Source organism: Salegentibacter sp., assembly GCF_041642575.1.
In the GTDB taxonomy this organism is placed as follows: domain Bacteria; phylum Bacteroidota; class Bacteroidia; order Flavobacteriales; family Flavobacteriaceae; genus Salegentibacter.
Genome location: NZ_JBEPWD010000012.1, coordinates 1 through 46,186, shown reverse-complemented (window position 1 = coordinate 46,186; position 46,186 = coordinate 1). Strand labels below are relative to the sequence as shown.

Sequence of the window (46,186 nt, the reverse complement as noted above, 5' to 3'; positions counted from 1 at the left end):
CGAATTTATTTTTAGCAATTTTCTTCTGAAGCTTTCTTGCTTCTTCCTCATCATATTGTTCCTGGGCGCGCTCCACAAGGGAAACAACATCTCCCATCCCTAAAATCCTATCGGCCATACGGGAAGGGTAGAACACATCAATCGCGTCCATTTTCTCGCCGGTACCAATAAATTTAATGGGTTTATTTACTACCGATTTAATAGAAATCGCAGCACCACCACGGGTATCACCATCTAATTTGGTTAGGATAACCCCGTCAAAATTCAATCTGTCGTTAAAAGCCTTAGCTGTATTCACAGCATCCTGACCCGTCATAGAATCTACCACGAATAAAGTCTCCTGTGGTTGAACCGCCTGGTGAATATTGGCGATTTCGGTCATCATTTCTTCATCTACAGCAAGTCGACCCGCGGTATCAATAATAACCACATTATGGCCATTTTCCTTCGCGTGCGCGATGGCTGCTTTAGAGATCGCAACCGGATCCATATTGCCTTCTTCGGAATACACCTCTACGCCAACCTGTTCTCCAACAACATGAAGCTGGTTGATCGCAGCAGGACGATAGACATCGCAGGCTACTAAAAGCGGTTTTTTATTTTTTTTCTTCTTGAGAAAGTTAGCCAGTTTCCCGGAGAACGTGGTTTTACCACTACCCTGCAAACCAGACATCAGGATCACCGATGGATCACCTGACAGGTCGATTCCTTCAGCTTCACCTCCCATAAGTTCGGTAAGCTCATCCTTAACGAGCTTCACCATCATTTGCCCCGGCTTTAATGCTGTTAAAACATCCTGTCCAAGAGCTTTTTCCTTTACGGTGTTGGTAAAATCCTTAGCAATCTTATAATTCACATCGGCATCAACAAGGGCGCGGCGAACCTCTTTAAGAGTTTCGGCTACGTTAACCTCGGTAATTTGCCCATGACCTTTTAAAACGTGTAAGGCATTATCTAACTTGTCGCTTAAATTATCGAACATAATCTCTTCCTGTAGTTTAATTTTACGCCTTATAAAGGGCGGTTTGCAAATTTAATGATTTGAACCTGAAGTGAAAACTTTTTATTCCGCTTCAAAATCATTTTTTCCTTCTGAATTTAACTTCTCCTTTAAGTTTCTTTGGCTCCTGATCAAGATTCTACATCCTTTCCGGCACCTGGATTCCTAAAAGGGCAAAACCAGATTTTATTACGTTGGCCACCGATTTAGAGAGTTGTACCCTAAAGATTTTTTCTGAAATATCTTCGGCACCAAGAATGATCACATTTTGATAGAAAGAATTGAATTCCTTCACCAGGTCATAAACATAATTAGCAATAAGCGCCGGACTGTGATTTTCAGCCGCCAACTGAATGATTTCCGGATATAGCTGAAGCTGCTTCAGTAATTCCTTTTCTTTCTCGTGCAATTCATAATCCGGAGCCACCGGTTTGCTGTAATCAAAATCGGCTTTTCTTAAAATCGACTGGATTCTGGCGTAAGTATATTGAATAAACGGCCCGGTATTTCCTTGAAAATCCACCGATTCTTCCGGATTGAACAAGATTCGTTTTCGCGGATCTACTTTAAGAATATAATATTTTAATGCGCCGAGCCCGATAATTCGGTATAACTCTTCCTTTTCTTGTTCAGAATAGCCATCAAGTTTTCCTAATTCTTCAGAGATCTTTTTGGCGGTCTCTATCATTTCCACTATCAAGTCATCAGCATCTACTACTGTCCCTTCACGACTTTTCATCTTTCCAGATGGAAGATCTACCATTCCGTAGCTCAGGTGATACAGGTAATCTGCCCAGTCATATCCGAGTTTCTTCAGAATTAGGAATAAGACTTTAAAGTGATAATCCTGCTCATTACCCACGGTGTAAACCATCCCGTTGATATCGAAATCTTTCACCCGCTGAATGGCAGTACCGATATCCTGCGTCATATAAACGGCTGTACCATCGCTACGCAGCACGATCTTCTCGTCCAGACCTTCGTCGGTGAGATCTATCCAAACACTGCCATCTTCCTTTTTATAAAAAACTCCTTCCTCAAGTCCTTGGTTTACTACATCTTTTCCCAGAAGATAAGTCTCACTTTCGTAATAATTCTTATCGAAATCTACTCCAAGCGCCTCATAAGTTTTCTCAAATCCATTATAGACCCAATTATTCATTTTCTCCCAAAGAGCAACCACTTCGGGTTCATTATCTTCCCATTTGAGCAGCATCTCCTTGGCTTCTTTTAAAATCGGAGCCTCAGCTTTAGCTTCCTCTTCGGTTTTGCCTTGTGCGATTAATTCTGAAATCTCCTTTTTATATTCCTGGTCGAATTTCACATAATAATTCCCCACCAGTTTATCGCCTTTTAAACCTGTGCTTTCGGGAGTTTCCCCATTTCCGAAACGCTCCCAGGCAAGCATGGATTTACAGATATGAATTCCACGATCGTTAATGATCTGGGTTTTGTAAGATTTATTACCCGCTGCCTTTAAGATTTCAGCGACAGAATAACCTAAGAGAATATTCCGTATATGGCCCAAATGCAAGGGTTTATTGGTATTTGGGGAGGAGTATTCTACCATGATCCCTTTAGCATCTTCCGCAGGCGGAATTACACCAAAATCTTCGCGATCTTTTACCTCATTGAAAAAATCCAAATAATAGACATCGCTTAAAACGATATTCAGAAATCCCTGTACAACATTATAACGCTCAACTTCAGCAACATTTTCCTGCAGATAATTTCCTATATCTTCTCCCAACTTTGCAGGATTAGTTTTCACCTGTTTTAGCATAGGAAAAACCACAAGGGTAATATCGCCTTCAAAATCCTTGCGGGTAGGTTGAAACTCGGTGTGATCTATTTCTACTTCATACAGCTGTTTAACAGCCTCTTTTACTTTTTCTGAAAGTTTCGCCTGAATGCTCATTACTACTTCTGGGTTTTGTTATTTGGCTTAAAATAAGAGCGCAAAGATAACAGAAATTAGAGTTTTACTATAGGTTTTGGCGCCAAATGCTTATCTTTAAGCAAAAAGCTATGCTTCTTAATGTTTCTTATAATCGGGCAAAGATCAAAGAAAAGATCATCGGCGAAGTAGGCCCGCCTTTTACTCTTTTTGAGCGAATGAAATTAAAAGGGATAGGTTCTCCAAAACTGCATATTACCGCAGCCAGTATAGACATTCACAACCTTCTTGTTCTAGACAATAACGCAAACACCTGTAATGTGGAAATGCGGCCCAAAGGGATCGTTATAATGTTTCGCTCCCTGCTGGAAACTTTTGCACTTGTTATTCCCTATTACAAACTAAACCTTTATAAAGGCAAGGCAGAAGAATATTCCTTTTATCGGGATCACTATTTCATCAAGGTTAAAGCAGATAACCCGAAGATCCATAATTACTTTAAAAAGATTCTGAATTACAAAACAGATAATGCGCCCACCCAAATACGAGACCTTTAGGGGGAAAGCAAAAAGTTTTTAACTCTTGTATTAGCGTTTTTTAAAGGCAAGGCCTCCTATTAAAGCCAAAATCCCAAATGCAATCATTGCAATTGGCTGGGTTTTATCGCCCTGTGCTTCTACCTGTAAAGGCCCGGCATCAATGGAAACCTCAGGAGTAATAAGAGTATATAATCCATAGGCGATAAGACCTATACCAACAACAAGAAGCACAATTTTGAGTACATTATTCATTTTATAAAATTTTTCTAAATCTGAGTGAAAGTAATAATTAATCCCTAATTTAAAGCTGAAATTTCCCGAAAATGCGAATATTACTTACCGGTGCCAATGGTTATATTGGAATGCGATTACTCCCGCAACTACTTGAATTGGGTCACGAAGTTATTTGTGCCGTTAGGAGCGAGAACCGCTTTACCTCCAATAAAAAGATAAGGGAGCAAGTAGAAATCGTGGAGTTGGATTTTTTAAAGGATTCTGATACTCCCGAAAAGTTAAACAATATTGACGTCGCTTTTTACCTCATCCATTCCATGACTGGCTCCACAGAGGATTTTGATGAACAGGAATCCAGATCTGCTAAAAATTTCAACAAAATAATGGCCGGAACCTCGGTGAAACAGGTTATTTATCTAAGCGGTATAATCAATGAGGAGAAACTTTCCAAACATCTGGAATCCCGAAAAAAGGTAGAGGAAATTTTATACAAAGGAAATTTCAATCTTACTGTTATACGAGCGGCAATTATTGTAGGGTCAGGTAGTTCATCATTTGAGATTATTAGAGACCTATGTGAAAAGTTACCGATAATGATCACTCCCAGCTGGGTGGAAACCAAATGTCAACCTATTGCCATAAGAGATATAATCCAGTTTTTAACCGGAGTTATCGGAAATGAAAAATGTTATAATGAATCTTTTGATGTAGGAGGGCCTGATATTCTTACCTATCGGGAAATGATGGAGATCTACGGGAAAATAAGAGGTTTGAAAATATTGATTATTGGTGTTCCTGTAATGTCTCCAAAGCTTTCGGCATATTGGCTTTATTTTGTCACCTCAACTTCTTTTAAACTTGCTCAAAACCTTGTAGACAGCATGAAGGTTGAAGTGATTACCAGCGACACCAGGCTTCAGGATATTCTTGGAATAGAACCAATAAGTTATGAAGAAGCCATAAAACTCGCTTTTTATAAAATTGAACAGAATCAGGTTGTCTCCAGTTGGAAAGATTCCTTAAGCAGTGGCCGGTTTAGAAATGATCTTAGTCAATACATACAGGTCCCCACTTACGGTTGTTTAAAAGATGAACAATCTACCAAAGTAGATAATCCGGATGAGATCCTGGAACGAATTTGGGCTATTGGTGGACTCAACGGTTGGTATTATGGAAACTGGCTTTGGAAAGTCCGCGGACTGATTGACAAGTTTTTCGGCGGAGTTGGTCTTCGCAGAGGAAGAACCCACCCTACCAGGATCGCACCCGGCGATTCGCTTGATTTCTGGCGGGTTTTACTGGCCGACAAGGAAGAAAAACGCCTGTTGCTTTTTGCTGAAATGAAAGTTCCCGGAGAGGCCTGGCTGGAATTTAAGATAGATGAAGAAAATGTGCTTCACCAAATCGCCACATTTCGACCAAAAGGCATTTGGGGCCGAATTTACTGGTATACAATGTATCCTTTTCATTATTTTATTTTTGAAGGAATGCTGAATAAAATAGCCAAAGGAAAAGAATAAAACCGAGTATTTCACTTCCAAGTGGTTTTTACAGGTCCAAATATATTCCGGAAATTGGGCCATTCAGTAAACTAAAGCTTAAACACTGGTATTGTTGAAAACTGTTTCCAGCCTGGTAAGGCAAAACATACTCCTGGCTACTTCCATAACAACTTTGCTGTTATGCTCTCTTTTTATCTTTTTTTTCACCGATTATTTCTACCAACTTATTGATTTCGTTTCCTTAGGAATCAGGGAATATTTTGGTGCTTTCTATCTTTGGTTAGGTTTAATATGTGTCTTCTTTTTAATAGGGATAGCCTTTTCCAGGTTCGGAAAGATTAAGCTAGGGCCCAGTAAGCCCGAATTTTCACGCCTGGGATGGATTGCCATGCTTTACAGCGCAGGAATGGGTGCGGGAATACTGTTAAGAGCCGTGCAGGAGCCGGTTTTTATGTTTTTAAATCCGCCGCTGCAAACCACAGATTCAGCTGATATCATCGCCCTGGAATACACTTTTTATCAATGGGGTTTTACGGCCTGGGCTTTCTATGGAATTTTTGCCTTATTAATTGCTTATTCCCTTTTTGTGGCAAAAAACAGAATTAAATTAGGCCATAGCCTTCCGCAGTTAAAATCGGTAAAACTTCTTCCTCAGGGAGTTGACCTCCTTACTATTTTAACCACTGTCTTCGGTCTTGTGGCCGCAATTGGATTGGGAACGACTCAAATTGAAGGCGGATTAAGTCATCTAACTTCTACCCCACCCGGAAATCTATGGCTTACCGTTGTCCTGGTTTTCCTTATTTGTTCCCTGGCATTCTTGTCTGCATATGCCGGAGTTGAAAAAGGTATAAAAAGGATCTCCACCTGGAATATATTTATAACGCTGTTGCTGCTGTTCTTTGTGTTTTTCCAAATTGACATTCCAGGAAGCTTAGAGCGGTTTGTAATCTCACTATATCAATATATTATAGATTTCATTCCGTTAAGCCTGGCCTTGGGGACATACGATCCCGGGAAGGAATTCCTTACTGACTGGACCTATTATTACTGGGCTTTTTGGCTGGCCTGGGCTCCATTTACAGGAATCTTTATAGCCCGCATTTCAAAAGGAAGGACAATAAGGGAAATGATCCTGGGGGTATTACTTATCCCTTCCCTTGGAAGTTTTTTCTGGTTCAGTGTTTTCGGATCGGCATCTTTCGATTTAATCGATCAAGGGGCTGCTTATAACCAGGAATTCGGAAATGTCTTCACTTCAATATTCAGATTTTTTGAATATTTCCCTTTTTCTGACCTAACAAATATTGTGGCTGTGCTATTGCTCGTTAGCTTTCTGGTCACCTCTGTAGATTCCGCAATTTTTGTACTTAGTATGTTTTCTGATAACGGAAGGGAAAACCCCAGAAGAAAATTCCAACTTATTTGGGCAGTAATTATCCTTATTTTTTCTGAAGCCATTATCGTTCTGGGAAATGTAAGGCCAGACAGCGATGTCTTAACCGCAATGCAAAAATTCCTGATTATAAGCTCCCTCCCTTTTGCTTTCTTTACTGCGGGGATCATGGTGTTGTTTCTAAGGGAACTATATAAAAAACATTAAAAAAACCTCCCCTTTTAAAAAGGACCGGTTTTCAACATTGCTATTTTAAAATTATTCGAAAATTAAGCTTTTGGTAAGAATACCTCTGCTAACATACAGCGGGCACTTCCACCTCCACATGTTTCAATAACTTCAAGATCGCTGCTTAAAATTTCGCAGTACTTTTCAATTTTGGCAATTTGATCAGGTTTAAGGCTTTTATGAGCCTTCTCACTCATTACAAGGTATTTTTTATCAAAAGCACCCTTCACCTGTAGCATATTCCCGGCGAAATCATGCATCTGAGCTTCAGAAATCGCAATTATTTCTTTACCGTCTTTTTTAAGGTGTTTCAGAACATTTTTGCGTTCCTTCTTATCGTCTATGGTATCAAGACAGATCACTGCAAATTCTTCAGCAACACACATCATCACATTGGTGTGATAAATAGGCTTACGCTTTCCATCTACATCCTGATTGGCAGTGAAAATAATTGGAGTAAATTCAAAATCTTCGCAAAACTCGATAAGAAGATCTTCATCGGCACGTGGAGACAGTGCGCAATAGGCTTTTTGATTCTCTCTATCCAGGATAAGGCTTCCTGTACCCTCAAGAAAATACTCTTCCTCTTCAGCAGCGGTATAATCTACAATATTGGTGATCTTAAAACCTTTCTCTTCCAGTTTTGCGAAATACTCCAATCGGCGCTCCTTTCTTCGGTTTTCTGCAAACATAGGATAAAGAGCAATCTCACCATTTTCATGAAAAGAGACCCAGTTATTTGGAAAAATAGAATCCGGAGTATCATCCTCCATCACATCATCTACCACAACAACATTCACCCCTACTCCTCGTAATTTACTTACAAAAGCATCAAATTCGGCCTGGGCACGTTCGTTTACATTCTCATCGTTCAGGTCTTCCTGGAAATAATTATTCACGGCAGTTTGCTCGTTCATTCGAAAAGCTACCGGTCTCACCATTAAAACTGTATCTGTAATCTGTCGCATAGGTTTAATCTCTTATTAAAGGCAGGGTTGAACATCTCAACAAGCCTTCCTGTTTAGCAATTTCGGCATAAGGAACTTCTTCTACGGTAATACCCTGTTCTCTTAGCCAGGTATTGAGTCTGGTGAAATTCCTTTCTGAAATAACCACATCTTCAGCAATTGAGAAAATATTGGAATTCATATTATACATTTCGTCGCGGGTAATCTCAAAGACATTCTCCTTTCCGAAGAGATCCACAAGCCAGTTATATTCTTTCTCCTCCAAAAACCCGCCTTTGTAGATTATCGCTTTGTCTTTTCCCACCGGTTGAAAACAACAATCTAGGTGAAGAGCATTATCGCGAGGCTCTGTATTGGATTTTCTCAAATTGAAGGAAACCACCTTTTTATTCGGAAAAAGTTCCTGCAAAGCTTTTACTGCCTGCAAATTAGTACGCGCGGTTATATAATCCTTATAGTCTTCACCGTAATAGGTTCCTACCAAAATATAATCGCCGTAAGGCATGACATCCCCACCTTCAATATGTGCTTCTTCCGGAAGTTTTATAACCTGACTTTTCGGAATTTGATCGATAACGTGATTGATCGCTTCAATTTCCTGTTCCCGGTCGGGAAGAATATTTGATCTTATAAATTTATCTTCAATTACAAAGGCAATATCTCTTGTGAAAATTTGATTGTAATCTTTTAAAACTTTCGGCCTGTACACCTTAACATCATATTTCTCCAAAACTTTGGCCACGGCCTCCATTTCCTTTATCATATCTTCTTCAACAGGATAAGTTCCGGCCTTAATATGTTCCCTGGATTTGGGATCATAAGCATCTGAAAGATCGGGCGTACCGCCAAAACTTTCAGCAGTTCCAAGTACTACCGCACGTAGCCTCGAAGTTTCATTAGTGATATGTAAATTCATACTGCAAAATTTTGGCAAATATAAAAAAAGCCCCATTGTTAGATGAGGCTTTTTGCTGATATATTAAAGACTTAAGATTTATTATCTTTTGTCTACCGATTGAAATTCACGATGCGTATGACCGGTGTAGATTTGACGTGGACGACCAATTGGTTCCTTGTTTAATCTCATCTCTCTCCATTGGGCGATCCAACCTGGCAGTCTACCAAGAGCAAACATCACGGTGAACATCTCTACAGGTATTCCCAGGGCACGGTAAATAATCCCTGAATAGAAATCTACGTTTGGATATAGTTTTCTATCTACGAAGTACTGATCCTCCAGCGCTTCTTTTTCAAGCCCTTTAGCGATATCCAGGATAGGATCCTGAACACCTAACTGGCTAAGCACTTCATCTGCAGATTTTTTAATGATCTTAGCCCGCGGATCGAAGTTTTTGTAAACACGGTGTCCAAAGCCCATAAGTCTGAAAGGATCATCCTTATCTTTGGCTTTAGCCATGAATTTCTTGGTGTCTCCTCCATCCTCTTTAATTTTTTCAAGCATTTCAATTACTGCCTGGTTGGCTCCACCATGAAGTGGTCCCCAAAGCGCTGAAATACCTGCTGAAATAGAGGCGAAAAGTCCGGCGTGTGAAGAACCGACCATTCTTACAGTAGAAGTAGAACAGTTTTGTTCGTGATCGGCGTGTAAGATTAGTAATTTATCCAAGGCATCAATCACCGATTGGTTTACTTCATACTTCTTACCCGGTTTTTCAAACATCATTTTATGAAGATTCTCCACGTATCCAAGGGAATCGTCTCCATAATTTAATGGAAGGCTGGTCTTCTTTCTTAAAGTCCAGGCTGCAAGAACCGGAAATTTACCAAGAATCTTTACGATAGCATTGTACATATCCTGTTCAGAGGAAACATCTACACAAGATGGGTTAAATGCTACCAGAGCACTTGTAAGAGAGGAAAGCACTCCCATCGGGTGCGCTGCTTTTGGAAATCCGTCAAGGATCTTCTTCATTTCCTCATCTACGGTAGATTGCTCTTTAATATCATCGTAGAACTTATCTAATTGCTCTTTAGATGGAAGTTCTCCAAAGATAAGCAGATATGCAACTTCAAGGAAATCGGCTTTTGCTGCCAGATCTTCAATCGAATAACCTCTGTATCTTAAAATTCCTTTTTCACCATTCAGAAAAGTAATTCCGCTTTCACAGCTTCCTGTGTTTTTATAGCCTGGGTCTAGGGTGATAACACCGCTTTGGCCACGTAGACTTTTAATATCAATACCGAGTTCATTCTCGGTTCCTTCTACGACAGGAAATTCATATTTCTTCCCGTCTATTTCAAGTGTAGCTACTTTAGACATATTTTTATAATGTACTTAATTCAACAATTTTTCGATAGTTGCTAATGTACAAAATATAGCCTAAAAAATTGTGTTGTGCAGACATAAGATTTGCCGAAAAACCACTAATAATGTACTTTTTTGAGAAATTTATTAAATAAAAAAAGCCTTTTGATTTTTCTTCAAAAGGCTTTTAAAATTTTCCTCTAAATCGAATTAGATTTTAAAGGCTTTTCGCTGTGGAAAGTATGCTACTTCTCCAAGCTCTTCTTCAATCCTGATCAACTGATTATATTTAGACATACGGTCACTTCTGGAAGCTGAACCGGTCTTGATCTGACCCGTATTAAGCGCCACAGCAAGATCTGCAATGGTATTATCTTCGGTTTCTCCTGAACGGTGGGACATCACAGAAGTATAACCTGCGTTATGTGCCATATTCACCGCTGAAATTGTTTCAGTAAGCGTACCAATCTGATTTACTTTAATAAGAATTGAATTCGCAATTCCTTCTTCAATTCCCCTTCCAAGACGCTCTACATTGGTTACGAATAGGTCATCTCCTACAAGCTGAACTTTATCACCAATTAGATCGGTAAGGGCTTTCCATCCTTCCCAGTCATTTTCATCCATTCCATCTTCAATAGAGATAATAGGATATTTTGAGGCCAGTTCGGCAAGATATTCTGCCTGTTCCTGGCTAGATCTTATTTTTCCTGAATCGCCTTCAAACTTCTTGTAATCGTATTTTCCGTTTTCATAGAATTCAGCAGCAGCACAATCAAGAGCGATCATTACTTCCTCTCCTCCTTTGTAACCGGCTTTCTCAATTGCTTCCAGAATAGTATCCAAAGCATCTTCTGTTCCGTCTAAGGTAGGAGCGAAACCACCTTCGTCTCCAACTGCGGTGCTTAAACCACGATCGTGAAGCACCTTTTTAAGATTATGGAAGATCTCAGTGCCCATTTTAAGCGCTGCAGAAAAGTTTTTGGCCTTTACCGGCATTACCATAAATTCCTGGAATGCGATTGGTGCATCACTATGTGAACCACCATTAATAATATTCATCATTGGAACTGGAAGTGTATTAGCACTAACACCACCAATATATCTGTATAATGGAAGTCCGAGTTCATTAGCAGCTGCTTTCGCAACTGCCAGAGAAACACCCAGAATAGCATTGGCTCCTAATTTTCCTTTATTTGGAGTGCCATCGAGATCAATCATAGCCTGATCGATAAGATTCTGTTCAAAAACAGAGAACCCAAGAAGCCTTTCAGCAATAACTTCGTTTACATTTTCAACGGCTTTGCTAACCCCTTTTCCCATAAAGTCTGAACCACCATCACGGAGTTCTACAGCTTCGTGTTCTCCGGTAGAAGCTCCCGATGGAACTGCAAATCTTCCAATAGTTCCGGTTTCAGTTACTACATCTACTTCTACGGTAGGGTTTCCTCTTGAATCAAATATCTGACGGGCGTGAATATCTATAATTGCACTCATAGTCTGTTTTTTTAGTTATTTTATGAAGTATGCAAGATACAAATAGCCAGCTTAAAATACGAGTGAAACCGGTAGTTTTAAGCCATTTATAACATTAGTTATTAACGAAATCGATTTCTTTACTATAAGGAAAAGAGTGAATCCTTGCCTCATTCATAACTCAAAGCTTTAAAAACAAAAAAGATCAAAATCTTCAGATTATGATCTGAAGTATCAATCTCTTATTTGTTTTGGGTTGTTCCTAAAAACCGAAGCAAAAAGCATTCTTGAGTCCTAGGAGATACTTTTTAAAGCAGTACCTGTTACCGGGTACTTTCCTAGTCGTTTTCTGAACCAAATGGGTTATAGTAAAAGCGGACACCCAGGCCAATGGTGGAAGTTAAAGGAGAACGAACATAGGCATCCTGCGCTGAAAATTTCATAGTATCCCAAACATTATTGGCATCTACCAAAGTATAATGTACAGAAAGACCAAACCAGTACTTTGAGGTTATTTGCAAACCTTCAAAACCAATGGCAAAACTCCAAAACGAAGTGTTAACCTTAGACTTCTGGCCTTCTTTTAAACTTATGTATCGATTATTATGGCCACTATACTCGAGATAAGCTGCTTCACCATTAAGCCTACCGATGTGATATTTCGGAGAGAAGGTTAAGTAGGCATCTTCTTCGCCAAATTTTAGTTTAGGATTTAGAGTTAATACTGAAAATGTAAATCGTTGTCTTAAAAGTCCTTCACTTAAATTATCTACAAAAACACTTTCATCAAATATACTTCTTTCCTGAAGTGCCCCTCCACCATAGTCAAAACCGATTTCCGGAGCAAAGAATTTGAGCTGATAAATTTGAGAACCTACCGATAATTTTATAAAGCCATTATTCTCGAAAGAAGTATGCCGGTACATTTCTATCCCGCCATAAAAAACAGGATGTTTTTGGGCCTGGATTTCCGAAATACAGAGAAATAAAAGACTGAAAAAAATTAGTTTGAAAGAAGCCATCCTAATCTTAAACCAATAAGTGGAGAGAAAAAAGATTCACCAGATTCATTAAAACCGTAACCAGCCCCTAAATTGAGGTCTAATTTGAAACCACCTCCATAATAACGTTGTAAACCCCATACCGGGCCAATCGCTCCAAAATAACCTTCATTATATTCTAAATCTCCAATTATAGGTTTTCCTGCCTGAACAGCTCCGCTCAAAGCAATATAATTAGCACTGTTATTATTTATATTTTTTCCCTTTTCCAGGCGTTTTTCTAAGTTATAATAATAGCGATATTGAACATTAAAAATAGGATATACACCAAAGCCTTCATCGAAGCTGTTCTTTCTGTAAGCAAAACCGGTGCCTGCCCTTAAATCTAAAGTAGTAGAATTTGTGAGACCGAACTCGTATTCTAAACCGGGAGTTAAGATGTTTATAGATAAAAGTCCGTCTTCAACCGAAGCCTGATCTTGTGCATTGATGAAAGAAAATGATAAAAAGCAAAAGCTGATTAGTAATAGTTTTTTCATTGATGAGTTTTAATTGAATTGACGACGAAGTTAAAAAAAAACAATTCCTGCGTTAAAAAAGCCCAAAATATTTAAATTTTGGGCTTTTTATTTATTTTTTATAGAAAATTATTAAACTTTCGCTCCTTTTATTCTGTCCAGAAATTCATCAAATAAATAGCTCGCATCGTGCGGTCCCGGACTTGCTTCAGGGTGATATTGCACTGAGAAACAATTTTTGTTTTTCATCGCAATTCCACCAATGGTATCGTCATTTATACACATATGAGTTATTTCAACATCGGGATGCGCTTCAGTTTCTGCTTTATCTACAGAGAATCCGTGATTTTGGGAGGTAATCTCTCCTTTACCTGTTTTAAGGTTCAAAACCGGGTGATTAATGCCACGGTGCCCGTGATGCATTTTGTAAGTTTTAATTCCATTAGCGATAGCGATAACCTGGTGTCCGAGGCAAATTCCGAAGAGAGGATGATCCTTTTCCAAAATAGATTTTGTAAGGCTAATTGCTTCTTTCAACGGTTGCGGATCTCCTGGACCATTGGAAAGGAAATAACCATCAGGATTCCACTCCTTCATTTCTTCATAAGTTGCGTTATAAGGAAATATTTTTACGTATACATCCCTATCGGCCAGGCTGCGGAGAATGTTTTTCTTAATCCCGATATCTAAGGCAGCTACACGGTAAGTAGCATTTTCACTTCCAAAGTAATAAGCCTCCTTTGTAGAAACCTTAGAAGCCAGCTCCAGACCATTCATATCAGGTACTTTCTCAAGCTCTTTCTTCAGGCCTTCAATATTATCCACATCGGTAGAGATAATGGCATTCATAGCTCCATTCTCCCTGATGTAAGTTACCAGCGCACGGGTATCAACATCTGAAATTCCAAAGATGCCGCTTTCCTCAAGGAATGTCTCCAGAGATGCATCGGCTGCAGGACGGGAATAGGTATAGTTGAAATTCTTGCAAATAAGTCCGGCGATCTTAGCTTTATCAGATTCATTATCTTTTTCAGCTGTTCCGTAATTCCCAATATGGGCATTGGTTGTCACCATTAATTGCCCAAAGTAAGAGGGGTCGGTAAATATCTCCTGATATCCGGTCATTCCGGTATTGAAACAGATCTCGCCAGTGGCGCTTCCATCTTTATCTCCTATAGCCTTTCCGTGAAATATAGTTCCATCGGCCAGAAGAATAATTGCTTTTTTTCGGGTTTGATACTTCATTGTAAACTATTACTTAATTGTGTTGTGTTCTGGGATATCCGCTTTCGCAGAAATGAATATTTGGTTATAATATATAAAAAAAGGATAAACCCGAGAGCTTATCCTTTTTTGAATTTTAAAAGAATGAATCATTCTATTCTTCTTTTTTATCTTCTTTTGGTGAAGATTTCTCTTCAGTTTTCGTCTCTGCTTTTGGAGCAGTAGGCTCAGAAGGCTTTTTCTTTCCAGCTCTACGAGTAGATTTTTTCTTCTCTGGCTTGGTAAGATTATACGTTTCGTTGTAATCAACTAACTCGATAAGGGCCATATCGGCGTTATCTCCAAGTCGGTTACCAAGTTTGATAACTCTGGTGTAACCTCCCGGGCGATCTCCTACTTTAGGAGCAACCTCACGGAACAATTCCGCAACAGCTTCTTTTTGACGAAGCTTACTAAAAACAATTCTACGATTGTGTGTAGTATCTTCTTTAGACTTCGTTACCAAAGGCTCTACAAAAACTTTCAAAGCTTTTGCCTTAGCAACGGTAGTGTTAATTCTCTTGTGCTCAATTAACGAGCAGGCCATATTGGCGAGCATAGACTTTCTGTGAGCGGTCTTTCTGCCTAAATGGTTGATTTTCTTTCCGTGTCTCATTGTTCTGTTCTTTATTCATTTTCCCAAAGCCCGGTCTTCTGCCGGCTTTTATGGAAAACTACTTATATATTAGTCCTTATCTAATTTGTATTTTGAAAGGTCCATCCCAAAGTTTAAACCTTTGTTGCTAACCAACTCTTCTAATTCGGTAAGAGATTTCTTTCCGAAGTTTCTGAATTTCATCAGATCGTTTTTGTTGTAAGAAACAAGATCTCCAAGGGTATCAACCTCTGCTGCTTTCAAGCAATTCAATGCTCTAACCGAAAGATCCATATCTACCAGCTTTGTTTTAAGCAACTGTCTCATGTGAAGAGATTCTTCATCATAAGTTTCAGTTTGCGCTATCTCATCAGCTTCAAGCGTGATACGCTCATCAGAGAATAGCATAAAATGGTGAATAAGGGTTTTTGCAGCTTCGGTAAGGGCATCTTTAGGATGAATAGAACCATCGCTTACAATTTCAAAAACCAGTTTTTCGTAATCGGTTTTTTGTTCTACACGATAGTTTTCAATACTATACTTTACGTTTTTAACTGGCGTAAAAATAGAATCGGTAAAGATCGTACCTAATGGAGCGTTCGCTTTTTTATTTTCTTCTGCCGGAACATAGCCTCTGCCTTTCTCAACAGTGATCTCCATATTCAGGTTCACCTTTTTATCAAGATTACAGATAACCTGATCTGGGTTTAACACCTGGAAACCAGAGATAAATTTTTGAAAATGACCCGCAGTAAGTTGTTCTTCACCTGAAACAGAAATTGTAACGGCTTCGTTATCTATTTCATCAATCTGCCTTTTAAACCTTACTTGCTTCAGGTTCAGGATAATTTCTGTTACGTCTTCCACTACTCCAGGAATAGCCGAGAATTCATGATCTACGCCTTCGATACGAACCGAAGTGATTGCAAATCCTTCCAGTGAAGATAATAACACTCTTCTTAAAGCGTTACCAACGGTTAATCCATAGCCAGGTTCCAGAGGGCGAAATTCGAATTTCCCCTCGAAATCTGTTGAATCAATCATTATAACTTTATCGGGCTTTTGAAAATTTAGTATTGCCATATTACGACTTCTGTGAATTATTACTTCGAATATAATTCGACGATGAATTGTTCATTTATATTTTCCGGGATCTGAATACGTCCTGGTACAGAAACAAAAGTTCCTTGTTTTGTTTCATTGTTCCAGGTAATCCATTCATATACACTGCTTGAGTTAGCAAGTGAATCCTGGATAGCCTGAAGAGATTTAGATTTTTCGCGAACACCAACTACATCACCTGCTTTCAACTGGTAAGAAGGTATATTTACCAATTCACCATTCACGGTTATATGCCTGTGAGAAACCAATTGTCTTGCTCCTCTTCTTGAAGGGGCAACACCCATTCTATAAACTACGTTATCAAGACGTGATTCACATAATTGTAAAAGTACCTCCCCAGTAATTCCCTGGGCACGGGTAGCTTTTTTGAACATATTACTGAATTGACGCTCTAAAATACCATAGGTATATTTAGCTTTTTGCTTCTCCATTAACTGGATAGCATATTCTGATTTCTTTCCGCGACGACGGTTATTACCGTGTTGCCCTGGAGGATAATTTCTTTTCTCGAAAGATTTATCATCTCCAAAAATAGCTTCACCGAATTTACGGGCTATTTTGGTTTGTGGTCCTGTATATCTTGCCATTAAATTTAAATTTGCTAGAGAGGGATTATGAATTAAGGCATTTCTCCTTCGATAATCTTAACTCCTCTCTCAATTATTATAATTTTATTAAACTCTACGTCTTTTAGGAGGACGACATCCGTTGTGTGGTAGTGGAGTAACATCGATGATCTCGGTTACTTCAATCCCACTGTTATGTATAGAACGGATGGCAGATTCCCTACCATTACCCGGTCCTTTTACATAAACTTTTACTTTACGCAAACCAGCTTCGTGTGCCACTTTAGATGCATCTTCTGCAGCAAGTTGAGCAGCGTAAGGAGTATTCTTCTTAGAACCCCTGAAGCCCATTTTACCAGCAGATGACCAGCTAACAACATCACCATTCTTATTGGTTAAAGACACGATAATGTTATTAAAAGAAGCAGTAACATGCGCTTGTCCGGTAGACTCAACAGTTACTTTACGTTTTTTTTGAGTTGTCTTCTTTGCCATATTACTTACTATTTAGTTGCTTTTTTCTTGTTAGCAACTGTTTTTCTTCTTCCTTTTCTCGTTCTGGAGTTATTTTTGGTACGCTGACCTCTCAAAGGCAAACCTGTTCTGTGACGGATCCCTCTGTAGCACCCAATATCCATAAGGCGCTTAATACTCATTTGAACTTCAGTACGTAATTCTCCTTCGATTGTATAATTACCAACAGCTTCACGAATACGACCAATCTCTTCGTCGTCCCAGTCTGAAACTTTTGTACTTTCATCTACTTTGGCTTCGGCCAGGATTTGTTGCGCCCTGCTCTTGCCAATTCCGAAGATATAGGTCAATGCTATAACTCCTCGCTTTTGTTTTGGTATATCAACACCTGCAATTCTTGCCATAATTAGCCTTGTCTTTGTTTAAATCTAGGATTCTTTTTGTTAATTACGTAAAGCCTGCCTTTTCTGCGCACAATTTTGCACTCGGCACTTCTCTTCTTTATTGATGCTCTAACTTTCATCTCTTTAGGTTTTTGTGCTCCCGGCAAACGATACTAACATTCGTATCCAGGATATTCAGCTATCAAAATTTTTCAGGTTGCAAAAGTACTGAAAATTTTACAAATAGCTCAAATTACTTTTAATATCTGTATGTTATACGAGCCTTGCTTAAATCGTAAGGACTCATTTCCAGTTTTACTTTGTCTCCGGGCAACAACTTGATATAGTGCATACGCATTTTACCCGAAATATGTGCAGTCACCACGTGACCGTTTTCTAATTCCACTCTGAACATTGCATTAGACAATGCTTCAATAATGGTTCCGTCTTGCTCTATCGCTGGTTGTTTTGCCATAATTAAGCTACTGCTTTTCTGTTTTTACCTGATTTCATCAATCCGTCATAATGCCTGTTAAGCAAATATGAGTTCACCTGCTGCATGGTGTCTATCGCAACTCCAACCATAATTAGCAGTGAAGTACCTCCAAAGAACAGCGCCCATCCAGCTTGAATTCCCAATAAAGACTCAACAACCGCAGGGAACACCGCAATTAAAGCCAGGAATACAGATCCAGGGAGGGTTATTTGGGACATGATTCGGTCTAAGAAATCGGCGGTTTCGCTTCCGGGACGAATCCCTGGAATAAATCCACCGCTACGCTTAAGATCATCAGCCATTTTGTTGGTAGGAACGGTAATAGCTGTATAGAAATAGGTAAATACTATAATTAACAGCCCAAAGACCACATTATACCAAAAACCGAACATATCGCTAAATGCAGCTGTTACTCCTTGCGCCGCTTCAGAATCTGAGAGACCGGCAACTGCTGCAGGAATAAACATTATAGCCTGGGCAAAGATAATTGGCATTACACCTGAAGCATTAAGCTTAAGCGGAATGTACTGTCTTGACCCAAACACATTTTTCTCATAACCACCGGAAGCGGTTCTTCGGGCGTATTGCACGGGGATCTGGCGCACAGCCATTACCAACATTACTGAAGCCAGAATTATCGCAAACCAGATTACTAACTCGATTAGGATCATGATCAAACCACCGTTAGATTCAAATACCCGGGAAGCGAATTCCTGAATAAATGCTTGTGGCAGTGTAGCAATAATACCAACCATAATTAATAATGAAATACCATTTCCAATACCTTTATCGGTGATCTTCTCACCTAACCACATTGCAAAGATACATCCAGTGGTAAGGATAATTACCGAGGCCGTAACGAATGTTACGGTATCACCTAAAAGAAATGCACTTGAAGGAAGGGTAGAAAACAAGTTATAAATATAACCCGGCCCCTGTACAAGTGTAATAGCAATGGTAAGCCACCTGGTAATCTGATTGATCTTTCTTCTACCGCTTTCTCCCTCTTTTTGTAGTTTTTGCAAATAAGGAATCGCAATTCCCATAAGCTGCACCACAATAGAAGCAGAGATATACGGCATAATCCCTAAAGCAAATACCGAAGCATTAGAAAACGCTCCACCGGTAAATGCATTAAGGAGGCCCAAAATACCTCCTTCAGTTTGACTTGACAGGTTTGCCAGCTGTGAAGCATCTATACCAGGCAAAACTACCTGAGCTCCAAAACGGTATACTAATAATAGACCGAGGGTTACTAAAATTCTATTTTTTAGTTCCTCGATCTTCCAAATATTCTTAATAGTATTGATGAATTTCATTGGGTTATCTATTATAAAGTAACAACTTCACCTCCGGCAGCTTCGATAGCTTCTTTTGCTGAGGCTGTAAATTTATGAACAGATATTTTCAACTTTGCCTTTAATTCACCTCTTCCTAATATCTTTACAAGTTCGTTTCTTCCAGCAAGACCGTTTTCTACTAAAACGTCCATATCTACGGTATCTTTAATTCTACCTTCATCAACAAGACGTTGAAGAGTGTCTAAATTAATACCTTGATATTCTTTACGATTCCTGTTGTTGAAACCAAATTTTGGTACCCGGCGTTGAAGTGGCATTTGCCCACCTTCAAAACCAATTTTCTTGGAGTAACCAGAACGCGACTTAGCACCTTTGTGACCACGGGTAGCAGTACCACCCTTTCCAGATCCTTCTCCACGGCCTACGCGTTTGCTGTTACTTTTAACCGAACCCTTTGCAGGTCGTAAGTTATTTAATTCCATGTTTGAACCTCTTATTTTGTTTCTTCTACAGAAACCAGATGTTTAACTTTATTTACCATACCAAGGATGTTTGGCGTATCATTGTGCTCCACAGTTTGACCCATTTTCTTAAGGCCAAGTGCTTCTAAAGTCAATTTTTGATTTTTAGAACGGTTGATCGCACTTCTTACTTTTGTAACTTTAATCTTTCCCATCTCTATCCTTGATTTATCCTTTAAAAACCTTTTCTAACGAAATACCACGTTGTTTGGCTACAGTATCGGCACTACGCAATTGCAATAGTGCATCAAAAGTAGCTTTTACCACGTTGTGCGGGTTTGAAGAGCCCTGGTTCTTAGAAAGTACGTCATGTACTCCAACCGACTCTAATACAGCACGGATTGCACCACCGGCAATAATACCAGTACCGTTTGATGCCGGAAGCAACAAAACTCTGGCTCCACCGTACTTACCTTTTTGCTCGTGAGGTAAAGTTCCTTTATGCAGAGGAATACGCACTAAATTCTTTTTAGCATCTTCTACAGCCTTGGAGATAGCATCGGCAACTTCTTTAGATTTTCCTAAACCTTGCCCAACAACACCATTCTCATCTCCTACTACTACAATAGCAGAAAATCCAAAGGCTCTACCACCTTTTGTAACTTTAGTAACACGTTGTACTCCTACCAAACGATCTTTTAATTCAAGTCCGCCCGGCTTTACATGTTCTACGTTTTTATAATCTTGATACATAATTTTCTAGAATTTTAGGCCTCCTTCGCGAGCACCATCGGCTAATGATTTAACTCTTCCGTGATATAGATATCCACCCCGGTCAAACGAAATGGTTTCCACACCGGCTTTCATAGCTTTTTCAGCCAGGCTTTTCCCTACAAGCTCTGCTTGTTTGGTTTTATCACCTTCTGCTGAAATATCCTTATCTCTTGAGGAAGCCGCAGCAATAGTATTTCCTTCTACGTCATCTATAATCTGAGCATAAATTTCTTTATTGCTTCTGAATACAGATAATCTTGGTCGGCCTGCAGTACCCGTAATAGCTTTACGAACACGCTTCCTGATCTTATTTCTTCTGTCTTGTTTTGAAACTGCCATATCTAAACTTTATTAAGCTGATTTACCTGCTTTTCTACGTAATTGCTCTCCAACAAACTTAATCCCTTTTCCTTTGTAAGGTTCCGGGGCTCTAAAGCTTCGTATTTTAGCGGCAACCTGGCCCACAAGTTGTTTATCGTAAGAAGTCAATTTCACGATTGGGTTTTTACCTTTATCTGAAACTGTTTCCACTTTAACTTCGGGAGCCAAATCTATTACAATATTATGAGAGTACCCAACGGCGATTTCTAATTTTTGTCCCTGGTTGCTGGCACGGTAACCCACCCCAACCAACTCAAGGCTTTTAGTATAACCATTGGTAACACCTTCAATCATATTGTTTACCAATGCACGGTAAAGACCATGCTTGGCTTTTTGTTCACTTTTCTCTGAAGAACGTTCAAAAGTGATCACGCCATCTTCGATTTTCACATCGATGCCACTGATCTCCTGCTTAAGCTCTCCAAGTTTTCCTTTTACCGTAACAACTCCGTCCTTGTAATCTACGTTTACAGCTTCAGGAATTGTAATTGGGTTTTTACCTATTCTTGACATTTCTTTCGTCTTTTATTAGTAAACGTAACACAATACTTCACCACCAACTTTCTCGGCTTTAGCCTGCTTTCCTGTCATCACTCCGTGAGAAGTAGACACGATGGCAATACCTAATCCGTTAAGGATACGAGGTAGTTCGTTAGCGCCGGCATACTTACGTAAACCAGGTTTACTTATTCTCTGGATATCCTTAATTACAGGTTCTTTGGTGATCTTGTCATACTTAAGGGCTATTTTAATAACTCCCTGAGCAGTAGAATCATCGAACTTGTAACTTAGAACATAACCCTGATCGAATAATATTTTGGTCATTTCCTTTTTAAGATTAGAAGCCGGGATCTCAACCACTCTGTGGTTAGCCGCAACGGCATTTCTAATTCTCGTTAAATAATCTGCAATAGGATCTGTATTCATCTATTCTTATTTGCGGCTGTGGTTTTCGAATCCGACATTCGGACAGAACCTTCAACCAATTTATAATTTTACCAACTAGCTTTTCTTACCCCTGGAATAAGACCTTTATTAGCCATCTCCCTGAACATTACTCGCGATAGTCCAAATTGTCTCATGTACCCTTTAGGTCTACCTGTTAGTTTACAACGATTGTGCAAACGTACAGGAGAAGCGTTTTTAGGTAATTTCTGTAATGCCTCGTAATCTCCGGCTTCTTTAAGCGCCTTACGTTTCTCAGCATATTTCTTTACCATTTCCTGCCTCTTTACCTCACGGGCTTTCATTGATTCTTTAGCCATAATTAATTCTTTTTAAAGGGTAATCCCAGTTCGGTTAACAATGATTTTGCTTCCTTATCGGTTTTTGCGGTAGTCACAAAAGTGATATCCATACCTGAAATACGGTTTACCTTATCAATATCGATCTCCGGAAAGATGATCTGTTCGGTAACTCCCAGGTTGTAATTCCCTCTTCCATCAAAACCATTAGCTTTAATTCCGCTGAAATCACGAACTCTTGGCAATGCAGAAGTTATAAGTCTATCTAAAAATTCATACATTCTATATCCCCGTAAGGTAACTTTTGCGCCAATTGGCATTCCTTTACGAAGTTTAAACGAAGCAACATCTTTTTTAGATATGGTTTGTATCGCTTTTTGACCGGTGATAGCAGATAGTTCTTCTACCGCATGATCAACAAGTTTTTTATCGGCAACAGCTGCACCAACTCCACGGCTAATAACTATCTTTTCAAGTTTTGGAATCTCCATTACGTTGGAGTAGCTGAATTCTTCTTTTAACGCAGGTTTAATTCTATCATTAAATTCTGCTTTAAGTCTTGGTACGTATGCCATAACTAAATTACTTCATTAGATTTTTTAGAAAATCTCACTTTCTTTCCATCCTCTTCTCTATAGCCAACTCTGGTGGTTTCACCATTCTTGTCTATAAGAGACAGGTTGGAAATATTGATAGGAGCTTCTTTTTTCACAATTCCACCTTGTGGGTTAGCAGCGCTTGGCTTCTCATGTTTAGAGATAGTATTCACACCTTCCACAATGGCTTTATTCTTATCAATCAATACCTTTTGTACTTTGCCTTCCTGACCTTTATGATCCCCGGCAATTACTCTAACAGTATCTCCTGTTTTTATCTTAAGCTTTCTCATTTTCTTAATGTATTAAAGCACCTCTGGTGCCAATGATACAATTTTCATGAATTGCTTATCACGAAGTTCTCTTGCTACCGGGCCAAATACACGAGTTCCGCGCATCTCTCCGGTTGGGTTTAGCAATACACAAGCGTTATCATCAAAACGGATATAAGATCCGTCTGGCCTGCGTACTTCTTTCCTGGTACGAACAACTACTGCTGTTGAAACTGCACCCTTTTTAATGTTTCCGTTGGGTGTAGCTTCTTTTACGCTGACAACTATCTTGTCTCCAACAGAAGCGTATCTTTTCTTTGTACCTCCTAATACACGTATGGTCAAAACTTCTTTTGCCCCGGTATTGTCTGCTACTTTTAGTCTAGACTCTTGTTGTACCATTACTTCGCTCTTTCAATTATTTCTACTAATCTCCAACACTTAGATTTACTTAAAGGTCTAGTTTCCATGATCTTTACAGTATCTCCTTCGTTGCAGTCGTTTTGCTCGTCGTGCGCTACGTATTTCTTCGTTTTCAAAACGAATTTTCCATACATAGGGTGCTTTACTTTCTTAACTTCAGAAACCACAATAGATTTCTGCATTTTATTACTGGTAACTACACCTATACGTTCTTTTCTTAAATTTCTTTTTTCCATGTTCAGCAGAATAACACTTATTGTTGTTCTCTTTTAGTTAACTCTGTAGCAAGTCTCGCTATATCTCTTCTTACAGCTCTAAGCTGTATTGGGTTCTCTAATGGCGAAACTGCGTGAGCCATTTTTAAATCTGAATATGCTTTTCTAGATTTATCGAGCTCCTCTTGTAATTCTGCCACAGAAAATTCTTTTACTTCTGATTGTTTCATAACATTTAAATATTAAGCCTGATAATCTCTAGCTACAATAAACTTAGTTTTCACAGGAAGTTTTTGGGCGGCAAGACGCAATGCTTCTTTAGCAACGTCTAATGGCACACCTCCAATTTCAAATAAAATTCTTCCCGGTTTCACAACAGCTGCCCAGTATTCTACAGCACCTTTACCTTTACCCATACGTACTTCAAGAGGTTTCTTAGTGATAGGCTTGTCTGGGAAAATTTTAATCCACAGGGAACCTTCTCTTTTCATATATCGGGTAGCAGCAATACGCGCAGCTTCTATCTGGCGGGCAGTCACAAAACTTGAGTCGAGTGACTTGATCCCGAAAGTTCCGTTTGAAAGACGGTGTCCTCTTTGAGAAACACCCTTCATACGGCCCTTTTGCATTTTACGATATTTTGTTCTTTTAGGTTGTAACATTTTTCTTTACTTTAAAAAATTACTTTCTGCGACGTGATTTGTTACCACCTCGTCCTCCGGCTGCAGGTTTTCCTCCTTGCTTTTTGGCCAGGCCAACAAGCGGAGAAAGCTCCCTTTTACCATAAACTTCGCCTTTCATGATCCATACTTTAATTCCCAATCTACCATAAGTAGTATGAGCTTCAACTAAAGCATAGTCAATATCGGCCCTAAAAGTAGACAATGGAATTCTACCATCTTTGTATGATTCTGAACGTGCCATTTCAGCACCGTTTAAACGACCGGAGATCTCAATTTTGATCCCTTCAGCGTTCATTCTCATAGCAGCCGCGATAGCCATTTTAATTGCCCGACGATAAGAGATACGATTCTCTATTTGTCTTGCAACACTTGATGCTACTAAATGAGCGTCAAGTTCTGGCCTCTTAATCTCAAAGATGTTGATTTGAACTTCCTTGTCTGTGATCTTTTTTAGCTCTTCTTTAAGCTTGTCTACCTCCTGGCCACCTTTACCGATAATGATACCGGGACGGGCAGTGGTGATAGTAACGGTTACAAGCTTAAGGGTACGCTCTATTATTACCCTTGATACACTCGCTTTAGAGAGACGAGCATGGATATATTTTCTAATCTTATCGTCTTCGGCTAATTTGTCGCCGTAGTCATTTCCTCCGTACCAGTTGGATTCCCATCCTCTGATGATACCAAGGCGATTCCCGATTGGATTTGTTTTTTGTCCCATACTCTTACTTAGCTTTGTGTATTATTGTTTTCTCCAAGCACCAAAGTAACGTGATTGGATCTTTTTCTAATTCGGTGTGCACGACCCTGTGGTGCAGGACGCAGCCTCTTAAGCATTGCTCCTCCATCTACACGAATCTCTTTCACAAATAATTCAGCTTCTTCGATGTTTGCATCTTCGTTTTTAGCCTGCCAGTTGGCAACAGCTGAAAGCAAAAGCTTCTCTAAACGATTAGACGCCTCCTTCTGACTGAATTTTAAAATATGAAGCGCATTTTCTACTTTCTCCCCTCTTACAAGATCCGCAACAAGACGCATCTTTCTGGGTGAAGTAGGGCAGTTATTCAACTTTGCAAACGCCACCTGCTTGTTGGCTTCTTTTATTTGCTCTGCTCTTTCTCTTTTACGAACTCCCATAGCTTCAATTATTTTTTACCTTTATTTTTTGCACCTGCATGCCCTCTAAAAGAACGTGTTGGTGAAAATTCTCCTAATTTATGACCTACCATGTTCTCGGTTACGTAAACAGGAACAAATTGTTTCCCGTTATGCACCGCGATGGTTTGCCCAACAAAATCCGGAGTGATCATTGACGCACGAGACCAGGTCTTGATCACGGCTTTCTTTCCAGACTCAACATTCTGAGCAACCTTCTTGTCTAATTTATAGTGAACGTAAGGTCCTTTTTTTAATGAACGTGCCATATCTTATTATTTCTTTCTACGTTCTACAATATATTTATTACTCGCTTTTGTTCTTGAACGGGTTTTGAAACCTTTAGCAGGTACTCCGTTTCTTGAACGTGGGTGACCTCCTGAAGCTCTACCTTCCCCACCACCCATTGGGTGATCAACCGGGTTCATAGCAACTGGTCTTGTTCTTGGTCTTCTACCCAACCAACGTTTTCTACCGGCCTTACCAGAGATCTGCAACTGGTGGTCACTGTTTGAAACAGCACCAATAGTTGCCATACAAGTAGCTAGTACCCTTCTAATCTCTCCTGAAGGAAGTTTGATGGTTGCATATTTACCTTCTCTCGCAAGAAGTTGAGCGAAAGCTCCGGCACTTCTTGCCATTACAGCACCCTGTCCAGCTCTAAGCTCGATGCAGGAAACAATAGTACCAAGAGGAATAAAACTCAAAGGCATTGCATTTCCTATTTCAGGAGCTGCAATCTCATTGCTTGATACCAAATTCTGTCCTACCTGAAGACCGTTCTGAGCAATAATATACCTTTTCTCGCCATCCTGATAGTTCAATAATGCGATAAAGGCCGTTCTGTTTGGATCGTATTCTATACTGGCAACAGTTGCAGGAATTCCCTGCTTGTCGCGTTTAAAATCGATAACTCGGTAACGTCTTTTGTGACCACCACCCTTGTAGCGTATGGTCATCTTTCCCTGACTGTTTCTACCACCCGACTTTTTGATCGGCGCCAAAAGGCTTTTCTCCGGCTTGTCAGTAGTAATGGCGTCAAACCCATTTACTACTCTAAAACGCTGTCCAGGTGTGATTGGTTTTAATTTTCTAACTGACATTTTTTAATCTTAAAGATTACTGTACAAATCAATAGTTTCACCTTCCGTCACCTGTACCAATGCTTTTTTGAAAGCGCTGGTTTTACCAGTGATCATTCCAGATTTTGTATATCTGGTTTTGCGATCAGGACGGACATTTATAGTACGAACTTTTTCCACTGAAACTCCGTATGCAGCTTCCACCGCATTCTTGATCTCAATCTTATTCGCCTTATTGTTTACCACAAAAGCATAACGATTATTAAGTTCGCTATCTGCCGTGGCTTTTTCCGTAATAATGGGTTTTATTAAGATATTCATAAGGCTTATTTACTTAAATTCGACTCGATTCCTTCTAAAGACCCCTCAAGGAACACGATATTCTTCGCGTTTAATATTTTGTAAGTGCTTAATTCTGAACTACTTACAACCTCGGAGCCCTTCAAATTACGTGACGACAAATATACGTTTTTATTTGACTCACCCAATACTATCAGGGATTTTTTGTCCTGAATACCAAGGGCTTTCAAAAAGTCAATGTAATTTTTCGTCTTTGGTGCATCAAAAGAAAAATCTTCTACTACAGTTATCGCATTTCCTTGTGCCTTAATTGTCAAAGCCGATTTTCTGGCAAGACGCTTAAGGTTCTTATTCAATTTGAAACTATAGCTTCTTGGTCTAGGACCAAAAACACGTCCACCACCTTTAAAGATAGGAGACTTGATGCTACCTGCACGAGCCGTACCGGTACCTTTTTGTTTCTTGATCTTTCGGGTACTCCCGGTGATCTCAGCCCGCTCTTTAGCTTTGTGAGTTCCCTGGCGTTGATTGGCCAGGTATTGTTTTACATCAAGATAAACAGCATGTTCGTTAGGCTCTATTGCGAAAACAGCATCAGAAAGCTGTGCTTTTCTGCCTGTTTCTTTTCCTTTTATATCTAAAACTGCTACTTCCATTACTTGCTAATGATTACGTATGAGTTTTTGTGACCTGGAACAGCACCTTTCACTACGATAAGGTTCTTATCTGTAACCACTTTCAAAACTCTCAGGTTTTCTACTTTCACTTTATCTCCACCCATTCTACCGGCCATCTTCATTCCTTTGAAAACTCTCGCAGGATAAGATGCAGCACCAATAGAACCCGGAGCTCTTAAACGGTTATGTTGCCCGTGAGTCGCCTGACCCACACCACCAAAGCCGTGTCTCTTTACTACACCTTGGAATCCTTTACCTTTAGAAGTACCGGAAATATCTACGAATTCTCCTTCTTTAAAGTGTTCCACAGTGATAGCATCACCTAATTTAAAATCTCCTTCAAATCCTTGGAATTCCACGACTTTACGCTTAGCAGCGCTTCCCGCTTTCTTAGCATGCCCTTCGGCAGCTTTGTTGGCAGTCTTTTTGTCATCGAAACCAAGTTGAAGTGCCTCATACCCGTCAACCTCTTTGGTTCTGACTTGGGTAACTACGCATGGACCGGCTTCAATTACGGTACAAGGGATATTCTTCCCGTTCTCGTCGAAAATACTGGTCATGCCTATTTTTTTTCCTATTAACCCAGACATAATTAATTATTGATTATTACTTATTTATTTAAAAAAAATTCAGGGCAGAAAAATACTTTCGCCCTGAATGTATTTTTCTCCGTTTTTCCCTCGCCAACTGCTTAGGACATGTAATCTTGAGTTTTACTCAAGAGATCCCGAAACAAGTTCGGGATGTATTCAACTAAGGTTTTCCAGAAAAACCGGAAAAACCAAGTTTCATCACACTTTAATCTCTACTTCAACCCCACTTGGCAATTCAAGCTTCATCAACGCATCAATGGTTTTTGAAGAAGAACTGTAGATATCAAGAAGTCTCTTGTAAGAACTAAGCTGAAACTGCTCTCTTGATTTCTTGTTCACGTGAGGAGAACGTAAAACAGTAAAAAGTTTTTTATGCGTTGGTAGAGGAATTGGCCCTGTTACCACTGCACCCGTAGTTTTTACGGTTTTTACGATCTTTTCAGCTGACTTGTCAACCAGGTTATGATCGTAGGATTTTAGTTTTATTCTGATTTTTTGACTCATTTTCCTAAGATTATTCGTTTGTACCCTTTGCTGCCTTGATCACTTCTTCAGAAACATTTGAAGGAGTTTCGGCATAGTGAGAGAATTCCATAGTTGAAGTTGCTCTACCTGAAGAAAGCGTTCTTAATGTGGTTACATAACCAAACATTTCAGAAAGCGGCACTTCAGCTTTAACAATCTTGGCACCAGAACGGTCACCCATACTACTCATATGACCTCTTCTTCTGTTAAGGTCACCTACAATATCTCCCATGTTTTCTTCCGGAGTAACTACTTCTACTTTCATTATTGGCTCAAGGATTACAGAACCCGCTTTTTTAGCAGCTTCTTTATACCCAAGCTTAGCAGCAAGTTCGAAAGAAAGTTGATCGGAATCCACAGGGTGGAAAGATCCATCCTTAAGAGTAACTTTTAAAGTGTCCATAGTAAATCCGGCTAAAGGACCATTTTTCATAGCCTCTTTAAATCCTTTTTCTACGGAAGGAACAAATTCCTTAGGAATACGACCACCTTTGATCGCATCTACAAACTGAAGTCCCTCTCCTTCAAAATCCTCATCTGCCGGCCCTAAAGTAAAGACGATATCGGCAAATTTACCTCTACCACCAGTTTGCTTTTTGTAAACCTCACGGTGATCTGAAGTTCTGGTAACAGCTTCCTTGTACTCAACCTGAGGTTGACCCACGTTAACTTCTACCTTAAATTCACGACGCATACGGTCTATAATAATATCCAGGTGAAGCTCACCCATACCAGAAATAATAGTCTGGCCTGAAGCTTCATCGGTACGCACTGTAAAAGTTGGATCTTCTTCTGCAAGTTTTGCAAGCGCCATTCCCATTTTCTCAACATCGGCTTTGGTCTTAGGCTCCACTGCGATACCAATTACAGGTGCAGGGAAAGACATAGATTCAAGTACGATTGGGTGCTTCTCATCAGTAAGCGTATCTCCGGTTTTAATATCTTTAAAACCAACAGCAGCTCCAATGTCACCAGCCTCAATTCTATCTATAGGCTCTTGTTTATTAGAATGCATCTGGTAAATACGTGAAATACGTTCTTTTTTACCTGAACGGTTATTCAATACATATGATCCGGCGTCAAGAGATCCGGAGTACACTCTAAAGAATGCCAAACGACCTACGAAAGGATCGGTGGCAATTTTAAATGCAAGTGCAGAGAAAGGCGAATCAACATGTGGCTTACGGCTTTCTTCTTCGTTAGTTTCAGGATTAACACCTATTATAGCTTCAACATCTGAAGGAGCCGGAAGGTATCTCATCACAGCATCAAGCATTGCCTGAACACCTTTATTTTTAAAGGCAGAACCACACATCATAGGAATGATAGACATATCTATGGTTGCAGCTCTAAGCGCAGCGATAATTTCATCTTCGGTAATTGAATTTTCATCTTCAAAGAACTTTTCCATCAATGCTTCATCATACTCGGCTACAGCTTCTACAAGCTCAGTTCGGTATTTATTCACATCTTCCATAAGTTCTTCAGGAATATCTATGATTTCATAGGTCATCCCGTGATCTTCATCATTCCAGATCACCGCCTTTTTAGAAATAAGGTCTACTACACCTTTAAAATCTATTTCATCACCAATAGGAACCTGTAATGGCACAGGGTTACCACCTAGCATCTCTCTAACCTGCTTACACACATTAAAGAAATCAGCTCCCTGACGGTCCATTTTATTTACAAACCCTAAACGCGGTACTTTATATTTATCTGCTTGTCTCCATACTGTTTCACTCTGAGGCTCTACCCCATCCACAGCACTAAACAAAGCAACAACACCATCAAGTACACGCAAAGAACGCTCTACCTCTACGGTAAAGTCAACGTGACCCGGGGTATCAATTATATTTACAGTATACTCCTGATCGCGGTACATCCACTTACAGTGAGTTGCAGCAGAAGTAATAGTAATACCTCTTTCCTGCTCCTGCTCCATCCAGTCCATTGTTGCAGCACCGTCGTGAACCTCACCAATCTTGTGGCTTATCCCTGTATAATAAAGGATACGCTCTGTAGTGGTGGTTTTACCGGCATCAATATGCGCTGCAATACCTATATTTCTTGTAAATTTTAAGTCTCTTTGTGCCATTTTATTAGAATCTAAAGTGAGAGAATGCTTTATTAGCTTCGGCCATTTTATGAGTATCTACTCTTTTCTTCACAGCAGCACCTTCTTCTTTAGCAGCAGCAAGTACTTCTGCAGCTAATTTTTGAGCCATAGCTTTTTCGTTTCTCTTACGGGAAAAGCTAATCAACCACTTCATAGCAGTTGAAACTTTACGATCTGGCCTAATTTGCATTGGGATTTGAAAGGTAGCTCCTCCAACTCGTCTACTTCTCACTTCTACGTGAGGCATAACGTTAGATAAAGCATCTTTCCAGATTTCTAAAGCAGTCTTCTCTTCGTCTTGATTTTTCTCTTCTACGATATCCATTGCATCGTAAAAAATCTTAAAGGCTACCGATTTCTTACCGTCCCACATCATCATGTTCACAAAACGTGTAACAAGTTGATCGTTAAATTTTGGATCTGGTAAAAGAGGCCTTTTTTTCGCCTGTCTTTTTCTCATTTCTTTACATTAAAAGTTTTTAATTACTTCTTAGGGCGTTTTGCACCGTATTTAGACCTACGCTGAGTTCTTCCCTCAACACCGGCAGTATCCAATGCTCCACGAACAATGTGATACCTAACACCTGGCAAATCTTTAACCCTTCCGCCTCTAACCAATACTATCGAGTGCTCTTGCAAATTGTGTCCTTCTCCCGGAATATAAGCGTTTACTTCTTTTCCGTTAGTTAACCTTACTCTGGCTACTTTACGCATAGCCGAATTAGGTTTCTTAGGAGTGGTGGTATACACACGAGTACACACACCTCTTCTTTGAGGACACGAATCCAAAGCAGCCGATTTACTCTTCTTGGTAATCTTGGCTCTTCCTTTTCGTACTAATTGTGAAATTGTTGGCATAATTTCTTTTACCTAATTAAGTTTTAAATTACTCCCTATTTTTTAGGGTTTGCAAATGTAGAAATAAAAACCAATTTTTCAAATCATAATCAATTAATTTTCAAGTGGCTCGACAAGATGAATAAAATTAAGGGAGAATTATCTATTTCTATCCTATATATTAAGGACAAAACAGGTCTGAAATTTAATTTTATGAAGAAAAAGCAATGAAATTCACTTAAATCAAAAGTATTTGAATCAAGCGAGCACAAACATTAACATCTCCGTAAAATCACTCACAACGGCTGAAAAAGAACCATCTATAGTAATTTATTAGGAAAACCTTAAGATTCGGAATCATTTTAAGAGACAAAAGCTTGTATAATTAACCATTTATTAGCACATTTGGCGTTGGCTAATTCAAACAAATTTTAAAATGAAAACAAAGTTTAGTAGTATTTTAACGCTATTACTAGCGTTTGTTGTGCAAATAACATTTGCGCAAGAACAAACGATTACCGGTACGGTGACCGATGAAGATGGTCTTCCGTTACCAGGGGTAAACGTTTTAGTAAAGGGCACCAGCGCTGGTACCCAAACCGATTTTGACGGAAATTACTCCATCACCGCTGATCAAAGCGATGTGTTGGTGTTTTCTTTCGTTGGTCTGACAACTGCAGAGTATCCGGTAGGAAACAACACAACTATTGATGTTGTACTGGAAGCTGATGCAGCACAACTTGATGAAGTTGTGGTAACTGCCCTGGGTATTGAGAGAGATAAAAAATCTCTTGGATATGCCACGCAGGAAGTAGACGGATCTGAAGTATCTGATGTTCCAACAACTAACTTTATGAACTCGCTTTCTGGTAAAGTAGCAGGTCTTAAAGTTAAGTCTTCCGGAACAATGGGTGGTTCTTCCGACATTGTAATTCGAGGTAATTCCTCTATTACAGGAAACAACCAGGCTCTATTCGTTATTGACGGTACCCCTATTAGTAACGCAACTCCTAACACTGCTGGCCAAAGATCTGGTACAGGTGGTTATGACTACGGGAACGCCGCAGCAGATATCAACCCGGATGACATCGCTTCGATGAACGTTCTTAAAGGTGCTGCCGCAACCGCTCTTTATGGAGCTCGTGCCGCGAATGGAGTAATTATTATTGAAACTAAAAAAGGACAAAAAGGTAAAGGAATTGGTATATCTATCAACTCTACCTTAATGACAAGCCGTGCGGACAAGGAAACACTTCCAAAATATCAGCAAGAATATGGTGCTGGTTATGGTCAGTATTACGCGTCTGAAGATGGTTATTTCAGCCTTTATGATGTAGATGGTGATGGTAATCTTGATGAAACTACTCCTTTTACAGAAGATGCTTCATTTGGAGCAGCTTTCGACCCTAACCGTATGATCTATCAATGGAACTCAATTTATCCTCAGTTAGACACTTACCAACAAGCGACTCCATGGGTGGCAGGTGAGCACACACCTAATGACATTTGGGAAACTGGTTCAACAGCGATCAACTCTGTTGCTTTAGATGGAGGGACTGACAAGAGTAACTTTAGATTAGGTTTTACCAACATGATGACTGATGGTAATTTACCTAATGCAAGAATGAAAAGAAACACCATAAAATTTAGTGGTGGTCATGATTTTACTGATGATCTAAGTATAGGCACAAACCTTACTTATATCAAAAGTGACGGTAGAGGTAGATATGGTACCGGATATGATTCTGAGAACCCAATGCAGTCATTCCGTCAATGGTATCAAACTAATGTAGATATTTATGAGCAAAGGGATGCTTATTTCCAAACTGGTGAAAACATCACCTGGAACCCTAACAGCCCAACTAATTTGACTCCTATCTATATGGATAACCCGTACTGGACACGTTACGAAAACTTCCAGACTGATACCCGTAACAGATATATAGGTAACATTAATATTAACTATGAGATCAATGATATCTTTAGTGTTTTAGGTCGTTTCTCTTTTGACACTTATGACGAAATTCAGGAAGAAAGAAGAAATGTAGGTAGCTCTGGAGTATCGGGTTACTCTCGTTACAACAATCGTGCTGCTGAATATAACTATGATGCAATTCTTAATTTCAACCACGATATCGCAACCGATCTAAATCTTGACGGTAACTTAGGAATGAACCTTAGAAGAAATCAGAATCATTCTATTAGAGCTTCCACCAATGGTGGTCTTAACGCTCCTGGATTCTATGCGCTTTCAAACAGTGCAGATCCACTTAACCCACCAAGTGAATATGACGCTACCAGTATGGTAGATGGTCTATATGCAAGAGTTGGATTGGGTTATTTGGATACTTACTTTGTAGAGGGTACAATAAGAAGAGACCGTTCTTCTACTTTACCTAAAGGAGAGAACACATTCTACTACCCTTCTATTTCAACAAGTGTTATCCTAACGAATGCAATCAATGCAGACTGGCTTAATTTTGCTAAGCTGAGAGCTAACTACGCAGAGGTTGGTAACGACACTAGTCCTTATAGAGTTTTTAACACCTACGCTATTTCTGCTCCTTTTGCAGGACAGGGTATTGCTAACAACAATTTCAGTTTAAATAATGTTGAACTTAAACCTGAACTTGCAAAATCTTACGAACTTGGTTTAGAAGCAAACTTTCTTGATAGAAGAATAGGATTTGATGTTTCTTACTATAATACTCAAACAGAAAATCAAATTACTCCGGTGCCTGTTTCTAATGCAACTGGATTTGGCCGGGTATGGTTAAATGCAGGAACAGTAGAAAACAAGGGTGTTGAAGTTTCTTTGAACCTTAACCCCATTAGAAGTGAAGACTTCAATTGGAATATGAACATTAACTGGGCTCGTAACCGAAGTGAAGTTCTTGAACTTGCTCCTGGAATTGACAACCTGGAGTTGGCAGGCCTTCAAGGTGGTGTTTCTATTAACGCTGCTCCCGATGAGCCTTACGGCGCCATTAGAGGTAGAGATTATGTTTATGACGATGCTGGAAACCGAATCGTAAATGACGCTGGGTTCTATTTAAGATCTGCAACTTCAAACGAGATCATTGGTAATATCCAGCCAGACTGGACCGGAGGTGTATCTAACACATTCCAGTACAAAAATCTAAGTCTTGATTTCCTTATTGACGTTCAGGAAGGTGGAGATATATTCTCACTTGATACCTGGTATGGTTTCGCAACCGGTCTTTATGACAGGTCTGTTGGACCAAACGATCTTGGTAACCCTGTTAGAGATGCTGTTGCCGATGGTGGTGGTGTAATTCTTGAAGGGGTAACCGAAGATGGCCAACCAAACACTACAAGAGTAGATGCCGGTTATTATGGAACTCCATTCGGATACGCTAGAGATGCTAACAAAGGTCACGTATACGACGCATCTTTCGTGAAGCTTAGAGAAGCTAGCCTTACTTATGCTTTTGGAGAAGAAATGATTGAAAGACTACCTTTCACAAGAGCTTCTATTTCTGTGGTAGGAAGAAACCTTTGGATTATCCACAAGAACATTCCTTATTCCGATCCGGAAGCAGGTCTTAGTGCTGGTAACATCCAGGGATACCAATCTGGTGCATACCCTGCGTTCAGAGAAATTGGTGCAAGTGTGAAACTTAACTTTTAATTAAAATATTATCATGAAGAAACTTTTAGTAACATTTATTGCTCTATCAACTTTATGGTCTTGCCAGACCGACGAGCAATATGAAGATCTCAACAGAGATCCGAAAAACCCAACAGAGGTTGCTGCAGATTTCCTTTTTACTTCTGCATCAGTGAACCTGGCCGATCAATTGGCCAGTCCGAACGTAAACCTTAACATAACCAGGTTTATCGCTCAGTACCTTACTGCTACAACCTATTTGGATGAACCAAACTACGATTTGAACAATCGTAATATTCCGCAAAACCACTGGTCTATACTTTACAGAAATGTATTGTTTAACCTTCAGGATGCTAAGGAACGAGTTCAGGCGAATGAGATGCTTGACGAAGCTCAAAGATCTGCAAGAATAGGTCAGATTGAAGTCTTAGAGGTATATGCCTGGCAAGTACTTGTAGATAGTTTCGGGGATATCCCTTATACTGAAGCATTAAACGGAAAAGACAACTCTTTACCGGCTTATGATGATGCTGCAACTATTTACAACGATCTACTATCAAGGCTTGAATCAGCTCACACCAACCTAGGTGCCGGGCAAGGTTTCGCCGGATCTGATGTTATTTATAATGGAGATATGGCTAAATGGCAAAAATTTGCAAATTCATTGCAGGTTCGTTTAGCAGCCAGAACTGATAACTGGAGCGAAGTAGAAGAAGCTGTTGGTAGAGGAGTTTTTGAATCTAATGCCGATAATGCGACTATGGATTACCAATCTTCACCACCAAACACCAACCCATTATGGGTAGACCTGGTACAGAGTGGTCGATCTGATTATGTTGTCGCAAACACCGTGGTTGATATTATGAACGATCTTGATGATCCTCGTAGAATGGTATATTTTGATGATAACATCGAGCCATATACTGGAGGTACCTATGGAGGCAGTAACTCTTTTCAGAGCTATACTCACATTGGACCAGATTTCAGAGATCCAACTCATACAGGAATCCTAATGGACTACGCTGAATTAAACTTCCACCTGTCTTATGCAGCTATGGAAGGTGCAGGCCTGGATAACGATGCTGAGGGGTATTACGAAGAAGCTATTACAGCTTCTATGGAATACTGGTTAGGAGAAGATGTTGATGCATCAGGATACCTATCTCAGTCTGAGGTTGCTTATGATGGTTCAATGGAGCAATTAGGAACCCAGTTCTGGATTGCTATGTTTGACAACCCGGTTGAAGGATGGAGTGTATGGAGAAAATTCGATGCTCCGGAATTGAATTTACCGGAAGAATCAGGTAATCCTGTTCCACTTCGTTACACTTATCCTGTTAACGAACAAAACCTTAACGAAGATAACTACGATGCCGCTGCTTCTGCAATTGGAGGTGACGATCAACAAACCCCACTTTTCTGGGATAACTAGTAGTTGCTTAAAATTATATCTAAAGGCTGCCTTAACGGGCAGCCTTTTTTGTTTGGATAAATTAAAAAGAGAATAAAAAGGTTTAATCGAGAGAAACACCTCAAAATAATTTAAAAAAGCTTTCATTATATTATTAAAACTTACCTTTGCATTATGGAAGAAAACACGAGAATCTTCGGCATCAGGGCCGTTTTAGAGGCAATACAAAGCGGAAAAGCTATCGATAAGGTTTATATTCAAAAGGGACTCTCTGGACCTTTATTTCAAGAATTAAACCAGCAGCTAAATAAAGGTGAATTCAATATTTCATATGTTCCTGTAGAAAAGCTCAATAAACTGGCAAAAGGAAATCACCAGGGCGTTGTAGCTTCTATCTCGCCGGTTAGTTTCAGAAGTATTGAAGAAGTAGTAGCCCAGGCTTTTGAGGAGACCTCCACTCCCCTTTTTCTTCTCCTTGACCAAATCACCGATGCCAGGAATTTCGGAGCAATTATCCGTACGGCGGAATGCACCGGGGTAAATGCCATTATATTCCCGGAAAAAGGATCGGCAGCTGTAAACGCCGATACTGTAAAGACCTCAGCCGGGGCAGTTTTCAATGTGCCGCTTTGCAAGGTGAACCATATCAAAGATGCAGTTTACTATCTCCAGTCTTCAGAAGTCCAGGTAATCGCTGCAACCGAGAAAACAAATGACACTATTTATCAGGTAGACTTTAAAAAGGCAAGTGCGCTAATAATGGGTAGCGAAGCTAAAGGAGTCTCTAATTCTATTTTAAATGCGGTAGACGTAAAGGCAAAACTACCAATGTTCGGGACCATTGAATCCCTGAATGTTTCAGTGGCTTGCGGAGCAATGCTTTATGAAGCGGTAAGGCAAAGACAGATCTAAATACCATCGAAAAGTAAATTTAGCCTGTTACTCTTTTTTGTCCTCGGTTTTCTTATAGAAATAGCGGTAAGTTATCTCTGAATTATCTTCGGAATCTTCTTCCTTTTGTTTAAAACGATTTTCGATGAAATTTCCATTCTCATCAAAATGTTGCATGAATAAATCCTCTTCCGCCTTGTATTCCGGTTTTTCCCATTCGTATTTTGGTTTTTTAGCAATGTTTTTCCGGTAGATTAGTGCGAGTCCCAAACCGGTAACCAAACCTGAAAGATGGCCCTCCCAGGAAATACCGGGTTCAATTGGAGCCACGTACCACAGCATGCCGCCATATAGGAAAACTACGATTAGCGAAAGTGCAACAAGACGAAAATAGCCGGAAAAAACTCCCTTGAAAAAAAGAAACGCCGCGAGCATATAGATCACTCCGCTCGCTCCAATATGATTTGAAGGCCTCCCTATTATCCAGGTTAAAAGCCCCGTAACCACAAGACCAATTAAAAGCACTTGCCAGCTTATCTTTCGGTAGAAATAAAACAATGACATAGAAAGCACTAAAAGCGGCACAGAATTATTGAATAAATGCTTCAGGTCGCCATGAATAAAAGGAGAAAACAAGATTCCCCTTAAGCCGCTTATTTCCCTGGGGCGCACTCCGTATATATTCAAATTCACGTTGAATCTTACCTCAAACCAGAACACCAGCCAGATAAGCAGCACAAAAAGGATGGGAAAACCCACTACCCTGGTAGAAAAAACAAAAGGCTCAGACTGCTTCACAACTATTATTTAATGTATGACCAACAAAAAATCAACCATATCTATTTATGATGACAAAGTGTTATTCAATTTACTAATTTTGTCAGATGAATGAACCATTAGCAGAAAGATTACGTCCAAAAAATCTCGATGAGTATCTAAGTCAGCAACATTTGGTTGGCTCAAAGGGAGCTTTAAGACAACAAATAAAGTCAGGGAATATTCCATCCCTAATACTTTGGGGCCCTCCCGGAGTTGGAAAAACCACCCTGGCCAACATCATAGCCAACGAAACAGACAGGCCTTTTTATACACTTAGTGCTATTAGCAGCGGTGTAAAGGATGTGCGGGAAGTAATTGAGAAAGCTAAGAAGAGTGAGGGATTATTCACCACTAAAAATCCCATTCTTTTTATTGATGAAATTCATCGTTTCAGTAAATCGCAACAGGATTCTCTTTTAGGTGCTGTTGAAAAAGGATGGGTCACCCTAATTGGCGCCACAACCGAAAATCCGAGTTTCGAAGTCATCTCGGCATTGTTATCCCGTTGCCAGGTTTATATTTTGAAGCCTTTTTCTGAAGAAGATTTAATAGCCTTGTTACACCGGGCGATGAAGGAAGATAAATACATAGCTTCCAGAGAAGTGAAATTAAAAGAAACTGAAGCTCTCTTGCGCTTAAGCGGTGGTGATGCCAGGAAATTACTCAACATCTTCGAGATCCTTATCAATGCTACCGATAAAGGCTCAGAGATTACCAACGAGCTGGTCCTGGAGAAAGTTCAGCAAAATACGGTGCTCTATGATAAGGCCGGAGAACAACATTATGATATAGTATCAGCCTTTATTAAATCGATAAGAGGCAGTGATCCAAACGGGACAGTTTACTGGTTGGCCAGGATGATTGAAGGCGGTGAAGATGTGAAATTCATCGCCAGGAGATTACTTATTTTGGCCAGTGAAGATATCGGTAATGCTAATCCAACGGCATTGGTCATCGCCAATAACACTTTCCAGGCCGTAACCACCATCGGGTTTCCGGAGAGTCGTATTATTTTAAGTCAATGTGCAACATATCTTGCAACTTCTCCAAAGAGCAACGCGGCATATATGGCCATTAACCAGGCGCAAAGCCTGGTAAAGAAAACCGGAAATCTATCTGTTCCCCTGGCTATTCGTAATGCTCCAACAAAACTGATGAAAGACATCGGCTATGGAAAAGATTATAAATACGCCCATAACTACGAGAACAATTTCACAGAGGCCGAATTTTTGCCGGATGAAATAAAAAACACGCAATTATATGATCCGGGCAACAATCCCAGAGAAAATGCTCAAAGAGAATTTTTAAAGAAACGCTGGAAGACTAAGTATAATTATTAGTCTTTTTTGGCCTGGTAGATAGTTTTAACCGATACTCCTTTACTGGCATCAAAATGTTCTACCACAAGATCACCATTTTCAGAAAAACTTGCAATTCCCTGCCTGGTAACCGAATTATAGATAAAACTTTTTCCTTCCTTTGAACGAATAAGCAAAGCAAAGGGTTCGCTCATATCCTTTTGATATAAGGCATAGCCATTCTCATTTTCCTGAAGCTGAAAATAGGTTCCGTCCTTTTCAAAATTGAGCGTTCCGGGTTCTTTATCTTCAGAAATTTTTTCACTTTGTACAACTACTTCAGGTTCTTCCGGGGTTTCAGGAGTGGTTTTTTCTTCCTGGGGAACTTCAGTTGCAACCTCAGGCTCTTCAACAACTTCAGGCGTTTCCGGTGTGGCAGGAGTTGCGGGTGGCGCATCAGCCTTATAATTATAATTCAAAGCTTCCACTGATTCAAAAGCCCGTCTCAAGGCTTCATGCCAGGCTTTTTTAAAGTCTTTTTCCCGACTGGTCCCCTCTTCAGAAGTAAAGATCAAATTTCCGCGGCAATCCTCGAGGGTGATGCGCATTTTTGTTGTAAAAAGGCCGGAATCCTCTATAACATTCGCATCCAAACCAAGACAGTTGTCACGTTGCAAATCTTCCGGGCGGGATTCCCCGTTCATCAGGGTTTCAAAACCTTCTCTTTCAAAAAGGAATTTCAACAAAGAATTTAATTGATGCTGGTTTTTTTCCTTTGAGAATTCAAAACTTTCCGGAACAATTACGTATTTATAGTCATTCAGGTTTTGAGCTTCCAATGCGGAAAAGCTAAACATTATGAATATGATAAAAAGTAGTTTTTTCATAATAATAAATTTTTTAATCTTTAAAGACCATTTGCATTCCCAATTGCAATGAAGCCCCTCTTGCCTTTGCCAGATTAGGAACAGCCAGTAAATTATTAGCTGCAATATAGAAATTAAAACGATTAAAAGTGGTGGAATACATCAGGCCTAAGTTTGCAAATGAATAGTCATCTATAGTATGCGCAATTCTAAAACGCTGGGTTTCGGTGATTTTCTTATCCCAGTAAGTGGTAAAAGCATAGACAAATCCGCGGGGACGTAAAATTCCTGACAAATTCATTCCTATCTGGTTCATATACCTGACTTTATTAACGGTTCTATAATTACAAGGAAGAAAAGCCTGTCCAAACCCATATGCCATGGCAAGATTAAATTTTGCAGGACGCCAGGTGACATAAGCCTCATTATAGGTTCTATCTATCAGATTTCTGTCAACCTCATCTTCAAAATCATCCCAATACGGCAATGCTTTACCGTTTTCATCCAATTCGGGAAAAAGAGGTTCCAGACCATCAGTTTGGTAGGATCCGTAATAGTGATAACTTTCCACATCCTCCCGCTGGAACATTAGCCCGATGTCCTGAACTGAGGCAGAGGCCACAAATTGTTCAGTGAGGAGGTAACTAAGACCAATATCCATACCCACGCCAACGTTTCCTCCAAAGAAGGAGCGTTTAAGCAGTTCGGCTGTACCTTCTTCCACGGTCATATCTTTTTCTTCATTCAGAGAAGCAAAACCGGAGGTGTTCACCCGAACATTCATATTCTCTACCACATGGCGATATTTATTGGGACCTTGTGGAGTTTCGAAGGTGGTAAAAGTGCCTGTGTTCCCTGTGGTTTCAGCATTAAATATTCCGGAATATAATTTCCCGCGAATACCTACGGTAAGTCGCTGGTCAAATTGATGATTAAGCCCCAGGTGGTAAACCGTTAGAATTTCACCCGTGAAGGCGGCCTGTGAAAAATCGAAAGTATCATTAATATAATCTGCATTCCCTTCATTTACGAGTATTGCCAGATCTTTTGGAAAATAAGAGAAAAAGTCCAGTTCCTGGTATACCCCGGTGGAGAGATAATTTCTTTTATCTAATTGCCAGCCCAAAGAAATGACCTCCACCTGCTCATTAGCTGTAAAATGATCATAGGAAGTCATTTTATGCATCGCTTCTCTTATACGGGTATTGATATTTGTACCATCATCCCTAAAAATATCATGAAGGCTCACTCCACTGGTGCCCGCTGAGACGTGAATTTGTGTAAGGAAAGGCATTCCCACATGCCCTATAAAGTCTATCTGCGTTCCTGGATTTAGCAACAAACTCTGCGGAAGATCATCAACATTATAAAGCAGGGGTTTATTTTGTGCGGAAAGCAGGGAAAAAGAAAACAGGAATGTAAGGAGTAGCCAGCATCGCATATTTAAAATTCAAACTTAAACAAGCCCGTGGAGGCAAATTCCAATTTCCCTTTAAATTCTTCTGAATTTGGGTGAGCTTCCAGCTCAACCACCATTTGTATGGAGTTTCGTATTAGATTTATATTGTTTTCTTCAATGAGTTCAGTATGATCCGTTTCTACAGGATTATTTGCACTACCGGGTGCAACTTCGTAGCGTACCACAATTTGCTCCCTGCCTGAATTGGAAAGAAACTTTATGGTATTTGAAAAGCTCTGAGGAAAGGTGTTTGTATGCTTGAAGTAGAATTCCACTTCTGAAAGGTCCTTCTGAATATAGTCATCGTCAAGGAATTCCAGTCGAACCGTATCCCTTATTATCGGTTGAAAAGTGCCGGTTTGAGACTGAAAATAATCCTCTTCAACATCATAGATAAGCAAATCAACATCAATATCAGGACTAAGACCAATTTCTTCGGCCTGGTTCAGATCAATATCCTTCACACATCCGGATGCCAGCATAAGACAAGCAAGACACAGAATTAATTTGTCTATCCCAGGGGTTAAAGACATTATTATTTTTATTTTAGGAGGGTGATACCTTCTAACGAAATTAACAAAAGATTATTATTACAGATAATCCCTTAGTTCATTTAACGTTTGAATTTGAATTTCACCGACCTCCGCTCTTTTTTTGTAGTAATCGAAATAGATCGTGCTCATTCCGAAATCCCGGGCACCTTTTACATCGGCTTCGAGGTTATCGCCAATCATAAGGCTTCTGGAAGGAGAAGTCATGGCTTTTTTAAGTGCAGTATCAAAGATATGTGCATGCGGCTTTTTTACTCCTGCCTCTTCGGAAGTGGTCACGGTGCTAAAAAATTCGCTGATACCGGAATTGGTAAGCTTTTTATGTTGCACCTCTTCAAAGCCATTTGTAATTATATGAAGTTTATATTTCGGTTTAAGATAATTGAGTATCTCCAGGGATCCTTCCAGCAAATGGTTGTTAACAGGCAGAAAATCAATATATTCTACCGAAAGTTCATTAATTGTTTGAGTCGAAGCCTCGATCTTGAGAAGATCAAAACTGTCCTTCAAACGGCCAAACCGCAAGTCTTCTTTGCTTACCAGATTATCCCGATATAACTCCCAGTATTTATAATTTACAGGAACATACACCTCAAGAAAATCTTCAATCTTAAGAGGGAGTTTTCTCTTGGTGAACATTTGCTCAAACGCAAGCGCTGAGTTTTTATCAAAATCCCAAAGGGTGTGATCAAGGTCAAAGTAAATGTGTTCTATTTCATTCAATTTCATGAATCTGTTTTAAAAATGAATAGTAGAGTTCCTTATCGAAATAATCAGAAAAATCATGATTCTTAAAAATCGCGATAAAGGTTCCTTCTACCGCTTTCACATTCTGCAACATCTTTGCCACTTCACTTTTCAATTTTTCGGGAGTTTCCTTCTCCAGAATATTTGAATGAACGGCATAAGGATAAACTTTTAACGGAGTGGTTAGCTCGGTATTGATATCATAAAACAAAAAAGGTGTGCAGGTTCCGGCCCTAAAGCCATGTGATTCGGGATAACCCATTGAATAATCTTCCGGAATTTCCAGTTCGGTTAAATTATTATAATGTTCCGGCAGTGTCAAATTATACTTGGTATTTATAGCCGCATTCAGTGGGGAATGAACAATATCTTCTAATCTTCGTTTTTCCTTTTTCAAGATGCTTATTTCCCTTAAAGCATCATGACCTAAAAATAAACCAACCTTTGTGTAATCAGCCACATATTTAATTACCGATCTATGCGACATCCTGTTAGGATTAATATTCCGGTCATAGATCGAAAAATCGCTTAACTGAAACATGAAAAGCATTTTTAACCTGTATTGTTTAATGAGTTCAATCAAATCCCCGAAAATGTTGAAAGGATCTTTTTTAAACCCCAACAACACCTGAATTCTATCCAGGACTTTACCAAATTGCAGTTTAAGCAGGTCTGTTAGCCCTCCGATCAAACTTCGTACAAAGCCCTTGTTCTTATAACTAAAAACATGCTCAACGGCCACAATGGTCAGAGTGTCAAAACGGCGATTTTTTCTTTTTAAAGCTGGAAAACGTTGAGTCAGAATCTCATGGAATTTCAACGCCCAGACATCAATAACCGGTTTCTGAAGGAAACCCTCCTGTTCCGCTAAACTTTCAGAGGCTGGAAATCTTCCGTATTCATCCTTTACATGAGGCAAATATTCCTCGTACCTGCTCAACAAATAAAAGGAAGCAGCAAAAATATCAAAAGGAAGATCGCTTTTTTCAGTAGCAGGAAAAAAACAGAAACTTTCTCCCCAGGGTTGCACTTTTATATCAACCTCAGAAAGCCCTTGCTCCATCAGCAGGCCGGTATTCTGAATAAAAAGCTCATTTCCCAGGGCCTGTTTTCCATAGGAAAGTTTCAACCCATCGTGAGCTATAAATTCTTCAATCTTAGAGGTAAATCGAATTGAAATACCCAGCATATTTGTGCAAATATGCTTAAAGATATATATGATCCTGGGAGTAATTTTCTGGGTATAAATTAAAAGCATTGCTGGTTTTTATAGCACACCTTCGTCGGCAAAGCTAAAGTAGGAGTTTTCGGTTACAATTACATGGTCGAGCACTTTAATATCAAGGCTCTGAGCGGCAGTTTTTAGTTTCTGAGTAAGTTGCTTGTCAGGTTCGCTTGCGAGTAAAGTTCCTGATGGATGATTGTGCACCAGAATCAGGGAGGTGGCGGCCAGTTCAAGGGCCTTTTTTAGCGTTAACCGCACGTCTACCAAAGTCCCCGTGATGCCTCCTTTACTTAGCTGAAGTTGTTCAATGACTTTATTGGAATTATTCAAATAGATTATCCAGAATTCTTCGTGCGGAAGTTCACCAATAACCGGTTGCATTAATTCAAAAACCGAAGCACTGGAGGTAATCTTTTTTCGCTCTAGAGCTTCTTCGATGCGACGTCTTCGACCCAGTTCCAGAGCTGCGATTATGCTAACCGCTTTTGCAGGCCCCACTCCCTTAAAATCACACAGTTGTTGAACGGAAAGCTTTCCTAATTCACTTAAATTATTCTTTCCGGAAGCGAGGATACGTTTACTTAACTGAACGGCACTTTCGTTTGGACTTCCTGAACCAATTAGAATGGCGATCAGTTCGGCATCGCTTAGGCTCAGTTTACCTTTCTGAAGGAGTTTTTCCCTTGGACGATCATCTTCGGCCCAATTTTTAATGCTGAAATTTGTTTGCTGTTCGTTTTTCATCGCCTGTTAAAGATAAAAAATACTTTTATATCCTTACAGCTAAACTGAAATTGAGTCACTTAGACTTTAAAATCGATGATCGCTTCATAGAAATCATCTTCATCAATGCCCATATGCTGGCAAATCCATTTCGCTCCGGCCAAATTATTCATATTCTGAGCCCCACTAATCTCCAATGGCATTTCCCCTTCAGGTGTATCGAGAATAAAAGTTTCGTCTTCAACATGGTATTCCGGAGTGGAATAGGGATGTTTTCTAATGGGATTTTCTGTATTTTCAGCGAGTTCTTTTAGCTTTTCATCCTCTTCGTTATAAACCAGGATTCCACCGTTGACTATTGAATCAATAAAAATCTCAAACTGCTCAAAGTAATTATCAGAAGTGGGTAAATCAACATTATTATCCCGGGTAACCCCAGTTAGCAGGGCAATGTTTGGTTGATACAGATGAAATTTAGGTCGGTGATCAATTGCAGACGCAAAAGATCCATCACCTTCAATCACCATAAAATCATTTTCTTCGGTAAGATTGAATGTATTTTCAAAACCAGTAACCGGTGTTTCAAGCATATAATCTACCTCTTTTCCATGATATTTCATCACGTGAAGAACCATAGCTGTAAGGATGGTTTTTCCATGGCTCCCGGCGATAACCACACGAGTTTTCTCCCTTGACATTTTAAACAGAAATTCGGGAACAGAATATATCTTTAAGCCGAGTTCTTCAGCACGTTTTAATTCGGGATTATCCTTTTTAGTATGCATCCCCAGAATGACGGCATCTAATTGCACAGTTATTTTTTCAGGAAACCAGCCTAATTCCTCAGGAAAGAGATTGTGTTTTTCGAGAGCTTGCTTGGTTAGGTCGGAGACACCATCGTCGCTTCCGTTAATTTGATGTCCTTGATTCTGTAAGGCAATGGCAAGATTGTGCATGGCAATTTCACCAATTGCGACAAAGTGCAGATTCATAAGCTGAAATT

The 46,186-nt window shown here is 39.7% G+C and carries 57 protein-coding genes; 7 read left to right on the top strand and 50 right to left on the bottom strand.

Annotated features, from left to right (window positions below; genetic code table 11):
* Positions 1 to 982: signal recognition particle protein (gene ffh / locus ACESK1_RS03995; RefSeq protein WP_372918155.1), on the bottom strand; the 982-nt coding region annotated here is incomplete at its 3' end.
* A gap of 157 nt (positions 983 to 1,139) precedes the next feature.
* A complete protein-coding gene (gene argS, locus ACESK1_RS03990; protein ID WP_372918153.1) occupies positions 1,140 to 2,918 on the bottom strand; it encodes an arginine--tRNA ligase in 1,779 nt (592 codons plus the stop codon).
* Positions 2,919 to 3,028: 110 nt separating this feature from the next.
* Between argS and ACESK1_RS03985 the strand changes: the two genes are divergently transcribed.
* Positions 3,029 to 3,454, top strand: a complete 426-nt coding sequence (locus tag ACESK1_RS03985) for a hypothetical protein (RefSeq protein ID WP_372918151.1) — start codon at positions 3,029 to 3,031, stop codon at positions 3,452 to 3,454.
* A 30-nt stretch (positions 3,455 to 3,484) separates the two neighbouring features.
* On the opposite strand, the gene ACESK1_RS03980 is transcribed toward ACESK1_RS03985, so the two are convergent.
* Positions 3,485 to 3,688: a hypothetical protein gene (locus ACESK1_RS03980; RefSeq protein ID WP_372918149.1), complete on the bottom strand. Its 204-nt coding sequence runs from the start codon at positions 3,686 to 3,688 to the stop codon at positions 3,485 to 3,487.
* 71 nt (positions 3,689 to 3,759) lie between these two features.
* Here ACESK1_RS03980 and ACESK1_RS03975 point away from each other — a divergent pair, with 71 nt between their 5' ends.
* Together ACESK1_RS03975 and ACESK1_RS03970 are read left to right on the top strand one after the other, a co-directional pair.
* A complete protein-coding gene (locus tag ACESK1_RS03975) occupies positions 3,760 to 5,190 on the top strand; it encodes an SDR family oxidoreductase (RefSeq protein ID WP_372918147.1) in 1,431 nt (476 codons plus the stop codon).
* A 94-nt stretch (positions 5,191 to 5,284) separates the two neighbouring features.
* Complete coding sequence (locus ACESK1_RS03970) at positions 5,285 to 6,775, top strand: BCCT family transporter (RefSeq protein ID WP_372918145.1); 1,491 nt, start codon at positions 5,285 to 5,287, stop codon at positions 6,773 to 6,775.
* Between the two features lie 62 nt (positions 6,776 to 6,837).
* Here the strand turns inward: ACESK1_RS03970 and ctlX are convergent, their stop codons facing one another.
* The 39 genes from ctlX to rpsL all read right to left on the bottom strand — a co-directional run bounded on the left by ctlX (position 6,838) and on the right by rpsL (position 31,583).
* Entirely contained in the window at positions 6,838 to 7,764 is a 927-nt protein-coding gene (ctlX, locus tag ACESK1_RS03965; protein ID WP_372918143.1) for a citrulline utilization hydrolase CtlX, read from the bottom strand.
* Positions 7,765 to 7,768: 4 nt separating this feature from the next.
* Positions 7,769 to 8,680 carry a dimethylarginine dimethylaminohydrolase family protein gene (locus tag ACESK1_RS03960; protein ID WP_372918141.1) on the bottom strand — a complete coding sequence of 304 codons (912 nt, stop codon included), beginning with the start codon at positions 8,678 to 8,680 and terminating at the stop codon, positions 7,769 to 7,771.
* A gap of 81 nt (positions 8,681 to 8,761) precedes the next feature.
* Positions 8,762 to 10,045: a citrate synthase gene (locus ACESK1_RS03955; RefSeq protein ID WP_372918139.1), complete on the bottom strand. Its 1,284-nt coding sequence runs from the start codon at positions 10,043 to 10,045 to the stop codon at positions 8,762 to 8,764.
* A 195-nt stretch (positions 10,046 to 10,240) separates the two neighbouring features.
* Entirely contained in the window at positions 10,241 to 11,527 is a 1,287-nt protein-coding gene (eno, locus tag ACESK1_RS03950; RefSeq protein WP_372918137.1) for a phosphopyruvate hydratase, read from the bottom strand.
* Between the two features lie 317 nt (positions 11,528 to 11,844).
* The gene (locus ACESK1_RS03945) at positions 11,845 to 12,528 is read right to left on the bottom strand and encodes a hypothetical protein (protein ID WP_372918135.1); all 684 of its coding nucleotides are present in this window, start codon (positions 12,526 to 12,528) and stop codon (positions 11,845 to 11,847) included.
* On the bottom strand, positions 12,510 to 13,046 hold the full coding sequence (locus ACESK1_RS03940) for a DUF3575 domain-containing protein (protein ID WP_372918133.1): 537 nt from the start codon (positions 13,044 to 13,046) through the stop codon (positions 12,510 to 12,512). The genes ACESK1_RS03945 and ACESK1_RS03940 overlap by 19 nt, the downstream gene beginning before the upstream one ends.
* Positions 13,047 to 13,157: 111 nt before the next feature.
* Entirely contained in the window at positions 13,158 to 14,270 is a 1,113-nt protein-coding gene (gene carA, locus ACESK1_RS03935) for a glutamine-hydrolyzing carbamoyl-phosphate synthase small subunit (protein WP_372918131.1), read from the bottom strand.
* A gap of 133 nt (positions 14,271 to 14,403) precedes the next feature.
* Complete coding sequence (gene rplQ / locus ACESK1_RS03930) at positions 14,404 to 14,904, bottom strand: 50S ribosomal protein L17 (RefSeq protein ID WP_372918129.1); 501 nt, start codon at positions 14,902 to 14,904, stop codon at positions 14,404 to 14,406.
* A gap of 69 nt (positions 14,905 to 14,973) precedes the next feature.
* Positions 14,974 to 15,966, bottom strand: a complete 993-nt coding sequence (locus tag ACESK1_RS03925) for a DNA-directed RNA polymerase subunit alpha (RefSeq protein WP_372918127.1) — start codon at positions 15,964 to 15,966, stop codon at positions 14,974 to 14,976.
* Positions 15,967 to 15,986: 20 nt separating this feature from the next.
* Positions 15,987 to 16,592 (bottom strand): 30S ribosomal protein S4, encoded by a 606-nt coding sequence (rpsD, locus tag ACESK1_RS03920; RefSeq protein ID WP_372918125.1) that lies wholly within the window; start codon positions 16,590 to 16,592, stop codon positions 15,987 to 15,989.
* Positions 16,593 to 16,679: 87 nt separating this feature from the next.
* Positions 16,680 to 17,066 carry a 30S ribosomal protein S11 gene (gene rpsK, locus ACESK1_RS03915; protein WP_372918123.1) on the bottom strand — a complete coding sequence of 129 codons (387 nt, stop codon included), beginning with the start codon at positions 17,064 to 17,066 and terminating at the stop codon, positions 16,680 to 16,682.
* An 8-nt stretch (positions 17,067 to 17,074) separates the two neighbouring features.
* A complete protein-coding gene (gene rpsM, locus ACESK1_RS03910) occupies positions 17,075 to 17,449 on the bottom strand; it encodes a 30S ribosomal protein S13 (RefSeq protein ID WP_372918121.1) in 375 nt (124 codons plus the stop codon).
* A gap of 2 nt (positions 17,450 to 17,451) precedes the next feature.
* Positions 17,452 to 17,568, bottom strand: a complete 117-nt coding sequence (gene ykgO, locus ACESK1_RS03905) for a type B 50S ribosomal protein L36 (protein WP_013621733.1) — start codon at positions 17,566 to 17,568, stop codon at positions 17,452 to 17,454.
* Between the two features lie 119 nt (positions 17,569 to 17,687).
* Positions 17,688 to 17,903 carry a translation initiation factor IF-1 gene (gene infA, locus ACESK1_RS03900; RefSeq protein WP_013073244.1) on the bottom strand — a complete coding sequence of 72 codons (216 nt, stop codon included), beginning with the start codon at positions 17,901 to 17,903 and terminating at the stop codon, positions 17,688 to 17,690.
* 2 nt (positions 17,904 to 17,905) lie between these two features.
* A complete protein-coding gene (secY, locus tag ACESK1_RS03895; protein ID WP_372918118.1) occupies positions 17,906 to 19,243 on the bottom strand; it encodes a preprotein translocase subunit SecY in 1,338 nt (445 codons plus the stop codon).
* Between the two features lie 11 nt (positions 19,244 to 19,254).
* Positions 19,255 to 19,707, bottom strand: a complete 453-nt coding sequence (rplO, locus tag ACESK1_RS03890; protein ID WP_081208864.1) for a 50S ribosomal protein L15 — start codon at positions 19,705 to 19,707, stop codon at positions 19,255 to 19,257.
* 11 nt (positions 19,708 to 19,718) lie between these two features.
* Positions 19,719 to 19,901, bottom strand: coding sequence for a 50S ribosomal protein L30 (gene rpmD, locus ACESK1_RS03885; RefSeq protein WP_372918116.1), 183 nt, complete (start codon positions 19,899 to 19,901; stop codon positions 19,719 to 19,721).
* Positions 19,902 to 19,914: 13 nt separating this feature from the next.
* Positions 19,915 to 20,439, bottom strand: a complete 525-nt coding sequence (gene rpsE, locus ACESK1_RS03880) for a 30S ribosomal protein S5 (protein ID WP_081208860.1) — start codon at positions 20,437 to 20,439, stop codon at positions 19,915 to 19,917.
* Positions 20,440 to 20,445: 6 nt separating this feature from the next.
* Positions 20,446 to 20,799 carry a 50S ribosomal protein L18 gene (gene rplR / locus ACESK1_RS03875; RefSeq protein WP_372918114.1) on the bottom strand — a complete coding sequence of 118 codons (354 nt, stop codon included), beginning with the start codon at positions 20,797 to 20,799 and terminating at the stop codon, positions 20,446 to 20,448.
* Between the two features lie 12 nt (positions 20,800 to 20,811).
* Positions 20,812 to 21,354 (bottom strand): 50S ribosomal protein L6, encoded by a 543-nt coding sequence (gene rplF / locus ACESK1_RS03870; protein ID WP_372918112.1) that lies wholly within the window; start codon positions 21,352 to 21,354, stop codon positions 20,812 to 20,814.
* 15 nt (positions 21,355 to 21,369) lie between these two features.
* A complete protein-coding gene (gene rpsH / locus ACESK1_RS03865) occupies positions 21,370 to 21,768 on the bottom strand; it encodes a 30S ribosomal protein S8 (RefSeq protein ID WP_372918110.1) in 399 nt (132 codons plus the stop codon).
* Positions 21,769 to 21,836: 68 nt separating this feature from the next.
* On the bottom strand, positions 21,837 to 22,106 hold the full coding sequence (rpsN, locus tag ACESK1_RS03860) for a 30S ribosomal protein S14 (protein ID WP_372918108.1): 270 nt from the start codon (positions 22,104 to 22,106) through the stop codon (positions 21,837 to 21,839).
* A 2-nt stretch (positions 22,107 to 22,108) separates the two neighbouring features.
* Complete coding sequence (gene rplE, locus ACESK1_RS03855) at positions 22,109 to 22,660, bottom strand: 50S ribosomal protein L5 (protein ID WP_372918106.1); 552 nt, start codon at positions 22,658 to 22,660, stop codon at positions 22,109 to 22,111.
* A gap of 2 nt (positions 22,661 to 22,662) precedes the next feature.
* Entirely contained in the window at positions 22,663 to 22,974 is a 312-nt protein-coding gene (rplX, locus tag ACESK1_RS03850; protein WP_372918104.1) for a 50S ribosomal protein L24, read from the bottom strand.
* Between the two features lie 12 nt (positions 22,975 to 22,986).
* Positions 22,987 to 23,355, bottom strand: a complete 369-nt coding sequence (rplN, locus tag ACESK1_RS03845) for a 50S ribosomal protein L14 (RefSeq protein WP_372918102.1) — start codon at positions 23,353 to 23,355, stop codon at positions 22,987 to 22,989.
* Positions 23,355 to 23,612, bottom strand: coding sequence for a 30S ribosomal protein S17 (rpsQ, locus tag ACESK1_RS03840; protein WP_093404863.1), 258 nt, complete (start codon positions 23,610 to 23,612; stop codon positions 23,355 to 23,357). Before rpsQ ends, rplN begins: the two co-directional genes overlap by 1 nt.
* A gap of 17 nt (positions 23,613 to 23,629) precedes the next feature.
* On the bottom strand, positions 23,630 to 23,821 hold the full coding sequence (rpmC, locus tag ACESK1_RS03835) for a 50S ribosomal protein L29 (protein ID WP_081208841.1): 192 nt from the start codon (positions 23,819 to 23,821) through the stop codon (positions 23,630 to 23,632).
* A gap of 12 nt (positions 23,822 to 23,833) precedes the next feature.
* Positions 23,834 to 24,253 (bottom strand): 50S ribosomal protein L16, encoded by a 420-nt coding sequence (gene rplP / locus ACESK1_RS03830; RefSeq protein WP_372918100.1) that lies wholly within the window; start codon positions 24,251 to 24,253, stop codon positions 23,834 to 23,836.
* A gap of 19 nt (positions 24,254 to 24,272) precedes the next feature.
* Positions 24,273 to 24,995, bottom strand: a complete 723-nt coding sequence (rpsC, locus tag ACESK1_RS03825; RefSeq protein ID WP_372918098.1) for a 30S ribosomal protein S3 — start codon at positions 24,993 to 24,995, stop codon at positions 24,273 to 24,275.
* Positions 24,996 to 25,003: 8 nt separating this feature from the next.
* The gene (gene rplV, locus ACESK1_RS03820; RefSeq protein ID WP_093404857.1) at positions 25,004 to 25,411 is read right to left on the bottom strand and encodes a 50S ribosomal protein L22; all 408 of its coding nucleotides are present in this window, start codon (positions 25,409 to 25,411) and stop codon (positions 25,004 to 25,006) included.
* Between the two features lie 8 nt (positions 25,412 to 25,419).
* Positions 25,420 to 25,698: a 30S ribosomal protein S19 gene (gene rpsS, locus ACESK1_RS03815; protein WP_081208833.1), complete on the bottom strand. Its 279-nt coding sequence runs from the start codon at positions 25,696 to 25,698 to the stop codon at positions 25,420 to 25,422.
* A 6-nt stretch (positions 25,699 to 25,704) separates the two neighbouring features.
* Complete coding sequence (gene rplB / locus ACESK1_RS03810; RefSeq protein ID WP_372918096.1) at positions 25,705 to 26,532, bottom strand: 50S ribosomal protein L2; 828 nt, start codon at positions 26,530 to 26,532, stop codon at positions 25,705 to 25,707.
* A 9-nt stretch (positions 26,533 to 26,541) separates the two neighbouring features.
* Entirely contained in the window at positions 26,542 to 26,832 is a 291-nt protein-coding gene (gene rplW / locus ACESK1_RS03805; protein ID WP_081208829.1) for a 50S ribosomal protein L23, read from the bottom strand.
* A gap of 5 nt (positions 26,833 to 26,837) precedes the next feature.
* Positions 26,838 to 27,467, bottom strand: coding sequence for a 50S ribosomal protein L4 (gene rplD, locus ACESK1_RS03800; protein ID WP_372918094.1), 630 nt, complete (start codon positions 27,465 to 27,467; stop codon positions 26,838 to 26,840).
* Entirely contained in the window at positions 27,467 to 28,078 is a 612-nt protein-coding gene (rplC, locus tag ACESK1_RS03795) for a 50S ribosomal protein L3 (RefSeq protein ID WP_372918092.1), read from the bottom strand. The genes rplD and rplC overlap by 1 nt, the downstream gene beginning before the upstream one ends.
* A 201-nt stretch (positions 28,079 to 28,279) precedes the next feature.
* Positions 28,280 to 28,585: a 30S ribosomal protein S10 gene (gene rpsJ / locus ACESK1_RS03790; RefSeq protein WP_072318085.1), complete on the bottom strand. Its 306-nt coding sequence runs from the start codon at positions 28,583 to 28,585 to the stop codon at positions 28,280 to 28,282.
* A gap of 10 nt (positions 28,586 to 28,595) precedes the next feature.
* On the bottom strand, positions 28,596 to 30,704 hold the full coding sequence (fusA, locus tag ACESK1_RS03785) for an elongation factor G (protein WP_372918090.1): 2,109 nt from the start codon (positions 30,702 to 30,704) through the stop codon (positions 28,596 to 28,598).
* 4 nt (positions 30,705 to 30,708) lie between these two features.
* The gene (rpsG, locus tag ACESK1_RS03780) at positions 30,709 to 31,185 is read right to left on the bottom strand and encodes a 30S ribosomal protein S7 (RefSeq protein WP_372918088.1); all 477 of its coding nucleotides are present in this window, start codon (positions 31,183 to 31,185) and stop codon (positions 30,709 to 30,711) included.
* 23 nt (positions 31,186 to 31,208) lie between these two features.
* Entirely contained in the window at positions 31,209 to 31,583 is a 375-nt protein-coding gene (gene rpsL / locus ACESK1_RS03775; RefSeq protein ID WP_010230128.1) for a 30S ribosomal protein S12, read from the bottom strand.
* 415 nt (positions 31,584 to 31,998) lie between these two features.
* Here rpsL and ACESK1_RS03770 point away from each other — a divergent pair, with 415 nt between their 5' ends.
* The 3 genes from ACESK1_RS03770 to rlmB all read left to right on the top strand — a co-directional run bounded on the left by ACESK1_RS03770 (position 31,999) and on the right by rlmB (position 37,516).
* Positions 31,999 to 35,214: a SusC/RagA family TonB-linked outer membrane protein gene (locus ACESK1_RS03770; protein ID WP_372918085.1), complete on the top strand. Its 3,216-nt coding sequence runs from the start codon at positions 31,999 to 32,001 to the stop codon at positions 35,212 to 35,214.
* Between the two features lie 13 nt (positions 35,215 to 35,227).
* Positions 35,228 to 36,625 (top strand): SusD/RagB family nutrient-binding outer membrane lipoprotein, encoded by a 1,398-nt coding sequence (locus ACESK1_RS03765; RefSeq protein WP_372918083.1) that lies wholly within the window; start codon positions 35,228 to 35,230, stop codon positions 36,623 to 36,625.
* Between the two features lie 153 nt (positions 36,626 to 36,778).
* On the top strand, positions 36,779 to 37,516 hold the full coding sequence (gene rlmB / locus ACESK1_RS03760; RefSeq protein WP_372918081.1) for a 23S rRNA (guanosine(2251)-2'-O)-methyltransferase RlmB: 738 nt from the start codon (positions 36,779 to 36,781) through the stop codon (positions 37,514 to 37,516).
* A 27-nt stretch (positions 37,517 to 37,543) separates the two neighbouring features.
* Here the strand turns inward: rlmB and ACESK1_RS03755 are convergent, their stop codons facing one another.
* Positions 37,544 to 38,293 carry a rhomboid family intramembrane serine protease gene (locus ACESK1_RS03755; protein WP_372918079.1) on the bottom strand — a complete coding sequence of 250 codons (750 nt, stop codon included), beginning with the start codon at positions 38,291 to 38,293 and terminating at the stop codon, positions 37,544 to 37,546.
* Between the two features lie 86 nt (positions 38,294 to 38,379).
* Here ACESK1_RS03755 and ACESK1_RS03750 point away from each other — a divergent pair, with 86 nt between their 5' ends.
* On the top strand, positions 38,380 to 39,654 hold the full coding sequence (locus tag ACESK1_RS03750; RefSeq protein WP_372918077.1) for a replication-associated recombination protein A: 1,275 nt from the start codon (positions 38,380 to 38,382) through the stop codon (positions 39,652 to 39,654).
* Here the strand turns inward: ACESK1_RS03750 and ACESK1_RS03745 are convergent.
* From ACESK1_RS03745 to ACESK1_RS03715, 7 genes are all read right to left on the bottom strand, one after another.
* On the bottom strand, positions 39,651 to 40,499 hold the full coding sequence (locus ACESK1_RS03745) for a hypothetical protein (protein WP_372918075.1): 849 nt from the start codon (positions 40,497 to 40,499) through the stop codon (positions 39,651 to 39,653). The two genes, ACESK1_RS03750 and ACESK1_RS03745, sit on opposite strands and share 4 nt — an antisense overlap.
* Positions 40,500 to 40,512: 13 nt before the next feature.
* Positions 40,513 to 41,919: a DUF5723 family protein gene (locus tag ACESK1_RS03740; protein ID WP_372918073.1), complete on the bottom strand. Its 1,407-nt coding sequence runs from the start codon at positions 41,917 to 41,919 to the stop codon at positions 40,513 to 40,515.
* 2 nt (positions 41,920 to 41,921) lie between these two features.
* The gene (locus tag ACESK1_RS03735) at positions 41,922 to 42,470 is read right to left on the bottom strand and encodes a hypothetical protein (RefSeq protein WP_372918071.1); all 549 of its coding nucleotides are present in this window, start codon (positions 42,468 to 42,470) and stop codon (positions 41,922 to 41,924) included.
* A gap of 57 nt (positions 42,471 to 42,527) precedes the next feature.
* Complete coding sequence (locus tag ACESK1_RS03730) at positions 42,528 to 43,217, bottom strand: YjjG family noncanonical pyrimidine nucleotidase (RefSeq protein WP_372918069.1); 690 nt, start codon at positions 43,215 to 43,217, stop codon at positions 42,528 to 42,530.
* Positions 43,204 to 44,493, bottom strand: a complete 1,290-nt coding sequence (locus tag ACESK1_RS03725) for a polysaccharide deacetylase family protein (protein ID WP_372918067.1) — start codon at positions 44,491 to 44,493, stop codon at positions 43,204 to 43,206. Before ACESK1_RS03725 ends, ACESK1_RS03730 begins: the two co-directional genes overlap by 14 nt.
* Before the next feature lie 9 nt (positions 44,494 to 44,502).
* Entirely contained in the window at positions 44,503 to 45,204 is a 702-nt protein-coding gene (gene radC / locus ACESK1_RS03720) for a DNA repair protein RadC (protein WP_372918065.1), read from the bottom strand.
* Between the two features lie 59 nt (positions 45,205 to 45,263).
* A partial coding sequence (locus tag ACESK1_RS03715; protein ID WP_372918063.1) for a Mur ligase family protein occupies positions 45,264 to 46,186 on the bottom strand: 923 nt, incomplete at its 5' end.

What these genes read in the sequence shown, in the direction of transcription:
- rpsL (WP_010230128.1), bottom strand. Translation starts at nt 31,583, where the DNA reads ATGCCAACAATTTCACAATTAGTACGAAAAGGAAGAGCCAAGATTACC.
- ACESK1_RS03745 (WP_372918075.1), bottom strand. Translation starts at nt 40,499, where the DNA reads ATGAAAAAACTACTTTTTATCATATTCATAATGTTTAGCTTTTCCGCA.
- rplW (WP_081208829.1), bottom strand. Translation starts at nt 26,832, where the DNA reads ATGAATATCTTAATAAAACCCATTATTACGGAAAAAGCCACGGCAGAT.
- rpsQ (WP_093404863.1), bottom strand. Translation starts at nt 23,612, where the DNA reads ATGGAAAAAAGAAATTTAAGAAAAGAACGTATAGGTGTAGTTACCAGT.
- rplV (WP_093404857.1), bottom strand. Translation starts at nt 25,411, where the DNA reads ATGGGAGTTCGTAAAAGAGAAAGAGCAGAGCAAATAAAAGAAGCCAAC.
- rpsH (WP_372918110.1), bottom strand. Translation starts at nt 21,768, where the DNA reads ATGAATACAGATCCTATTGCAGATTATTTAACGAGAATTAGAAATGCC.
- fusA (WP_372918090.1), bottom strand. Translation starts at nt 30,704, where the DNA reads ATGGCACAAAGAGACTTAAAATTTACAAGAAATATAGGTATTGCAGCG.
- ACESK1_RS03725 (WP_372918067.1), bottom strand. Translation starts at nt 44,493, where the DNA reads ATGCTTTTAATTTATACCCAGAAAATTACTCCCAGGATCATATATATC.
- ACESK1_RS03925 (WP_372918127.1), bottom strand. Translation starts at nt 15,966, where the DNA reads ATGGCAATACTAAATTTTCAAAAGCCCGATAAAGTTATAATGATTGAT.
- rplB (WP_372918096.1), bottom strand. Translation starts at nt 26,532, where the DNA reads ATGTCAGTTAGAAAATTAAAACCAATCACACCTGGACAGCGTTTTAGA.
- rpsG (WP_372918088.1), bottom strand. Translation starts at nt 31,185, where the DNA reads ATGAGAAAAAGACAGGCGAAAAAAAGGCCTCTTTTACCAGATCCAAAA.
- ACESK1_RS03735 (WP_372918071.1), bottom strand. Translation starts at nt 42,470, where the DNA reads ATGTCTTTAACCCCTGGGATAGACAAATTAATTCTGTGTCTTGCTTGT.
- rplD (WP_372918094.1), bottom strand. Translation starts at nt 27,467, where the DNA reads ATGGAAGTAGCAGTTTTAGATATAAAAGGAAAAGAAACAGGCAGAAAA.
- rpsC (WP_372918098.1), bottom strand. Translation starts at nt 24,995, where the DNA reads ATGGGACAAAAAACAAATCCAATCGGGAATCGCCTTGGTATCATCAGA.
- rplR (WP_372918114.1), bottom strand. Translation starts at nt 20,799, where the DNA reads ATGGCAGTTTCAAAACAAGACAGAAGAAATAAGATCAGGAAGCGTGTT.
- ACESK1_RS03980 (WP_372918149.1), bottom strand. Translation starts at nt 3,688, where the DNA reads ATGAATAATGTACTCAAAATTGTGCTTCTTGTTGTTGGTATAGGTCTT.
- ACESK1_RS03945 (WP_372918135.1), bottom strand. Translation starts at nt 12,528, where the DNA reads ATGGCTTCTTTCAAACTAATTTTTTTCAGTCTTTTATTTCTCTGTATT.
- rplP (WP_372918100.1), bottom strand. Translation starts at nt 24,253, where the DNA reads ATGTTACAACCTAAAAGAACAAAATATCGTAAAATGCAAAAGGGCCGT.
- rpsN (WP_372918108.1), bottom strand. Translation starts at nt 22,106, where the DNA reads ATGGCTAAAGAATCAATGAAAGCCCGTGAGGTAAAGAGGCAGGAAATG.
- rplO (WP_081208864.1), bottom strand. Translation starts at nt 19,707, where the DNA reads ATGGAATTAAATAACTTACGACCTGCAAAGGGTTCGGTTAAAAGTAAC.
- ctlX (WP_372918143.1), bottom strand. Translation starts at nt 7,764, where the DNA reads ATGCGACAGATTACAGATACAGTTTTAATGGTGAGACCGGTAGCTTTT.
- ACESK1_RS03955 (WP_372918139.1), bottom strand. Translation starts at nt 10,045, where the DNA reads ATGTCTAAAGTAGCTACACTTGAAATAGACGGGAAGAAATATGAATTT.
- secY (WP_372918118.1), bottom strand. Translation starts at nt 19,243, where the DNA reads ATGAAATTCATCAATACTATTAAGAATATTTGGAAGATCGAGGAACTA.
- ACESK1_RS03770 (WP_372918085.1), top strand. Translation starts at nt 31,999, where the DNA reads ATGAAAACAAAGTTTAGTAGTATTTTAACGCTATTACTAGCGTTTGTT.
- rplE (WP_372918106.1), bottom strand. Translation starts at nt 22,660, where the DNA reads ATGGCATACGTACCAAGACTTAAAGCAGAATTTAATGATAGAATTAAA.
- carA (WP_372918131.1), bottom strand. Translation starts at nt 14,270, where the DNA reads ATGAAGTATCAAACCCGAAAAAAAGCAATTATTCTTCTGGCCGATGGA.
- rpsE (WP_081208860.1), bottom strand. Translation starts at nt 20,439, where the DNA reads ATGTATCAAGATTATAAAAACGTAGAACATGTAAAGCCGGGCGGACTT.
- rlmB (WP_372918081.1), top strand. Translation starts at nt 36,779, where the DNA reads ATGGAAGAAAACACGAGAATCTTCGGCATCAGGGCCGTTTTAGAGGCA.
- rplC (WP_372918092.1), bottom strand. Translation starts at nt 28,078, where the DNA reads ATGTCTGGGTTAATAGGAAAAAAAATAGGCATGACCAGTATTTTCGAC.
- ACESK1_RS03750 (WP_372918077.1), top strand. Translation starts at nt 38,380, where the DNA reads ATGAATGAACCATTAGCAGAAAGATTACGTCCAAAAAATCTCGATGAG.
- ACESK1_RS03975 (WP_372918147.1), top strand. Translation starts at nt 3,760, where the DNA reads ATGCGAATATTACTTACCGGTGCCAATGGTTATATTGGAATGCGATTA.
- rpmC (WP_081208841.1), bottom strand. Translation starts at nt 23,821, where the DNA reads ATGAAACAATCAGAAGTAAAAGAATTTTCTGTGGCAGAATTACAAGAG.
- rplQ (WP_372918129.1), bottom strand. Translation starts at nt 14,904, where the DNA reads ATGAGACACGGAAAGAAAATCAACCATTTAGGCAGAAAGACCGCTCAC.
- rplN (WP_372918102.1), bottom strand. Translation starts at nt 23,355, where the DNA reads ATGGTACAACAAGAGTCTAGACTAAAAGTAGCAGACAATACCGGGGCA.
- rpsM (WP_372918121.1), bottom strand. Translation starts at nt 17,449, where the DNA reads ATGGCAAGAATTGCAGGTGTTGATATACCAAAACAAAAGCGAGGAGTT.
- eno (WP_372918137.1), bottom strand. Translation starts at nt 11,527, where the DNA reads ATGAGTGCAATTATAGATATTCACGCCCGTCAGATATTTGATTCAAGA.
- ACESK1_RS03960 (WP_372918141.1), bottom strand. Translation starts at nt 8,680, where the DNA reads ATGAATTTACATATCACTAATGAAACTTCGAGGCTACGTGCGGTAGTA.
- rplF (WP_372918112.1), bottom strand. Translation starts at nt 21,354, where the DNA reads ATGTCAAGAATAGGTAAAAACCCAATTACAATTCCTGAAGCTGTAAAC.
- infA (WP_013073244.1), bottom strand. Translation starts at nt 17,903, where the DNA reads ATGGCAAAACAACCAGCGATAGAGCAAGACGGAACCATTATTGAAGCA.
- rpsJ (WP_072318085.1), bottom strand. Translation starts at nt 28,585, where the DNA reads ATGAGTCAAAAAATCAGAATAAAACTAAAATCCTACGATCATAACCTG.
- rpsD (WP_372918125.1), bottom strand. Translation starts at nt 16,592, where the DNA reads ATGGCAAGATATACAGGACCACAAACCAAAATAGCCCGTAAATTCGGT.
- ACESK1_RS03985 (WP_372918151.1), top strand. Translation starts at nt 3,029, where the DNA reads ATGCTTCTTAATGTTTCTTATAATCGGGCAAAGATCAAAGAAAAGATC.
- ykgO (WP_013621733.1), bottom strand. Translation starts at nt 17,568, where the DNA reads ATGAAAGTTAGAGCATCAATAAAGAAGAGAAGTGCCGAGTGCAAAATT.
- ACESK1_RS03765 (WP_372918083.1), top strand. Translation starts at nt 35,228, where the DNA reads ATGAAGAAACTTTTAGTAACATTTATTGCTCTATCAACTTTATGGTCT.
- rplX (WP_372918104.1), bottom strand. Translation starts at nt 22,974, where the DNA reads ATGAGAAAGCTTAAGATAAAAACAGGAGATACTGTTAGAGTAATTGCC.
- radC (WP_372918065.1), bottom strand. Translation starts at nt 45,204, where the DNA reads ATGAAAAACGAACAGCAAACAAATTTCAGCATTAAAAATTGGGCCGAA.
- ACESK1_RS03740 (WP_372918073.1), bottom strand. Translation starts at nt 41,919, where the DNA reads ATGCGATGCTGGCTACTCCTTACATTCCTGTTTTCTTTTTCCCTGCTT.
- rpmD (WP_372918116.1), bottom strand. Translation starts at nt 19,901, where the DNA reads ATGGGAAAGATTAAAGTTACAAAAGTAAGAAGTGCGATCAACCGTTCT.
- rpsS (WP_081208833.1), bottom strand. Translation starts at nt 25,698, where the DNA reads ATGGCACGTTCATTAAAAAAAGGACCTTACGTTCACTATAAATTAGAC.
- argS (WP_372918153.1), bottom strand. Translation starts at nt 2,918, where the DNA reads ATGAGCATTCAGGCGAAACTTTCAGAAAAAGTAAAAGAGGCTGTTAAA.
- ACESK1_RS03940 (WP_372918133.1), bottom strand. Translation starts at nt 13,046, where the DNA reads ATGAAAAAACTATTACTAATCAGCTTTTGCTTTTTATCATTTTCTTTC.
- ACESK1_RS03730 (WP_372918069.1), bottom strand. Translation starts at nt 43,217, where the DNA reads ATGAAATTGAATGAAATAGAACACATTTACTTTGACCTTGATCACACC.
- rpsK (WP_372918123.1), bottom strand. Translation starts at nt 17,066, where the DNA reads ATGGCAAAGAAGACAACTCAAAAAAAACGTAAAGTAACTGTTGAGTCT.